The organism is Mucilaginibacter sp. P4_A11 (genome assembly GCF_056402535.1).
In genome coordinates, this window is record NZ_JBFUHE010000005.1 from 57,672 (window position 1) to 115,342 (window position 57,671).

45 protein-coding genes (2 of these 45 cut by a window edge) are annotated in these 57,671 nt (G+C 42.2%); 17 read left to right on the top strand and 28 right to left on the bottom strand.

Annotated elements, in window-relative coordinates; all coding sequences use genetic code 11:
- Together AC1DUD_RS11495 and AC1DUD_RS11500 are read left to right on the top strand one after the other, a co-directional pair.
- Window positions 1-1,198, top strand: the 3' portion of a protein-coding gene (locus AC1DUD_RS11495; protein WP_477374728.1) for a M1 family metallopeptidase. Its footprint begins 395 nt before the window's first position; only the last 1,198 of its 1,593 coding nucleotides appear in the window; its start codon lies off the left edge, out of view; its stop codon occupies window positions 1,196-1,198.
- Window positions 1,199-1,202: 4 nt separating this feature from the next.
- On the top strand, window positions 1,203-1,616 hold the full coding sequence (locus tag AC1DUD_RS11500; protein ID WP_477374730.1) for an energy transducer TonB: 414 nt from the start codon (window positions 1,203-1,205) through the stop codon (window positions 1,614-1,616).
- A 66-nt stretch (window positions 1,617-1,682) separates the two neighbouring features.
- Here the strand turns inward: AC1DUD_RS11500 and rpmA are convergent, their stop codons facing one another.
- From rpmA to AC1DUD_RS11520, 4 genes are all read right to left on the bottom strand, one after another.
- Window positions 1,683-2,102: a 50S ribosomal protein L27 gene (rpmA, locus tag AC1DUD_RS11505; RefSeq protein WP_477374732.1), complete on the bottom strand. Its 420-nt coding sequence runs from the start codon at window positions 2,100-2,102 to the stop codon at window positions 1,683-1,685.
- 48 nt (window positions 2,103-2,150) lie between these two features.
- The gene (gene rplU, locus AC1DUD_RS11510) at window positions 2,151-2,459 is read right to left on the bottom strand and encodes a 50S ribosomal protein L21 (protein WP_091211724.1); all 309 of its coding nucleotides are present in this window, start codon (window positions 2,457-2,459) and stop codon (window positions 2,151-2,153) included.
- A gap of 75 nt (window positions 2,460-2,534) precedes the next feature.
- On the bottom strand, window positions 2,535-3,041 hold the full coding sequence (locus AC1DUD_RS11515) for a hypothetical protein (protein WP_477374734.1): 507 nt from the start codon (window positions 3,039-3,041) through the stop codon (window positions 2,535-2,537).
- Window positions 3,042-3,454: 413 nt separating this feature from the next.
- Entirely contained in the window at window positions 3,455-4,846 is a 1,392-nt protein-coding gene (locus tag AC1DUD_RS11520; RefSeq protein WP_477374736.1) for a dicarboxylate/amino acid:cation symporter, read from the bottom strand.
- A gap of 273 nt (window positions 4,847-5,119) precedes the next feature.
- On the opposite strand from AC1DUD_RS11520, the gene AC1DUD_RS11525 reads away from it, so the two are divergent.
- The 4 genes from AC1DUD_RS11525 to AC1DUD_RS11540 are packed head-to-tail and all read left to right on the top strand — an operon-like array spanning window position 5,120 to window position 7,325.
- The gene (locus AC1DUD_RS11525) at window positions 5,120-5,647 is read left to right on the top strand and encodes a hypothetical protein (protein WP_477374738.1); all 528 of its coding nucleotides are present in this window, start codon (window positions 5,120-5,122) and stop codon (window positions 5,645-5,647) included.
- A gap of 41 nt (window positions 5,648-5,688) precedes the next feature.
- Complete coding sequence (locus tag AC1DUD_RS11530; protein ID WP_090525007.1) at window positions 5,689-6,186, top strand: RNA polymerase sigma factor; 498 nt, start codon at window positions 5,689-5,691, stop codon at window positions 6,184-6,186.
- Window positions 6,173-6,763, top strand: coding sequence for a hypothetical protein (locus tag AC1DUD_RS11535; RefSeq protein WP_477374740.1), 591 nt, complete (start codon window positions 6,173-6,175; stop codon window positions 6,761-6,763). The genes AC1DUD_RS11530 and AC1DUD_RS11535 overlap by 14 nt, the downstream gene beginning before the upstream one ends.
- Before the next feature lie 49 nt (window positions 6,764-6,812).
- Complete coding sequence (locus AC1DUD_RS11540) at window positions 6,813-7,325, top strand: GNAT family N-acetyltransferase (RefSeq protein ID WP_477375110.1); 513 nt, start codon at window positions 6,813-6,815, stop codon at window positions 7,323-7,325.
- Window positions 7,326-7,404: 79 nt separating this feature from the next.
- Here AC1DUD_RS11540 and AC1DUD_RS11545 read toward each other — a convergent pair whose 3' ends face one another.
- From AC1DUD_RS11545 to AC1DUD_RS11575, 7 genes are all read right to left on the bottom strand, one after another.
- Window positions 7,405-9,762 (bottom strand): GAF domain-containing protein, encoded by a 2,358-nt coding sequence (locus AC1DUD_RS11545; protein WP_477374742.1) that lies wholly within the window; start codon window positions 9,760-9,762, stop codon window positions 7,405-7,407.
- Between the two features lie 23 nt (window positions 9,763-9,785).
- Window positions 9,786-13,391, bottom strand: coding sequence for a BamA/TamA family outer membrane protein (locus AC1DUD_RS11550; protein ID WP_477374744.1), 3,606 nt, complete (start codon window positions 13,389-13,391; stop codon window positions 9,786-9,788).
- Window positions 13,392-13,439: 48 nt separating this feature from the next.
- On the bottom strand, window positions 13,440-14,336 hold the full coding sequence (locus AC1DUD_RS11555; protein ID WP_477374746.1) for an SdiA-regulated domain-containing protein: 897 nt from the start codon (window positions 14,334-14,336) through the stop codon (window positions 13,440-13,442).
- The gene (gene ppk1, locus AC1DUD_RS11560) at window positions 14,323-16,368 is read right to left on the bottom strand and encodes a polyphosphate kinase 1 (RefSeq protein ID WP_477374748.1); all 2,046 of its coding nucleotides are present in this window, start codon (window positions 16,366-16,368) and stop codon (window positions 14,323-14,325) included. Before ppk1 ends, AC1DUD_RS11555 begins: the two co-directional genes overlap by 14 nt.
- 36 nt (window positions 16,369-16,404) lie before the next feature.
- Entirely contained in the window at window positions 16,405-17,658 is a 1,254-nt protein-coding gene (locus AC1DUD_RS11565) for a Pycsar system effector family protein (RefSeq protein WP_477374750.1), read from the bottom strand.
- 284 nt (window positions 17,659-17,942) lie between these two features.
- A complete protein-coding gene (locus AC1DUD_RS11570; RefSeq protein WP_477374752.1) occupies window positions 17,943-18,326 on the bottom strand; it encodes a DUF2569 family protein in 384 nt (127 codons plus the stop codon).
- A gap of 203 nt (window positions 18,327-18,529) precedes the next feature.
- Window positions 18,530-21,553: a DUF2723 domain-containing protein gene (locus tag AC1DUD_RS11575; protein ID WP_477374754.1), complete on the bottom strand. Its 3,024-nt coding sequence runs from the start codon at window positions 21,551-21,553 to the stop codon at window positions 18,530-18,532.
- A 340-nt stretch (window positions 21,554-21,893) separates the two neighbouring features.
- On the opposite strand from AC1DUD_RS11575, the gene AC1DUD_RS11580 reads away from it, so the two are divergent.
- Window positions 21,894-23,522, top strand: a complete 1,629-nt coding sequence (locus AC1DUD_RS11580; protein ID WP_477374756.1) for a gliding motility protein RemB — start codon at window positions 21,894-21,896, stop codon at window positions 23,520-23,522.
- Window positions 23,523-23,583: 61 nt separating this feature from the next.
- On the opposite strand, the gene AC1DUD_RS11585 is transcribed toward AC1DUD_RS11580, so the two are convergent.
- Both AC1DUD_RS11585 and AC1DUD_RS11590 read right to left on the bottom strand, forming a co-directional pair.
- Entirely contained in the window at window positions 23,584-23,730 is a 147-nt protein-coding gene (locus AC1DUD_RS11585; protein WP_477374758.1) for a hypothetical protein, read from the bottom strand.
- Window positions 23,731-23,749: 19 nt separating this feature from the next.
- On the bottom strand, window positions 23,750-24,070 hold the full coding sequence (locus AC1DUD_RS11590; RefSeq protein WP_477374760.1) for a hypothetical protein: 321 nt from the start codon (window positions 24,068-24,070) through the stop codon (window positions 23,750-23,752).
- A 111-nt stretch (window positions 24,071-24,181) separates the two neighbouring features.
- On the opposite strand from AC1DUD_RS11590, the gene AC1DUD_RS11595 reads away from it, so the two are divergent.
- The gene (locus AC1DUD_RS11595; protein WP_477374762.1) at window positions 24,182-25,237 is read left to right on the top strand and encodes a winged helix DNA-binding domain-containing protein; all 1,056 of its coding nucleotides are present in this window, start codon (window positions 24,182-24,184) and stop codon (window positions 25,235-25,237) included.
- A gap of 42 nt (window positions 25,238-25,279) precedes the next feature.
- On the top strand, window positions 25,280-26,050 hold the full coding sequence (locus tag AC1DUD_RS11600; protein WP_477374764.1) for a DNA-formamidopyrimidine glycosylase family protein: 771 nt from the start codon (window positions 25,280-25,282) through the stop codon (window positions 26,048-26,050).
- Window positions 26,051-26,167: 117 nt separating this feature from the next.
- Here the strand turns inward: AC1DUD_RS11600 and AC1DUD_RS11605 are convergent, their stop codons facing one another.
- From AC1DUD_RS11605 to AC1DUD_RS11625, 5 genes are all read right to left on the bottom strand, one after another.
- Window positions 26,168-26,332, bottom strand: coding sequence for a hypothetical protein (locus AC1DUD_RS11605; RefSeq protein WP_477374766.1), 165 nt, complete (start codon window positions 26,330-26,332; stop codon window positions 26,168-26,170).
- On the bottom strand, window positions 26,329-26,712 hold the full coding sequence (locus AC1DUD_RS11610) for a TraR/DksA family transcriptional regulator (protein ID WP_330859001.1): 384 nt from the start codon (window positions 26,710-26,712) through the stop codon (window positions 26,329-26,331). The genes AC1DUD_RS11605 and AC1DUD_RS11610 overlap by 4 nt, the downstream gene beginning before the upstream one ends.
- A 347-nt stretch (window positions 26,713-27,059) precedes the next feature.
- Window positions 27,060-27,434 carry a response regulator gene (locus tag AC1DUD_RS11615; RefSeq protein WP_477374768.1) on the bottom strand — a complete coding sequence of 125 codons (375 nt, stop codon included), beginning with the start codon at window positions 27,432-27,434 and terminating at the stop codon, window positions 27,060-27,062.
- Between the two features lie 106 nt (window positions 27,435-27,540).
- On the bottom strand, window positions 27,541-29,529 hold the full coding sequence (locus AC1DUD_RS11620) for a tetratricopeptide repeat-containing sensor histidine kinase (RefSeq protein WP_477374770.1): 1,989 nt from the start codon (window positions 29,527-29,529) through the stop codon (window positions 27,541-27,543).
- A gap of 357 nt (window positions 29,530-29,886) precedes the next feature.
- Window positions 29,887-32,214, bottom strand: coding sequence for a PAS domain S-box protein (locus AC1DUD_RS11625; protein ID WP_477374772.1), 2,328 nt, complete (start codon window positions 32,212-32,214; stop codon window positions 29,887-29,889).
- 234 nt (window positions 32,215-32,448) lie between these two features.
- On the opposite strand from AC1DUD_RS11625, the gene AC1DUD_RS11630 reads away from it, so the two are divergent.
- The 3 genes from AC1DUD_RS11630 (at window position 32,449) to AC1DUD_RS11640 (ending at window position 37,540) form a co-directional block, all read left to right on the top strand.
- Window positions 32,449-34,797 carry a PAS domain S-box protein gene (locus AC1DUD_RS11630; RefSeq protein WP_477374774.1) on the top strand — a complete coding sequence of 783 codons (2,349 nt, stop codon included), beginning with the start codon at window positions 32,449-32,451 and terminating at the stop codon, window positions 34,795-34,797.
- A 105-nt stretch (window positions 34,798-34,902) separates the two neighbouring features.
- Window positions 34,903-35,094 (top strand): 2Fe-2S iron-sulfur cluster-binding protein, encoded by a 192-nt coding sequence (locus tag AC1DUD_RS11635; protein WP_477375111.1) that lies wholly within the window; start codon window positions 34,903-34,905, stop codon window positions 35,092-35,094.
- Between the two features lie 187 nt (window positions 35,095-35,281).
- Entirely contained in the window at window positions 35,282-37,540 is a 2,259-nt protein-coding gene (locus AC1DUD_RS11640; RefSeq protein ID WP_477374776.1) for a histidine kinase dimerization/phosphoacceptor domain -containing protein, read from the top strand.
- 30 nt (window positions 37,541-37,570) lie between these two features.
- Here the strand turns inward: AC1DUD_RS11640 and AC1DUD_RS11645 are convergent, their stop codons facing one another.
- Window positions 37,571-38,062: a cupin domain-containing protein gene (locus AC1DUD_RS11645; RefSeq protein WP_477374778.1), complete on the bottom strand. Its 492-nt coding sequence runs from the start codon at window positions 38,060-38,062 to the stop codon at window positions 37,571-37,573.
- A gap of 211 nt (window positions 38,063-38,273) precedes the next feature.
- On the opposite strand from AC1DUD_RS11645, the gene AC1DUD_RS11650 reads away from it, so the two are divergent.
- From AC1DUD_RS11650 to rpiA, 5 genes are all read left to right on the top strand, one after another.
- On the top strand, window positions 38,274-39,905 hold the full coding sequence (locus AC1DUD_RS11650; protein WP_477374780.1) for a tetratricopeptide repeat protein: 1,632 nt from the start codon (window positions 38,274-38,276) through the stop codon (window positions 39,903-39,905).
- A 161-nt stretch (window positions 39,906-40,066) separates the two neighbouring features.
- Window positions 40,067-40,801: an ImuA family protein gene (locus AC1DUD_RS11655; RefSeq protein WP_477374782.1), complete on the top strand. Its 735-nt coding sequence runs from the start codon at window positions 40,067-40,069 to the stop codon at window positions 40,799-40,801.
- Window positions 40,802-40,807: 6 nt separating this feature from the next.
- Window positions 40,808-42,316 (top strand): Y-family DNA polymerase, encoded by a 1,509-nt coding sequence (locus tag AC1DUD_RS11660; protein ID WP_477374784.1) that lies wholly within the window; start codon window positions 40,808-40,810, stop codon window positions 42,314-42,316.
- A 5-nt stretch (window positions 42,317-42,321) separates the two neighbouring features.
- Window positions 42,322-45,543 carry an error-prone DNA polymerase gene (locus AC1DUD_RS11665; protein ID WP_477374786.1) on the top strand — a complete coding sequence of 1,074 codons (3,222 nt, stop codon included), beginning with the start codon at window positions 42,322-42,324 and terminating at the stop codon, window positions 45,541-45,543.
- A gap of 231 nt (window positions 45,544-45,774) precedes the next feature.
- Complete coding sequence (gene rpiA, locus AC1DUD_RS11670) at window positions 45,775-46,464, top strand: ribose 5-phosphate isomerase A (RefSeq protein ID WP_477374788.1); 690 nt, start codon at window positions 45,775-45,777, stop codon at window positions 46,462-46,464.
- Window positions 46,465-46,468: 4 nt separating this feature from the next.
- On the opposite strand, the gene AC1DUD_RS11675 is transcribed toward rpiA, so the two are convergent.
- From AC1DUD_RS11675 to AC1DUD_RS11715, 9 genes are all read right to left on the bottom strand, one after another.
- Window positions 46,469-47,065, bottom strand: a complete 597-nt coding sequence (locus AC1DUD_RS11675) for a TetR/AcrR family transcriptional regulator (protein WP_477374790.1) — start codon at window positions 47,063-47,065, stop codon at window positions 46,469-46,471.
- A 4-nt stretch (window positions 47,066-47,069) separates the two neighbouring features.
- Window positions 47,070-47,669 (bottom strand): TetR/AcrR family transcriptional regulator, encoded by a 600-nt coding sequence (locus AC1DUD_RS11680; RefSeq protein WP_477374792.1) that lies wholly within the window; start codon window positions 47,667-47,669, stop codon window positions 47,070-47,072.
- 248 nt (window positions 47,670-47,917) lie between these two features.
- Window positions 47,918-49,327, bottom strand: a complete 1,410-nt coding sequence (locus AC1DUD_RS11685) for an efflux transporter outer membrane subunit (protein WP_477374794.1) — start codon at window positions 49,325-49,327, stop codon at window positions 47,918-47,920.
- A gap of 36 nt (window positions 49,328-49,363) precedes the next feature.
- Entirely contained in the window at window positions 49,364-52,522 is a 3,159-nt protein-coding gene (locus AC1DUD_RS11690) for an efflux RND transporter permease subunit (RefSeq protein ID WP_477374796.1), read from the bottom strand.
- Between the two features lie 49 nt (window positions 52,523-52,571).
- Window positions 52,572-53,744, bottom strand: a complete 1,173-nt coding sequence (locus tag AC1DUD_RS11695) for an efflux RND transporter periplasmic adaptor subunit (RefSeq protein ID WP_477374798.1) — start codon at window positions 53,742-53,744, stop codon at window positions 52,572-52,574.
- A 105-nt stretch (window positions 53,745-53,849) separates the two neighbouring features.
- Window positions 53,850-54,437, bottom strand: a complete 588-nt coding sequence (locus tag AC1DUD_RS11700) for a TetR/AcrR family transcriptional regulator (RefSeq protein WP_477374800.1) — start codon at window positions 54,435-54,437, stop codon at window positions 53,850-53,852.
- Window positions 54,438-54,695: 258 nt separating this feature from the next.
- The gene (locus tag AC1DUD_RS11705; protein WP_477374802.1) at window positions 54,696-55,598 is read right to left on the bottom strand and encodes an AraC family transcriptional regulator; all 903 of its coding nucleotides are present in this window, start codon (window positions 55,596-55,598) and stop codon (window positions 54,696-54,698) included.
- Window positions 55,599-55,895: 297 nt separating this feature from the next.
- Complete coding sequence (locus AC1DUD_RS11710; RefSeq protein WP_477374804.1) at window positions 55,896-57,239, bottom strand: deoxyguanosinetriphosphate triphosphohydrolase; 1,344 nt, start codon at window positions 57,237-57,239, stop codon at window positions 55,896-55,898.
- 274 nt (window positions 57,240-57,513) lie between these two features.
- On the bottom strand, window positions 57,514-57,671 hold the 3' portion of the coding sequence (locus AC1DUD_RS11715) for a Na+/H+ antiporter (RefSeq protein ID WP_477374806.1). The gene runs 1,456 nt beyond the window's last position; only the last 158 of its 1,614 coding nucleotides appear in the window; its start codon lies beyond the right edge, outside the window — the gene reads right to left on this strand; the stop codon is at window positions 57,514-57,516.

Genomic DNA, 57,671 nt, shown 5'->3' on the forward strand with positions numbered 1-57,671 from the left:
CGGCTTTATCTGGACCCGGGATTCAACCGGGCACCAGTGGATGGCTATCACGGCCGAAGGTACAGGCGGCAAATTGTATTTCCCTTGTAAGGATCATCCATCCGACGAACCTAACGAGGGCGTGGATATGTTTATCACCGTTCCCAAAGATCTTGTAGTAGCCGGGCCGGGATTGTTAAAAGGTGTAACCAAACAAAAGGAAACAGCAACATTCCATTGGCAAACAAAATACAGCATTAATAATTACAGTATCCTGTTTAATGCTGGTGACTATACCGTTGTGACCCGCCCGTATACTACAGTCGATGGGCACCAGGTACCCATCCAGTTTTATGTATTAAAGGAACATGTTTCCAAAGCCGAACATCACCTGGATATTTTTGTAAAGACAATTAAGGAACAAGAGAAATATTTTGGCGAATACCCCTGGGTAAAAGAAAAAATAGGGATTGTTGAAACTCCTCATCTGGGCATGGAGCACCAAACCATGAATGCTTATGGTGCTAAATTTAAATACACTAAAGTTGGTGGCGAAGATTATGATGGCTTAATGCATCACGAGTTTGGCCACGAATGGTGGGGCAATAAAGTAACCGCCAAAGACTGGGCCGATTACTGGATTCATGAAGGAATTTGTACTTACGGCGATGCACTTTATGTGCGAGAATTTGAAGGTGAAAAAGCCTATATCAAATTCTTTCAAAACTCGGCATTATCATTCGGAAATAAGGTTCCTATTGTTATCGGAAAAGATATCGATGAAGAATCGGCCTATAACGGTGATATCTATGGTAAAGGCGCGTTCTTTATGCACACGCTCAGGTATATCATGGGCGATAGCACCTTCTTCCCTACCCTTAAAGGTTTTGTTACCGATCCGCGTTATACTTATAGCAATTTGGCCAGTACCGATGATGTGATCCAGTATTTTAGTAAAGCTGCAGGCAAAGATCTTAAACCATTGTTTGATCTATATATTTATTCGATCAATAAACTGGAAGTGCATATTAAAGCCCAGCGCGGCAATAAGTACCAGATTCAGCTCCTGAACATCGATATGCCATTACCTGTTGATATTACGGCTGACGGCGTGACTAAACGTTATACACTTGATAAAAAGGGTATCACTGTAACAAGCGACATAACGCCGGTTATTGACCCGGATACTTATTATTTGAAGAAGCTGATCATAGAATAAAATAATGAGAAACCTGTTTGTATTTGGTTTGATGGTATTCCCTACTGTGCTGGCTGCCCAAAGCAGATCAAAAAAGGAACATGTTAAACCAGATACAGCTGTTTACACCTCTGTTGAGGTGATACCGGAATTTCATGGAGGACTGAAAAAATTGTGTACCTATCTTTCAAAGATGAAAATGCCAGCATTGGATACAACTGAAAATATCCAGGGTCGGGTTATTATACAAATGATTGTAGAAAAAGATGGAAGCTTGAACCATCTTAAAATAATTCGTGGTGGAAATAGTGCAATGGACCGGGCTTACGTTGATCATATCCGCCATTCCCCTAAATGGAAACCTGGCCTTATTCACGGCAAACCCGTCAGGGTAACCTATAGCATACCTATTAGCGTTAATTTCGCATCCTACGAATAACCTCAAAACAAAAAATCCCGATCAAAACTGACCGGGATTTTTTATATCCTAATATTTGTTAACTGATTACTCAGCTACAACTTCTTCAGCAGCATCAGCAGCTTCTTCTTTTTTAGCTTTTGGTGCAGCAGCTTTTTTTGCTTTTGGAGCCTCTTCAGCAGCAGGAGCTTCAACAGCTACAGCTTCTTTTTTTGCTCCTGGTGCAGGTGCAGCTACTTCTTCAACTTCAGCCTCAAACGGAACTACTGAAACGTATGAACGGTTATCAGCTTTCTTTTTGAAAACTACGATACCTTCTGCCAGTGCAAATAAAGTATGATCTTTACCAAGACCAACATTTAAGCCTGGGTTGTGTTTAGTACCACGCTGACGAACGATGATGTTACCTGCAATAGCTGGCTGACCACCGAAAATCTTGATACCTAAACGTTTGCTATGTGACTCACGACCGTTTCTGGAACTACCGGCCCCTTTTTTATGTGCCATTTCTTATATTTTTATGGAATTGCAGAACAACTCCGGTTTAACCTTTAATTATAATGTAATACCGGTGATCTCGATCTTGGTAAATTGCTGACGGTGACCGTTTTTCTTTTTGTAACCTTTTCTTCTTTTCTTTTTGAAGATAATTACTTTATCACCTTTTAAATGTGACACGATCTTAGCCGATACTTTAGCGCCTTTCAAATCAGAGCCTAATTTGAATTTACCTTCGTTTTCTGCTAACAATACACTGTCAAATTCAATATTAGCGCCTTCATCGCCTTGTAGCCTGTGTACAAAGATCTGCTGGTCTTTAGCAACTTTAAATTGCTGTCCTGCTATACTTACTATTGCGTACATGTTTGTTAAATATTGTTTTAAATTTCGAGGTGCAAATATAGGAATTGATTATTTAATAAACAACATACCTGTATTTTATTTTTTACCGCGATCTTCAACGTCAGTAAGCTTTTTCTTTATCTCTTCTATCAACCGCTGGTTGGCATCAATCAGTTTAGCGTTACCAAAATAATCGCTATCGAAGGTCACGCGTTTGGTTTTTTCCTTGTATTTAAACTCAATAATATATCTAACAGCTTTTTTTGAAGCCGTTGCGGATGTATCACCAATTTCTTTCGAGGGGAAATCCCAAAAACCGAGGTCGGCAGCCTTACGGTGCAGGTATAGCAGATCGTCTTTGGATAAACGCAAATGCTCTTTCACCAGCGAATCGCGCATGTCAAGATACTGGAACATACCTGTACGCGAATCATATTTATTTACCAGGCTATCTTTATAACCATACTGAAAACTGATCGACTGAAAATCAACGAAGCGATACGGTGCGTTCTTGATCATCATACCATAATAATAAACGCAGTACAGTATAAAAGGTACCACAACGGTCATGATCAGAAATATTTTTTTTAAACGGGGCGACATGTATAATTATTGAATTAGTGAGTTATTAAATTATTGATTTTATTTCTTTAACAGTCATTGCGAGGAACGAAGCAATCGCGAGCTATACAGAGCGGCTCTGCTTATCAGGGATTATTAACAACTATAATTTGATTTTATAGGTATTAATGAGCTCCCTTGAATTGATTGTCTTTGTCCTTTATAATGACATAATTGTAGGCTATTGATTATTAATTATGTTTTTCGATCTATTTATAAACGTGGGCGTTCCCGTTAGCTAACGGGCCGGGCTTTTCGTTACAAGTCTTCGCCTTTCCTACCCGCAACGCCAACCCGCGCTGTGGGCTTTCACTGCAATCCCTAACGCGGCCCCTACACCATCCTTAAAATGTATTTCGAACGGTATCACTGGCTTTCTGCAATGACGGCATGCTTTATTCTCTTATTATTTGAGTACCTACCTCTTCTCCTTCCCATTTACTTACTACCGCTGTTGCCATAGCATTGCCAAGCACGTTAGTAGCAGAACGGCCCATGTCCAATAACGGATCAATACCTATGAGCAAAAACAAGCCGGCCTCCGGGATATTGAACATCGACAGCGTACCTGCAATAACCACCAGCGAAGCCCTCGGCACGCCGGCTACCCCTTTGCTGGTAAGCATAAGCACCAATAACATAGATAACTGATGCCCGAACGAAAGATGAATATCATATGATTGCGCCAAGAATAACGATGCAAAGGTCATGTACATCATTGAGCCATCCAAATTAAATGAATAACCAAGCGGCAATACAAAGCTTACTATTTTATTGCTACAGCCAAATTTCTCCAGTTCTTCCAATACTTTTGGATATGCAGCTTCGCTTGTTGACGTACTGAATGCTATCAGCATAGCATCTTTAATATTATTGATCAGCCTGAATACAGGTTTCCTCAATACAATATATCCAGCCAGTATAATTACCAACCACAGCACGATCAGCGAGAAATAAAACTCACTGATAAAAATACCATAGGTTGAAAGTACACCTAAACCCTGCTTGGCAACAACTGCAGTTATAGCACCAAAAACAGCTAAGGGGGCCATTTTCATTACATAGCCGGTAATCTTCATGATCACATGGGCAAAGGCATCCATCGCTTTGATCACTATTTTACCCTGTTCGCCAATAGCTGCTGTAGCTACCCCAAAAAATAAAGAGAATACCACAATCTGTAATATCTCGTTATTGGCCATTGCTTCAATAAAACTCTTAGGGAAAACGTGACCGATAAATTCGGTTAATGACAACGCTGATTTTTTGATGCCTGTACTTAAATGACTATCGGGAAGCGGCAGGTGCATGGTTTTGCCCGGCTCAAACAGGTTAACCAGCAGCATACCTAATAATAGTGATACCAGCGTGGCGCTGATAAACCAGAGCATAGTTTTACCACCAATCCGACCAACAGCTTTGATATCCCCTACCTTAGCTACCCCTACTACCAATGTTGTAAACACCAGCGGCGCTACAATCATTTTAATAAGGTTAAGGAAGATCTTGCTCAGGATATTATAAAGCTCAAGTTTATCTTCCCGCGCTTCGTTAGCCTGGGTTTGTAGTTTTACCTGGGCAATTCTTTGTAATTTAAGGTCTTTGTAGGCTGACACCGTAGTATCGGGTAAGGCCTCTATACTTTTGTCGATACTTTTAATAGTAGCACCGGCGGTACTGAGTTGTTTATTCAGATCGGCAAAAACGTAGGTGTTATAAATATAACCGGCTACCACACCCAATACCAGTGCGATAAAAATGAAGAGCGTCAGTCTGCTTTTTTTCATTTAATTTAATAAGCCTGCAAAACTACAAAATTTACGCTCTGTTTAAACAGACATGGGAATATTCTATTTTATGATTAAGTTAAATGAAGAAACAAAATTATCGCGTCAAAGAAGTTGTGTTTTAATTTCTTCACTAATTATTTCGAATTAAAACGAATTGCACGAATGGTAACCCCGTCTGCATTCGTGTAATTCGTTTTAATTTTATTGAACTGCAAAGTCATTCGTGAAAAAATATTTAAACAATTAGTATTTTGCCCGCTTATTTACAACATGACCACAACTGCCTACGGATTACAGCATATAAAAAAGGAAATTCAACACCTGCCCAATGAGCAGCTTGCCGAATTGATGCTCCGTTTAGCGCGTTACAAAAAGGAAAATAAGGAGCTCCTTGCCTACCTGCTTTTTGAAGCTCATGATGAAGCCGCCTTCGTTGAAAAGGTAAAAGCCGAAGCGGGGTTTATGTTCAGCCAGTTATCGTCATTAAGCTACAACGCGGCAAAAGGGATGCGCAAAATACTTAGGCTGTTAAGTAAGTACACCAAATTTATGGCATCAAAGGGCGCAGAAATTGAATTACTGATCAATTTTTGCGAAAATTACCTGGAATATGCCGACAGGCGCACATCATACAAACCGTTAAGGTTAATATTAATAAGGCAGGTCGAAAAAATTCGCGGGCTGATTAATAAGCTTCATGAAGACTTACAGTTTGATTACCAGGATAGTTACAATAAATTAATAAGTGATGCCGAGAGCAAGCTGGGCTGGTTTAAAAAGAATGATCACTTGTTGTAACATATAAAGCTTAACATCGTCTAAATATAAAATTAACTGAAGTGGCCAACAAAGAAGCAGCATTCAAGCAGATATATGAAGCTAATTCTAAAAAGATATTCCATCTGTGCTATGGTTATACCGGCGATGACGATGCCGCCAACGACCTGCTACAGGAAACTTTTTTAAAGGTTTGGCAAAATTTAGAGAAATTCCGTAATCAGGCCATGATATCAACCTGGATTTACCGGATTGCTGTAAATACTTGTTTAACCTACTTGCGCTCGGAAAAACGCCAGGCCAAAGACGAACTTACACCACAATTAGCTGAAACAAAACGAGAGGAACTATCGGATAAAAACGAGCAGGTTGCTTTGCTCTATAAATGTATTTCAAAACTGGAAGAATCGGAAAGGATTATTATAACTATGGTACTTGATGAGGTGCCGTACCCCGAAATTGCTGAAATTTCGGGTATATCAGAAGGGAACTTGAGGGTGAAAATTTATCGTATAAAACAAAAATTAACGGAGTTATATAACCAGTATGAAAGACTTTGATCATTTGATGTCGGTTTGGCAGGGACAGCCAAAACCAGATCAGCTTTCGGTGGATGAGGTGCTGAAGCAGGTAAAGAAGGGAATAAGGAGTATAACTCAAAAGTTATACTGGAGTATTGTGGCCATGTTTGTAACCGTAGCTTTCGCTTTTGTTGTCACTTTTTTCCTGGCATTCAAATCTGCCGTTACTACTATTGGGATTCTTATTGTACTGGTAACCATGTTGATGTACCTTTCATTAATGGTACGGCATTACCACATCCTGAGTAAGCGCGATGCAACCCTCAACCCTGCCGAGTATCTTGACAGCCTTAAGGCATATCAAAAAAACCGCAGCAAAGTTATAGGTTGGTTTTATTATACATATATACTATTGCTGAGCGCAGGTTTGGCTATGTATTTTATCGAGGTACTTGAACACTCATCGCTCGCTTTTAAAATTGGCACTTACACGTCAATCGGGATATGGTTTTTGTTCACTACGTTTTATCTTAAACCCCGTATGTTTAAAAACGAGGAAGAAAAGCTAAACCTCATGATTGATAGGCTGGTAAGGCTGAAAGAGCAATTTGATTGAAGCATTAGTTTTTTAGATTTGCCTGATTGCGGCTCCCGAAATTGTAACTATTCAAAAATTAACATTGGCTGATGCTGATGCATTATTGGCGTTGAGTAAAAAAACGTTTTTCGATTTCTTTGCCCATTTAAATAAACCGGAAGATATGGAGGCCTATGCATCCGCTGCTTTCACCTCACAAAAAATACAGTCAGAGCTCAGCAACCCAAACTCCCACTTTTACTTTGCGATGCTCGACGGTGAAATAGCCGGTTACCTCAAGCTAAACTACGGCCTTGCCCAAACAGAATTCCAGGATCAAAATACTGTTGAAATTGAACGGATCTATGTTTTAGCCGAACATCATGGCAAAAAGATAGGCCATCAGTTTATTGATTTCGCCTTAAAAGATGCCGCCGATAAAAACCTGCAATGCGTATGGCTTGGCGTTTGGGAACACAATCAAAAAGCACTCTCTTTTTATAAAAAGCATGGTTTTGAAGTATTCAGTAGCCATGAGTTTGTTTTGGGAAGTGATAAACAAACTGATTTATTGATGAAGAAAGCGGTCTTATTAAGCTAAAAAGCGAAGCCTAAGGCCTAAAGCTTTTCTGCGTATTGGTTTCTTTTCGCTTTGAACTTTCAGCCTTAAGTTTTTCTCTTTATTCATTCAATAAAGGCAACTGGTAGTTAACCCCAACGCGCAGCGCTTTCAATCCGCTAACACCCTGCAATTCTTCCAGTTCAAGGTATTCCAGGTCGTCATGCAGGTAGCCTTGTAATTGCAGGTACCTGATATATTCGTCGTATTCAGCGGCTTCAATAGGGTTAAAATAAACCATAGCTATTTTGCCAGGCTGGGTAAGGCGCTCAAAGGTTCCTGCTATTAAAACCTTGTCGATACGCTTTTTGATCACCTCGTAACGGATATTGTAAGCTCCCTCAACGTCAAAACGCCGTTCATCATTTCGGAAACTGATATCTATAGCGTTTGAGTGAATGAATATCAAATGTGTGGTTTGCAGCGGACGCGAAAGCTGATCGCCAAGATCGTTGGTCATCCGGGCTATCTCAGCCATCGACCTTAACTGCCACAAACGGATATTTTTAAGGTACAGCGTATCGAAAACACGTTGAGGCGCTATTGATTGCCCAATATAAATATCATATTCAACCCCATCAGTACGGAATTTCTCGAAATAACAGGGGAATGATTCCTGTACTTCTGTCTGGGCCTGTTCCAGGTATTGGTTTATAGACGTGTTAATGAGTTGCATGGAGGTTTCCAGCTTGCGCCTGTTCTCAAATGAGGCACCTGTTTCCTCATTCATCGCCTCGAAATATTTATCAATTGTTTCCCGTTCGGCAGGATAATTATTTCTGAAATGTTCCAAAAATGGATTGACCTCATTATGAAGGAATGTATCCAGCATCAACTCATCGTTGGTAGTAATATAACCGCTGATGCGTTCAAGCCACTCCTCACATTTAGATACCAGCTTGCCGGTAAGGCTTAAATGGATGTGTTCATTTAAAGCCCGCAGGGTTTCGATCAATATGGTAAGCAGGCTTTTCAAATCTTCCTGCAGGGCACTGTTACGCTCAACTGTTGAATTGCGGATATCGACAGCGCCAAACAAAGGGTAAACATGGCTGAATGAAACCGTTTCAATCTCAGGGCTCTTTTTCTTCTTTCTTTTTTCCTTAAGATAATTCCAGGCTACTTCATTAAACTTCCATTGAACAGATGGTTGTAACGAGGTGAATTTATGCTTGATAACACCGGCGATGCGTGCTTCAAACTGATCGATACTATTTTGAAGCAATTGTGCGATCAGCGGAATAGTGGCCTGCAGTTTTGAAAGCAGTTTCTCATAAAAAACAATTTCCTTATAAGAATATACTTCCATTATACCCACATTTTTCTTGTTGTAATACACTGGAAAAATGCCGTACGATTTAATACCCGCCTGTTTCAAAACCTGCAAGAACGGAAACTTACCTATCTTATCATTTGTGATGGAATTAAAAAAGATTGGTCTTGGATTTTGATTGTAGTCGTCAACAACAGCGTCAAAAGTTTCCTCTGCAAGATTAAAATCTTTGGCAGCTTTAAGCAGGATACTTTTTGAGCATTCGTCGTTATCAAATATGGGCTGATTATTGATGGTTAAAAACGGCATTAGTCCGAACTCAATACCCGGGCTTTCGGCAATGGATTTAAGCGAGTTAATGATATGTGCGTACTGTTCATCCTCGTTCGCCGAATGATTTACCAACTCGGTACGGATACTATCAAGCGCATGGGTCAGGGTTACATCGGTCAGTGTAATTATCGAAAACCCCTTAAATTTAAAAATATCAAGTGGTATTACATTTTCAATTAACTCGAGGCTGGTATGGGAATGTAAATACGGTTCGATAGTCTCAAAACTAAGTTCAGGCAATTTGCCATTCAATTCAATCTCAACGAAACGAGCATCAGTCTGAATATTAAAATACCGCGAAAGACCGGTTTCAGGATCCTGGTATGAAAACAACAATTCATTTTTCATTGCTGATGAAAAGCCATACATCCGTTCAAGGATCAGGTTATAAATGAAACGTTTTTGCCTGTCGCTGAACATTTCGTTCTTGGACACGTTCAGCGCATATAAGTTGGAATGATGGCTTGAGTGAAACTCATAAAAAGCCTCAGTACTAAAAAAGATCTTATCCGGTACTGGTGTGCTCAGTGCCCAGTGAAATTCTTTTTCGTTAGCTATTGGTGGTGTAAGTATGGAGTAAATCAGCTCCAGCATTTCCCTGTACTTTTCGGCGTCAGTTGGGCGCATATCCAGGTCAATGCATATATCATGTTCAAAGCGCTCCAAAACATAGCGATAGAACTCGCTCTTGAGCGTTTTTTCGGTAGCGATCCGTTCTTTTAAATGCGCCACGAACGGGTTAAATGTCAGGCATGTTTCAACCTGGCAAATAGCACATTCGTTTTTGCTTATATTGAGTACTTCTGTGTGCATTTTAATTACAATTTTACCCTTTATTAAAATCTGAAACTGGTTGAAAGATAAGGGTACCATCCTTCTTCAGAGTAAGCGGCAATTATTTTAATAACCGCCAGTCGTGCAGGTGCTACGTAAAAACCTGCTCCGGTGCCGTTATGCCATTTATCGGAGCTTTGCCCGTTTTCCCAAACACGGCCTATATCATAAAAACCTATAACGCCTATCTGGCCGGGAACTATATAACTGGCAAAATCGCTCAACTTTATGCGCAGCTCCAGGTTATTATAAAAACTATGCTGACCGGCAAACCTATATAGCCTGTAACCTAATAAATTATCCTGCCCGCCTAAAAACAATGACTGGTAAAAGGCCGTTTTGCCAATGGTAATACCACCGCCTACCCTATCGGCCAAAACAATAGTGCTTTTAGCGTTCAGGCTTTTATATAAAGCAACCTCGGGTATTAGCTGGGCAAAACTTGTGGAGTTATTATTTAAGCCATTAAACTCCTGAAGTTTAATATTTACAAAACTTCCCCAGGCCGGGAGCACTTTGTCATTGCGCTTATCACTGGTAAAGTTAACAACTATACCGGCATGCATTTTAGTTTTATCAAAGGTATAACTGTCGGGCGCATTTGTCAGTAACGGATATGTAATAAATCGGCCTGTATTGTCATCAATATTTAATTTATAGTACTGAAACGCAGGGCCTACGGTTACAGAAGTCCCCGATTCGTTACGCCACCTGAAAGCCGGACTAAACGTAAGATTAGTGAAGCGGGTGCGGTGATATTTACGATAGTCGCCAACCTTAATAAACTGAGTTTCGTTACCCCTGCCAAAAAAGTTGATATTATCCGGATAGTCAAACTGGACATTCATTAAATAGTCGGCTTTACCAAAAGCGTGGATCCATTCGCCGCTGTAACTAAATTTGAAAGCCTTTGTACTGAACGAATGACTGGCAAACACGGTTTGCACATCGTTATAAGGCAACTTTTGAAAACCCTCCTGGTGGGTATATTTAAAACCGGCACCAAGTAATATACCTTCATCGGGGTTATAAGAGATATTGGCAAGCGGCGCTATCACGTTCATGAGATTAACCCGCAGATATGAAGTATTGGCGCTGTCCTTACTTATATGTTTGTTAATTTTTGATTCATCTCCGGTTATACTGAGCTTCTTTCCCCTGTCGTACAGTTGTATCGTGTTAAGCGATTTTACAATATTGTACGTTTTGGTACCTGTACTATCGATAAACCGCAGTTTAATCGGCGATGTGGCGTTATCAAGAACCACTTTATCATCACCGCCGCTTACATAAATGCGGAGCTCTTTGGTAATATCGGGATGATAATTCTGGTTCATAAGGGTGTCTTTAACCTCACCATTCTTGTTGATCTTATTGATCACCACATTCAGGCTGCCATTGGGCTCATCCTTCACTGTTACCAGCTCGTTTTTATTTGAGGTATGGATATCAACTATTTTGTTGATGAATTTATAGTAATATTCCATTTCGGCCGGGATATTGGCCCGGCGCTCTTTTAGCTGTTTTAGTAATACATCATGCCTCAACTTATACGATGATTCGGGCAGTCGCCTTAAACCAGCCTCCAGCACTTCATCAGTTTCGGCAGCAACAAAATCATTTACGATTTTTGTCCATTGCTCGTGACTGTATTGCACGGATGGCCACCGTTGCATAAACATGGTTTTCAATAAGGAGTATTTTACGCTGTAGATCTCACCGCTAAAGCCCTGTAAATTTGGCGCTATCCAGGGTTGTGATGCGATGGTAGGCAATACACCCTGGTTGGTATAAAACACCTGGTCGCGGTCACGCGGAACGGCGGTGTAAAATTTGCCTTTCCCTTTATCTTCATCGCGCCAGCGCCATTGATCGCCGTGCCTGTCCCAGTCGCCAATGAGCAGATCGAGCAGGCGGGCCCTTAGAAACTCTTCTCCATCCACGGCATTATCATTATCCTCCAGCATCTTACCGATCATTTTTACGGTATTATCGGATTTGCCACCCGGTTCACGCTCCTCAAGCAAACAAACTTTATTGGCAAAGATATTGGCGTACTGACCTAAAACCGGATCAGGCGACACGACGCCTATTATGGGATTAGCATGCGGCACACGAGCGGCAGTAGCCAACGGCGGCACTATCAGCGCCGAAAACGGGTGCTGGGCGCTCATAGCATCATTAACCCAATCTTTGGCAAATGTTTCCTGGAATTCATCGGGAAGGATCTTTTCGGGCTGCTTCTCCACGCTGCGGAGTACCCATTCTTTGCCATCCTTATCAACTAAACGGAGCGAGTGTGTTTGGAAACCACCGCCAATACTTTCGGCCTTTAACCCGCCATGAATTTCCGATAGCCTGATCACCGGAAGTTTTGTTTCGGCGGCCCACTCCTTACGATAATTTTCGCCAAACCAGCGGCGGTGAAAATTGCTCACGCTATCATATTTCGGGTGTACCCTAACCATGATGCTATCTGCCTTGATAGGTGTATGCAGTGTATCAGGAACATTTTTTACCGATGTATAAGGTTGTGTATAGGTAAATACCTGCTTAACACCCTGATCACTATCGATATAATATGTAAAACGCATCCGTTTGTCTATCAGCAGGTCGGCAATAACGTAGCCCTGGGTAGCATCGGCAAAAAGCGAGTATTTGCCTTTGATGGCATAGGTTTGCTTAGCACCTGCTCCGCTAACCACCTGTACCTGTTTACTTTTGATAAACTGCAGACCATGCTCATGCCCTGCCACGTGAATAAGGTTTGGAAAACTGCCAAAAAACGCATCCACTTTTCTGATCATCTCTTTATATAGCGGATGTCCCAAATCTTCGGGGTTTGAAAAGGTAGAACGCAAAAACGGGTAAAGCGAACCAACTACAGGAAGCGGTACCCAAAGGTCTTTATTAGCTACCGTAAGCGGGAAGATATGATCCTTCAGTGAAAAATACCCACCATGGGTACCGTAACTCTGAAATGGGTGGTGTGAGGCCAGGATGATGACCTTGTTTTTATTACGCTCAAATATCAGCTTGATCTTATCGGCAATATCATCTTTATTTTTGCAATCGCATTCAGCGCCGGGATTGCTTTTATTGAAAGGATATAACCACCATTCACTATCGAAGGCTATCATCGTAAGATCATTGGTAAGGTTGATCTCCACCGGATCTGGGCAGCCATTTTCGGGCACCATCTTCAGCAACTTATCGCCCTGTTGATATAAAAATTCCCACTGGCGTTTTATTTTAGCTAAACCAAGCGGCCCCATCTTATCCCAGTCATGATTACCGGGGATAAAATAAACAGGCGCGCCGGCTGCACGCATAGGTTGATATTGTGATTGCAGGATCTTTTTAGTTTCGGCTTCTTCCGGGCTGCCGGGCAGGCCCATACCACGTGGATAAATGTTATCTCCCAAATAAAACACAGATGTCTTGCCCTTAAGAATGTTGGCGGCAGCGTGCTTTAAAGCAGCGCTTTGCTGCTGATCAATTTCACCTGCGTCGCCGATCAGGATCATCCGGTATTTTATCGAATCCTGGGCAGCTGCGTTGAGCATACCCAATAGCAAAACAAACAACAGGGGTAGTTTTTTAATCATGAGGTTCGGTTAGATGTATGTTGTATTACTTTAGCGATATCATAAACGCTATTTCTTAAAGCTGAATTTCAATATGTTGCCGGCGCTTAACTGGTCTCCTTCGTTAGATATATACAGATTGCGCTGGTTATCAAATGCCATACCTTCAGGCTGACCGAATATGGTAACACTTAAAGGGTATACATTTTTCACTTTCCAGTTGGCATCAGCTACCACCAGCATTTTATTTACCGACGAAAGGATATACCACTCATTAGTAAAAGTGTTTTTTGCCATTGCCGATGGACGAAACGGCACCCGCTTTTTATCGACGAGGCGCTCAATTTCCTTAACATCTATTACAAAACTGCCGGTTTGTTTCAGTGTACCGTTTGGCTGTAGATTCAGGATATAGCCGCTACTGCTTTTGGATGTTTTTTCATCGGCACAATGCTTGCACAGCACATAAATGACGCCTGATTTTTCATCGGCACACATGGCTTCATATTCACCTTCAGGAAGCTCGCCCTTTATTTTTTGCACGTTGGCTGCCTCTTTCGTCCTGACCTGGCTAAAAGGAAAAGTGAATAATGTACCATCACTTTTAAGCATGATCACCTGCTCCCGGCAGATTGCTACATCTTCATAATCACCACTTCTGCCAAATTTAGTGTAGCTGGCTTTTTTATCGCCAAGTTTCAGGTTAAACAAAAATCCTTCTTCGTCCTGCTCGGCATAAACCGAATCATTTTTGCCGGTGTGAAAAGCAAAGCCGGAGATCTCGGTAAGGTCTTCGGGCATTTTATATTTAACAGGCTTGTTTAAGTCATACCCCGGCGGACTCAATGGGATTGCCTTCTCTTTATTTTTGCATGAAATAGCCAAAAAAACGACTGCAAAGACAAACATGGCCGTTACTAAAACAGCAATGTGGTGTTTAGTACTTTGTTTTTTAAACCCTGTCATATTTTTTTTGCTGTAAAAGTTCATAAATGGCCCGCTGCGATTGTACCTGCGGTTCAGTTCTATCAACCCTTATATTTTGCAATTGTTCATTTAAATTTACGGCTTGCACGTTATCTGCCAGTTGGATATCAAGCATGTCTATCACCTCTTTTCTGATGCCTTCATCATAAACAGGGAAACAGACCTCAATGCGGCGGTAAATATTACGGTTCATCCAATCGGCCGAGCCCATGAAAACCTCCTGGTTGCCGCTGTTATGGAATACAAAGATCCGTCCGTGTTCAAGATAACGGTCAACAATCCGCCTTATGGTGATATTTTCGCTCATGCCGGGTATTCCCGGTATCAAACAGCAAATACTGCGCACTATCATTCGGATCTTCACCCCCGCCTGCGAGGCTTCATAAAGCTTGCCTATCAGTACCCTTTCTTCCAGGTTGTTCAGTTTGATGGTGATCCCTGCCGGGTTGCCTTTGCGGGCCTGTTCAATTTCCCTGTCAATCAGTTCAATAAACTTTGATTGTAAATTAAATTGGGCTACGAGCAGATGCTTAAAGTCAATATCATACCCTTCTGCCGATCTAGCTTTCTTACCAAGATAGATGAACAGCAAGTCCATTTCGCGCAGCAATTGCGGATTGGCCGTCATCATGATATGATCGGTATAGAAAGCAGCTGTGCTTTCATTAAAGTTACCGGTTGCTAATAGCCCTGCATATTTTACCCGGCCATCAACCAGTCGTTTAACTAAACCTACTTTGGCATGTACTTTTATAGCCTTATCGCTGTAAATGATATCGGCGCCGGCAGCTTTTAACCTCTTAGCCCATTTGATATTATTAGCTTCGTCAAAGCGTGCTTTCAGTTCAACCAATACCCTTACCTTTTTACCGCTTTCGGCAGCGTTGATGAGGGCATTAACAATACGTGAGTCGCTTGCTACACGGTAAAATGTAACGGAGATCTCCTCAACATTTTCATCGATAGCTGCTTCATTAAAAAAACGGAGAATAGCGTTGTATGATTGATAAGGGGCATGGAAAATACAATCGCCCTTATCTATATAATCAAATATAGACTCTTCTGCACTGATCTGCCTGTTTACCAATGGAGGCCATTTGGTATATTTTAAACCTGGAACACTAACCGGCAATCCCATTAAATCTTTAAGGTTATGATAAAACCCGCCCTCCACAATACTTGATCCCTGTACTCCAAGTTTATCTTCAATTAGGTGAAGGTTGCGCAAAGGTATGCCCGGCTGATGCAAAAAACGCGTGGCCAGCCCCTGGTCGCGTTTTTGAAGCTGTTTTTCAATCTGCTCCTGAACATCTCCATCGTAATCATCACTCAACTCAAGCTCTGCATCGCGGGTTATTTTGAAGCTGTAGCAGCCTTTTATTTCTTCAGTTTTGAAAATCTTGTTGAGGTTATACCGTACAATATCATCAAGAAAAATGATGTACTGCTTACCATCCTCATTAACGCTGAAAAACCTTGGCAACTGATTAGACGGGATGTTAAGGATGACAGAACGCTCTTTCTCCTTTTCTAATTTAAGATTTACCAGAAAATATAACCGGTTGTTTTCGGGGAAAAATTGCTTTTTACCGCCAACAAGATCAATAGGCTTTAAAAAAGCAAGTACCTGGCTATAAAAGTAGTCGCTCACCCTATCGGCTATCGATGCAGGAATAGGTTCATTGAACAGCAGGTTTACATTATTTTCCTTTAGCAACGGAATAAGCCTGCTGGTAAAAACTTTACCAAAGCGGTTCTGCTGCCCTTCCACAAGCTGCTGGGCTTTGTGAAGTATATCCTCACTTTGCCCGCTTTTATTATGCAGGTTAAGCTTGTGCAAGGCCATTACCACGGGCATGCGTACGCGGTAAAACTCATCAAGGTTGGATGAGAATATAGCAAGAAAATTTACCCTTTCCAGTACGGGGAGTTCTTCGCTTTCGGCCTCCATCAATATGCGTTCATTGAAAAGTAACCAGCTCAGGTCCCTGTCGAAAAATGAGTATTCCATAGTAGCAGATTTTGTTTTTGGTAGTACCCCGACCGCTTACAATAATGATGATATAATGAACGCGATTACCGATACGATAAGGCCAAACATGAAGATGTTGTAAGATGCCCTGAGCAGCCTGTATTTTTTGCCCAGCACTACGCCTTGCGAATAATTGTCGCGGATGAGACTGCCGTACAGAAACTCGCGGTCTTCCATCATTTTTTCCATGCCATCGCTGTAGTCCTGGTATGACATGCGGTAAAAGTTACCGAAAAACAACAGGTTAACCTTTTTATTACTGATATCCTCAGGTGTAAATAGTCCCGGCGGAATTGAGGGGCGGGTTGAAAGTATGGAGAAGATCATAGTAGCCAAACTAACCGACAAGAGCATGAAAGTAGGAATCAGCAAATTAGAGTGCTCATCGAGTTTACGCAGCACCAAACTAATGATAGCCGAAAGGATAATGGAATTAACCGTGATCATGATATGGGCCTTGTTATCAGCCATATCGCTTAAACGCTGATGATTGCTTGAACTGATCCTGAACATGGTTTCAATACCGCGGTCAGGCCTGTCGTTCTTATGCTTTTTTGAGCCGTGATCATCATCATGGTCTTTGTCTTTTTCCTTATCCTTTTCTTTTCCATCGGTAATAATGGCATTATTATCGGTGTCAGAGGTTAGGATAACGGGAGTTTCTTTTACCTCAAAATCAGCTTGCTTTTCAATCAGCTTTTGCAGGTTTTTTTGTTTTTGATCGTTAAGCAGTAGCCGGCAATAGTCGGTATAATATTCGTGCCCCTGCAAAAACTCGATGTTGTAGCCGCGCCATTCATCTTTATCAATGTCATGTTTTTTGATGGCTTCCATTTCTTTACGGAGCAACTTGTTTTTATCGCGGAAATCATCGGTGCCTAAATGGAACAGATCGGCATCACAAATAATTTGCTGCAGCAAATCGGCAGGGCTTTGCGGCATTTTAGTTGCCAAAATACAACCGGCAACTTTATCAATAACCGGCTGTTCAACTTTATGCTGCTTAAGAAAATGCGTAGCGAGGCCAACGCTTTTTGATTCGTGATCTTTTTTATCGGTAAAATACCCTGTATCGTGGAACCAAGCCGCCGAAATCACCACAAAAAAATCCTCATCGCTTAACTGATAGTGATTAGCTATCTGGGTTGCCGCTGCAACAACATCTTTAGTATGCCTCAGGTTATGATAAATTAAATCGGGATCATGATGTACATCAAAATAGGATATAACGTACTGCTTCACCTGTTCTAACAGCGGTTGAAATTTCATCGTAGTTTTTTGTTGTTAAAAGTAAATCAAATTTATTTTAAAAATACCTATTTGCAGCTATGCACCGGGGAGAAACATCAATTTATCGGGCATTGTTTATTCAAAAGGCAAGAAAATTCTCGCTCTTGCATTTACAAACTGTATGCCATGCAAACATACTGCTGAATATCAATACATTGGATAATAGCGTGCAAAATCATATGGCGATATATCGTGAAATGCCGAAAATGCTATATCAATTGAAAATAAAAAACTATTCCCTGGATACTTTTATTCTCGAATAATCAGGAAACGGATGCATCTGAACCTCCCGGCCCATCATAACTATAGTTATAGGGTGGATGCGGCACGATAAAAGTTTCCTGTACACGGGCCGATCTTTTGAAGTAGGGCACACAAATAGCTGGCATAATAAAAGATCCCGCTAAAGCCTGCATGGCAGCATCACTCACAGTTTTGTAGAGATCATAGGCAATATAATAATCAGTAATGGCTATTATCGCTCTGTACACAAAGAAACCAATTATATATTGCGGTAATATATCCCGGCGGTTAACAGCAAAGCAAGGCAAAACATAGCATAGCATGCCAGTATAATATTCCCAAGGCTCTCCAATACAATTATTAACCGATGTTCGGCGATATTTTTCACCGCAGTTGAGTTCCATGAACTAAGTTCAAAATATCCCCTGGTTGATAGGCCCCATATGGCGGATATTACCATACCTCCTAAAAAAATGGCTATTACAATGAGCCAGCCTCCAAGGGGCACAAAAGTTGAACCGTAGGCAAATACAATACCCGGCGTTTCGCGCTGATAAAGCCACCCCGAACCGGGATGGCTTTGCTAATAAAATATTATTACGGATTATTATTGTCCTCCGCCTAATACAGCGCGGAATTTTGTTTCATAGCCCTTTAACTGGTTTTCAAATTTAGTAGCAAGGGCTGTTTGATGGTTATCTTTAGTAAACTGAACCAACCCATTCAATACCTGCATACCGATCTGTACATCGCGGCCGCTAATGCTGTTTACATCCTGGCTAAGCAGGTAAGCATTATAATCCAGCTGATCAGTAAGATAATTATCAATATTGGTAGCCAGTTTATTACCCAATACTACGTCATGAAGCTGATATGCGAGTTGGGTTAAATATAACTTACGACCGGCAACATCCACATAAGGGTAAATATCAGGCAACTCCGCATCATATTTTTGAACAACTTTCAACGCTTTATCGTTTTTGCCTTCCTGAACAAGGTTTTGAGCGAGGTCGAGAAATGTAGTAACCATTACAGGGTAAAACATAGAGGTCGACTCATGATCAAGATATTTGGCTGTTTTGAACTTACCGAATTTGAACTTGTTCATCACGTTGTCATACATAACATCTGTATTGGTTTTGCTTAACTGATCATGTAAAGCTGTATCCGGTTTAAACGGGATCAGGTGGTAGGTAAAACCTTCCTTGTACAGGTATGGTTGCAAGCCTATCAGGTTTTCGTTACCAATGGTAGTAGTGAAACAGATAGGGCGTTTCCAGTGGTTGTGCGCCAGAATATCAAACATGGCCAAATTTTCTTTGGTTACATAGTTTGATGTATATTTCCACTCCATTGCAGTTGCCAGTTTATCTTTTTGATCGGCTTTTACAACGCCGTTGGCAACTACCTCATCAGGGTTAACAGTAACTTTCAGGTTTTTTGTTGGCAGATAGTTACCATAATCACCGCTTTGATATTGAACCTGAGTAGCTTTATCATCAGAAGTAATAAAATCAAATACTTCTTTAATATCCTGATAGCCAGGCAATTTCTGATCGTTAAAGTAAATAACGTCCCTCACCCCTTCTTTATATTTGTCAAAAGGCATAGTGATAGGCAAAGGCTCAGAACTGTTCATTTTTTTCTGCATCTGGCGGATATACCAGTCGCCGGTGAACAAGCTCAGGTTTACGATGCGCACATCCGGGCGGATTCCTTCAACCTCCTGGTCGTACCACAACGAGTAAGTATCATTATCGCCATAAGTAAACAGAATGGCATTTGGCGGGCATGAAATGAGGTAATTGTAAGCCATGTCATGCGGTGTCATTTTGGTTGAGCGGTCATGGTTTTTCCACTCTTTGGCGGCCAAAAGTACCGGGCAAACCAGCAAACCAATTACCGTTGAGCCAATAGCGGCTAATTTAGCGTCGATATATTTACGACCAAATTCGGCAATGGCTATTACGCCAAGCCCTATCCATATGGCAAAGGCATAAAATGAGCCCACGTATGAGTAATCACGCTCACGTGGCTGAACAGATGCCTGGTTTACATATAATACAATTGCCAAACCGGTAAAGAAGAATAATAAGCCTACGATCAATGCATCCTTACTACGGCGGTTAACATGGAAAAACAAACCTATTAAGCCTATTATTAAAGGCAGGGCATATAATGGAGTATAAGTAGTTGCCGCTGTTACTGATTTTGGCAGGTGTTTGCCGCCATCAAACAGACCTGTTGTCCAGTTACCGTCGATACCTTCTGTACTGGTTTGTCCGTCGGCATCGTTATAACGGCCAACAAAGTTCCAGAAAAAGTAACGCCAGTACATCTGGTACATTTGCCAGCTCAACATCCATTTCAGGTTATCGCCCATGGTTGGCGCTTGCCCTTCCGGTATCCGCAACCATTGCTTATAAAACTGCACATCGTTAGCGTCTGTGCTGTACATACGTGGCAAGGTAGTAGTATGGTCATATACATAATCGGTTTTACGACCTGCATTTTCGTATTGGGTTTTGCCTTTACGGTAAATGATGCTTCCCTGTTTTTGATCAGTAACCTGCGAATCATACATTGGGCCGGTTAACAAAGGCACCTCACCGTATTGGATACGGTTAAGATAACCGTAAAGCGTAAAAGCGTTATCAGGATGCGAGTTATTCAGATCGGTATTGGCAGTAGCGCGAATAGGGATATAAGCGAATGAGCCATAACCAAAATAGATAAAGGCAACGCATAACAATGCCAGGTTTAGCACCGGTTTCTTTTTGCGGATGCTGTAAAGGATACCCAATACCAGAGCAATAACTATCAGCAAAATGAAAAAGAAGGCTCCGGTACCAAAGCCCATTCCTAATGAGTTAACAAAGAAAAGGTCGAAATAAGCGGCAAATTTGATAGTATACCCCCTGATGCCGTATTGTACCAAACCAAGGATAACAACACCAGCTAAAAAAGTCAGGATGCTATTACCGACAGTAATGTTTTTAGTACGGCGGAAATAGTAAACCATGGCAATAGCCGGGATAGTTAACAGGTTTAACAGGTGAATACCGATTGATAAACCTATAACATAAGCTATAAAAATAATCCATTTATCGGCACCCGGCTCATCGGCATGTTCATCCCATTTAAGGATAGCCCAAAACACAATAGCCGTACATAGCGATGATAAGGCAAATACAATAGTTTCAACCGCCGAAAACCAAAATGTATCGGTATAAGTGAAAGCCAGCGCGCCGACAAGGCCAGCGCCCATAATCACATACAGTTTATAACCATCAATAGCCTCATCAAGTTTTTCAACCATCAGTTTTTTAGAAAAAGCCGTAATTGTCCAAAATAAAAACATAATGGTGGCACCGCTTGCTAATGCCGAACCCATATTGGTAAAGAATGGCACTTTAGTATTATCACCAAATGACAGCAGCGACAAAACCTTGCCAATCATGGCAAAAACAGGGTAACCGGGCTGGTGGGCTACCTGTAAGCGGTAGGCACATGAAATAAATTCGCCGCAATCCCAAAAGCTTACAGATGGCTCTAATGTTAAAATATAGGTTATTGAGGCTATAACAAAACAAAGCCAGCCTAACAGGTTATTGATTTTTTTGTACTGCATTTAATAAATATATCAATTGATTTAATAGCGCGGCAAATATCATGATTTTTATAACTTATTAAAAAAAAACACCTCCGCGTGACAAAATTTAACACTAATTAACTTTTCGAAGCATTGAGATTAAAGAAATTTTAACCACAGAATTAGCCATCCCCATTTTATAATCATTTACATATATTAATTTCACATATGTTTTGATCATTAAAATACAACCCCGAATCCACGTTACGTGGTTTACTAATTTAAACATAATGGAAACAACCTGCTATGCATTTATGTATATACCGTTAATTGCCAATGAAATTTTTATCTTAGAACAATTAACGCTTATTTTGTTGTAATGCAAAAACTCTACTCCTTAAACCTTCAGAAAACCTTTACAATAGCTATAATTGCCTTGTTTACATCGCAGTTGAGCAAGGCCCAATCAGTTTATTTACCCAATTCATACCAATTGTATCAAAAATTCAATTCGGATATTTATTCTGTAAAAAACTCGGCTCATACTTCTTTGCGTCCCTTTTTAATTGACAGCACTATCTTGCACACCTATGACTCGGTGATGAATGCGGGCGTTAAAGACCGTAAAACCTGGGGCGGGCGTAAATTATTTAACGAGCATCTGTTCGATGTAAAGGCTAAGGAATATACTTTCTATGCCGATTATATTACCGACGTGCAGGCCGGCAGAGATTTCAATAATAGCACTACCACCAATTTAAATGTACGCGGTTATCAGATAGGCGGAACTGTAGGCGAAAAGTTTTCATTTTACACCAGTGGTTTTGAAAATTCGGCCAAATTTCCATCTTATTACAATGATTATGTAAATACCAACGGTTTTATACCCGGGCAGGCTTATGCCAGGAAATATACGGGGCAAGCGCGAAACTCCCAGGATTGGTCATATGTAACTGCAATACTTTCTTATTCAATTACAAAAAAGCTTAACATTACTTTAGGCGAAGACAAAATGTTTATTGGTGATGGTTACCGTTCGATACTCTTGTCTGATTTTGCTGCCAATATGCCATTATTAAGGCTCACTGCCGATTTGGGCCCGGTACGGTATATGGCTGCCTGGGCCTATATTGAAGACCTTGGTCCCGTAGCCCGCAAATTTGACAATTTCGGAGGCAACCGCCGTAAGTGGGCCTTGTTTCACTATATTGACTGGAATATAACTAAACGCGCCTCATTTGGTATGTTCAATGCTTTGATTACCCCTGAAGCTGATAACCAGGGAAAAAGGTCGGGCTTTGACGCTAATTTTGTAAATCCTATTTTATTTGCAAGCTCGTTAGGGCCAGGCGGATACCAAAAGGATAACGTATTTTTAGGTTTCAATGCTAAATATAAAATCTTTGATAAGGCGGCTTTATACGGACAAATCATGTTCGACAGGTTCAAAGGCAGCGATTTCTTTTCGGGTAACAGCACCGATAACACAAATGGCTGGCAACTTGGTATCCGTGGTGCGGATATTTTTAAGGTTAAACGGTTAAACTATTTATTTGAATACAATACTGTCAAGCCATATACTTACAGTAATCAGCAGCCGATAAGTAGCTATTCGTTCTATGGTGATCCGTTGGCGCATCCGTACGGCGCAAACTTCAGGGAGCTTTTAGGGATTCTGAACTACTCGGTTGGCAGATTTGATTTCCAGGGACAGGTTAATTATGCCAAATACGGCCTCGATGCTTTAAAAACCGACAATAACGGTAAAATTATCACCAAGCCTTTTGTGTCTTCGGCAAATACCACAACTACCATTGGCCAGGGCGTAAGCACACAGTTATATTATGGGGAAGGCACAGTCGCCTATATTTTAAACCCCAAATATAACTTACGTCTTGAACTTGGTGCATTATACCGCCAGGAAAAAAACGATCAAAAAGATTCAAAAAATACGCTGATCACTTTTGGGTTAAGAAGCTCATTCAGGAATTTATATCACGATTTTTAATTCTCTGCTAAGACTTACGAAGTTTTTAAAACTTCGTAAGTCTGTAATTGCGCTCGCCTTCTTATTCTTTCTTCCTTCTTGATCCTACAGATAAGCCTACAGCCACACCAATAGCTATACCTACAGCAAGACTATGTAAAGCTAAACCAATGACAATACCAACCACCAAGCCACCTGCAAAATAATTGGGATCTATTCTATTCAACATTTAGATGTTAAAATTTAATTTACCAGTACTTTCTAACCGTATACAAAAACACTTCATCCTCTTCATGTATCAAATCGAACCTGTCACTGCCAGCCCTTTTTGATATAGTATCACCGATCTTAGCAACCTCATCGAAGTTGGCAGGTGTACTTAAGGAAATAGGAATGATACGAAATTCTTCATTATTAACGGAAATCATAACATAGTCTCTGTAGCGATAAACAGATTCCAACTTACCTTGAATTTCGGCATCATGAAACTGCTTGTATTTCGTTATTCGCGCAATAACACAAACAATTATAACAGCCGCAATGCAGCACAAGAGGAATAGTTTTTTCATTTATGAGAAAAGAAAGTCCAAATTACGAAAGAAATTTTTTATTCTGTCCTGCTGACAAACTGTTGTCATAAGTATATATTTATTTTGAATAGTATTCAAAGCCCCAAAAAAATGACCATAAGTGATATAGCTAACCTTCGGGTCTATAACCATCACCTTAACCATGACAAATTTAAAACCCCCGAAGAGGTGGTTGGATACATGTGCGCCATGCAGGCACAGGAATATGCTCATTCCAAATGGGCGATTGGTTTACGAATGCTATCATCTGGGGGTAATGCAGTAGAAAAAGCCATGACCACCGGGACTATATTACGAACCCATGTATTAAGGCCAACCTGGCATTTTGTGTTACCACAGGATATCCGCTGGATGCTTAGCCTTACAGGTCCGAGAATCAATGCAGGTAATGCCACCATGTATAAAAAACAAGAGGTCACCGACGCAATTTTCAACAAGAGTTTTGATGTATTTATAAAAGCAATGCAGGGCGGCAAACAATTAATCCGAACCGAAATTGTTTCGGCCCTACATGAGGCAAATATAGCCACTAACGATCTCAGGCTTACTATACTATTGATGAAAGCCGAACTGGAACAGTTAATTTGCAGTGGTGCAAGGCAAGGCAAACAATTTACCTATGCGCTGCTTGATGAACGAGCCCCCATAACACCGTCCATTGATCGTGATGAGGCTGTAGCCCGTCTGGTTTTGCGTTATTTTACAAGTCATGGCCCCGCCACAGTAAATGATTTTGTACATTGGAGCGGCCTTACTGTTGCTGATGCCAAAAGCGGGATAGAAATAAACAAAAACCAGCTAACTAATGTCATTGTGGATGGAATAAGCTATTGGATGAACGCAAATATTGATCCCGGTAAAGTGAAGAGCTCCGGAGCTTATCTTCTGCCTGTTTATGATGAGTTAATTATTGCCTATAAAAATCGGGATGCTATGGTTCCTGCTAAATTCAGGGATAAAATGGGCGTTATTACTTTTTTTCCAACTATCATGGTTAACAATCGGGTTATCGGCAGCTGGGGCCGGAATATCGGTAAAAAGAGTATTGATATTGAGCTCAAACCTTTTGATAAACTCAACAAAACAGAAAGCCAGGCCATAGAAACCGCTATACAGCGTTTTAAAAAGTTTAACGGCCTCGTATAACAAACATTAATTACATCAACAAGTTACCTAAAAACACATATCATGCCCGAACTACCCGACTTGCAAGCTTTCAGCCATAATCTGCAAAAAAAACTTGCAGGTAAAATAGTGAAAAAGATAGATGTACCTAATGCTAAAAAGCTAAACGTCAGCACACACGAACTGGATAAAACTTTAAGCGGACAAAAGCTCGAAAAAGTTTACCGCGAAGGTAAAGAACTGCACATTAAGTTTAATAAAGGTGATGTACTCGGTTTACACCTGATGCTGCATGGCAAACTATTTCTGTTCGACACAAAAAACGAAAACAAATACAGTATTATTGAGCTGCACTTTGATGATGACAGCGGATTGGTGCTCACTGATTTTCAGGGGATAGCCACGCCTACCCTCAACCCCGAAAAAAAAGATGTGCCTGATGCGCTTGACGCAGACGTTGATTATTTAAAAAGGCGCCTGGCTAAAACAAAAACCAACATAAAAACTGTTTTACTTGATCAAAAAATTTTACGTGGCATTGGCAATGCTTATGCTGATGAGATTTTATGGCACGCCCGCATTTCACCCTTCTCAATAAGTAATAAAATACCCGAGGCAAAACTCCAAGATCTTGTTCTATCCATAAAAACTGTGCTTGAAGCTGCTGAGAAAAGTATCCTGAAATCCAATCCGGATATCATTAACGGCGAAATTCGTGATTTCATGAGCATTCACAACTCAAAGAAAAAAAACAGCCCAACCGGCGCGGCGATAATAATTAACGAAGCCTCAAGAAAAACTTACTATACGGAAGAACAAGAGTTATTTGAATAATATATAGCAACCTGAAAGGCAACTAATAATTATGGAAGAGAATCTGGCCAAAAAGAAAAGCCTCGTCCTTCATATACCAATGACTTTGGTTGTCAAATGTATACTCCAAACCATCGCTTATTTCATAAACGTCGGGATCATGTTTTGGGCGAAGTAGATTTTCTCATCACGAATAATAGTGCCATTATTTTCCACGCGAATAAAGAAAAGAAGTGCGCCGAAATTCGGCGCAACGTCTTTAAAATGCCTGGCCTCCTCTTCCTTAACAAATGCGGAACTCACGCCTGCTTAAGTTTTGCCTCCATACTTTGGGTAGTGTGCGGAACAGCGAGCAGGCGTTCTTTGGGTATCAATTTACCTGTAGAGCGGCAAATACCATAAGTCCTGTTTTCTATGCGCATCAGCGCAGCTTCGAGCTGCTCGATGAATTTTTTCTGGCGTGCAGCCAGTTGATTGATCTGTTCTTTTTCAAACGTTGCAGAGCCATCTTCCAGTGTCTTGCCGGCTATAGCTGCATCATCCCCGTTAGTGTTTGAGGCACTAAGTGTACCAGCCAATTCATTAAGTTCTTCACGGGCTATGCCGATCTTTTCTTTTATTAATATTCTGAATTCATTTAATTCGGTATCGTTATACCGTGTTTTAGTAGTTTCCTGTTGCATGATTGGCTTAACAAATATCTGTATGAATGGTTGGCGTAAATTTGGTATGGAACATAACTTATAGAAAACTTTTCCGAAAGTTGAACCCGCTACCTCGTTTTACCCGTCCTAAAATAAGTTATTATAATGAATAATATCCCTGGATTTTTAAAAATTTGAACTTCGAGGCTCAATTAGCCATAGTTGCTTAAACTCGGGACAAAACTTTATAAAATTAAAGGATTTATAAGTACATCAGAGGGAAATATTACAGAGCCTTTCTGGGATCTTAACTTAAATTTATCTGCCGGCAACTACTAAGTAAATGGAAAATATTCATTTAAATACCGCTCGTTTGGCGGATCCGGTCAGACGGCAAAATGACGCACATGGCTAATAAGGTCATTCATATCAAAAGGTTTGGCAAGGTAATCATCAGCACCGCACTGCTTTTCGTGCATGGTATGCTGCCCATGGCTGGCAGAAACAATAATAATAGGTATATCCTGCATGCCCGGATCGTTCTTTAAAAGCTTGCAAATATCGCGGCCATCCATATCGCCCAGCATAACATCCAGCAGCACAACATCGGGGTGCGATATCCGTATAGCATCAAGTAGATCATGACCATTATCCAGTTCGGTCACTGCATACCCCTCCATCTCAAGGATCAGGTGCATTAATTCCCGGATATCCTTATCATCATCAACAACCAGGACTTTCTTTTGATAAAAGTCTGCCATTTAGTTCGTAAAGCTACTTCTAATATGGTAAGATAACACAAACATCATGCCCTGACATTGGGGCGAGGTACAACGCAAAGTGTTTTATCATCATGTAAAGAATAGTCTAAACAGCAATCAGTTCTTCATTTTTTATTGATGGTACAGTGAAATAAAAAGAACTGCCAAAACCTATCTTGCTTTCAAACCATATTGTACCATTGTTCCTTTCTACCAATTCTTTGCATAATAAAAGCCCAAGTCCGCTTCCTTTTTCACTGGCAGTACCAAAAGTAGTATATGAGGTATATTTGTTAAATATCTTTGATCGTGCTTCTTCGGGAATCCCCTTTCCGCTGTCCTGTATTTTTAATACCACAAAACCCTCTTTTTTTTCAGCAGCCAAAGTAACACGATCACCTGCTTTTGAAAACTTCACGGCGTTCTCCAATAAATTTCTCATCACAATATCAATCATGATCTCATCTCCGTATACCATCAAAGGCTCAGCTATCTCCTCTCCTGTTACCACTACTTTCTTTTCAGCAGCCCGTTGTTTCAGCAGCATAGCATTTTGGTCGATTAACTTTCGCACATCAAAGCTGGCAGGATTAGGCTGTATCCCGTCTAATTGACTTTTTGCCCAGTATAACAGGTTTTCAACCAAGCTGGAGGTTATCACCAGGGTCTCATCTATTTTCTCAATCCAATAATCGCTTTCTTCTTCAGGCAGGCTTTTTTCCTTGATTATATCCATCATATGGCTGATGGTATGGATCGGTCCCCTTAAATCGTGCCCGATAATTGAGAAGAGCCGGTCTTTTACATGAACAAGCTCTTCCAACTGAAGATTTTGTGCCAACATATTTTCATTTTGCAGGGCCAGTTGCTCGCTAAGCTTCCTCTTTTGCATATAATTTCTGAGCAGGACAAATGCGATCAACAATAAAAGTATTGTACCAGCGGTTAAAATATCCCGCTTCAGACTCACTTTCTCTAGCTCTTTTTGACTTATAATTTTATTTTTATTTAACAGGTCAATTTGCTGCTCCTTTTTCTCCAGTTCATAAGCCGATTGCATATTCCTGATCGTTTTCTGTCTTTGCTCGGTTTTTAAACTATCATTTAAATCAACTTCAAGGTTTCGGTAATACAATGCCTGTTTGTAATTACCTATCCTTTGATGGGTAAGATATAGTACATTATAGGCGGTTTGAATGAGTTCAACAATGCCGGATCTTTGGCTTTCTTCAAGGGCTTTTTGCGCATACAGCATGCTTGAATTGTATTTGCTGGTATAATAAGACGTAAGTGCCAGTCCACTATGACAGTAAGCAACATCTTCATCATCACCGGCTTTTTGTGCTATATCAAGTGCCTCATGCAGATATCGCTCTGCCAGTTGATAGTTCTTTTTTGTAATATAGTTTTCTGCGATATTATATAACGCGGCAGCGGTGTAGACAGGATTTTTTACTCTTCTTGCTACAACTAATGCTTTTGAATTATAGGCAATGGCCGAATCAGGCAGTCCTTTTTTCTTAAATATTTCCCCCATGTTCACCAATAAACTGAAAGTGCTTTCGTGTGCGGGGTCATTTTGCTTCAATGCTATCTTATAGGCCTGCCGGTTATAATAAAGCGCTTTTGAATAATCCTCCATGGAGGTATACAAGCCGGCTATATTATTATATTCATTTTCGGTTAGCCCCTCCATACCAAGTTTTTCGCTAATGCGCAGGCATTGTAAATGAGAGTTAAGCGCCTCCGGCCAGTTTCCTTTGTATCCAAGAGCCACCCCTTCAGCAAGATATCCCAGGGCAATGCCTTTATCATAATGGATTTTTTTTGCAAGATTAAGCGACTTTTGTGCCATTAACAGGGCACTATCCGCATTTCTGTTCCAACACAATCTGGAAATATTGTAATAGATATTCACCTTGTCAGTATCGTGTTTTGCTTTGTCAAGATTTTTAATTTCCGCATCTATACGATTAATCTGCGCCTGGCAACGGGACACACCAAAAACTATATTTGCAAAACAAGCCAGTACGCTATACGTAACAATAAGCTGCGTATATAAACGAAGTTTGCGAACCGTTGCAAAGCCGACCATTTTAAAGTATTTTTTTTCTAAATATATTATGAATTATTTATTTCCTAAGACTTTATGCTAACTCAGGGTTTCGGGTGTTAATGACAGCAGGTAAGTTGCTATTTATATACCCCATCAATGATAACGATGCTATATCGCGACAACGTAAAGCATCCGGGTAGAAATATAAAATCATCTCATATCCAACAGATAAGATGTTTATTAAATAATATTTTTAATAATACCTCATCTTTATACGACCGGGCAGATCAATTGGTTCTGTTATTTTCAGGACAAATCAATTATTTAAATAAACATAAATGCTTAAACCGCACAATGTAGTTGTATTGATTTGTAACAAGTATTTATTCCCGATGCTCATATACCTGTTTGCACATCGCGCTCCATTTGTAAAGCTTTTTCTGTTTCAATGCGACGGTGGATCTCGTGTACCATGCTGTCCATTTCCCGTGCGCATTCCCGGAGTTTCGGCAACACCTCCTTTTGCTCATTGTCATCTTCGGCTGCGTCCAAAAGGTTTACCAATCCCAGCATAGTTGCTACAGGACGTCGGATCTCATGCGAACTTATCCACGCCACTTCACGCAGTAGCCTGTTTTGCCTATTAATCTCTTCTTCCTTTTCTTTACGATAAGTTATATCCTGGCAAACAATGATATAACCTTGAAAAGCGTTCCCTTCATCGTATGCCGGGGTTAACTGGGCAGAAACCCAAACCGGGGTTCCCTTTTTGGTAAAAATGATCGTATCTATTGCAAATGCTTCTCTTTCCTCTTGTCTTTGGATAATAGTTTCGAATCCTGGATGACCTGGCCCAATTAAAAATTCAATAGGCATTTTGTTCTTTACCTCATCTAACAGGTAACCGGTAAGTTCAACAAAGGCATTGTTCACCCATTGAACCGTACGCAGGGCATCGGTTATAAGCACCATATTGTTTACCTGTTTGATGATCCGCGCCAATCGTTTATTTTCCTGGGTACTTCGTTTAAGAGCATCGATATCTCTGACAGCGCCAATAAGCCTTATTGGTTGTTTTTGGCTGTTGTATACAAAATACCCTTGATCCATTACGTATTTATAATCACCTTTGCCGCAATCCAATCTGTATTCGCATTCCCAATTTGTAAGACCGGCCCGACTAATCCGTTCCTGGCTGCTCACCACTTCAGTAACGTCATCCGGGTGGATCAGTGAACGCCACCATTCCAGCTCATAACTGATCTCTTCGTGCGGAATTTGCACCAAATGAGTAAGACTTGTATTGTATATCAACCTGTTGGCAACAATGTCAAGATCATAAACAACATCCCTGGTTGCCTGGGCAACTAACTCATAACGTTCTACAGCCTCCTTCAGGCGTTCATCTTTAAGCTTGTCTTCTGTAATGTCTGAAAAATACACAGCAACACCTTCATCTGTAGGATAAGCAGCCATCCTTAACCAGCGCTGCAGGATAATCGAGTAATCTTCATGCCTTACAATTACCCGTTCTTCAAGTGCTTTCTGATAAACCGGGTAAAACTTATTTTCATTTTTAGGAAAAAACTCGAAAATACTTGTGCCTATAATGCTGCTCCTATCAGTTTTAACTAATTCGCGGAAGGTGTCGTTTATCCGCGTTATCTTCATTTGGCTATCGAGCTCAAAAAAACAGTCGGTGATGCTATTCAAGGTATGCTCAAAACTATATAGGTACCGGTTGCGCTCCAATTCCAGTTGCTTAAGTTCGGTTATGTCTTGCAGGGAGCCCGTTATCTTTAATGTCTGTTCTCCTGTGTTTTCTGTACGGGCAAGCTGGCGGATATAGCGTGTTGTGCCATCCAGGGCCGTGATCCGGTGCGTTACATCGAGTTGTTTACCTGTGTGTATCAATTCTTGCAAGGCATTGATCATCAGTGGGCGGTCTTCGGGAAAGATGTGCTGTACATAAATATCAAAAGCTTCCCGACTGTCATCCCGGTTAAGCCCTGCAATACGATAAACTTCATCCGACCAAACCAACCTATTTTCGGCTGGATAGAACTCCCATCCAGCTACCCTCGATAATAATTGGGTTTCACTGAGCTTATGTTTTTCATCCAAAAGCTCCCTGTTTACTTTTTCAAGGGCCTGCTCAAATTCTACCCTTTCAGTCATATCACGTACCATAACCATGATATGGGGCTTTTTATTGAACCGGATCTTATGTGAGGTAATGTTTACGTAAATTAATTGCCCGTTCTTTTTAAGATGGCGCCAGGTACCACTATGATTAAATTTGCTTTCCAGTCGATCTGCCGAAGAAATCACGCTTTCTCTGTCTTCAGCAGGCCGGATGTCCAGGATTGTTCGTTGCTTAAACTCGTCAGCGCTATAACCATAAACAGCTATGGCTGCATCATTTACCGAAATAAACCGCAGCGTTCCTGGCTCATATATCCACATTGGGTTTGGATTGGATTCATACATACTCCGGTACTGTTTTTCGCTTTGTTTCAGCTTCCGGTCTTCTGATTTGATCAGGGCGTAAAGAGCAATTGCTGTAACCATTACAAACAGGCATCCCTTTCCCAAACTTAGCCACAGGTATTGATCAGGGCTAAGTATTTTCTCAAAATAGAATAACAGCCGGTCGCTGAACATGATCCATAGCAGGCTGATCAGCAAATAGGCAAAAGCAATTCCGAACGCCCCTTTTTTCATAATAGTAAATCAATCACACTTTTAAACGGCTTTATTAATTAGGAAGTTACCAATTAAAGAAATTAAGGACCTTACATGAATTAACTATTGCGATAATACGGTGCATGTTGATAATTGTAACATCTATGTTACTCTCGATGCTTATTAGCTATCGTGCCTTACTATTTCTGTAGATTTTTTTCGCAAAAGCATAACTTTATCGCATACTGCTTAAATAGTACTACCCGTATCTTTATGCGACTAAACTTTACCCGCAATTTACAGCTCGGCTACGGGTTTTCGATATTGATCCTGCTTATCGTCGGAATTATTTCCTATGGTACAATTAACAACTTATTAGATAGCAATAAAGCCGTTGGCCATAGCACGCTGGTGATCCAAAAGCTTGAGCAGGCAATTTCGGTAATGAAAGATGCGGAAACAGGACAGAGAGGTTTTCTGCTCACAGGCAAGTCAACTTTCTTAGCCCCTTATAATGGTGCGTATCTCAAAACACAAAACCTGATTGATGAGGTAAGTATCCTTACAGCCGATAATCTCCAACAGAAAGCTAATCTTGCATATATCCGGGGGGTACTAACCCGGCGAATGGCGATCCTGAGGGAACTGGTTACAAAAAAACAACAAAAACAAGTTGTTTCCACAATTGAGCTGGAAGAAGGAAAATCTGCCATGGATGCATTGCGCCTTGCTGTTGACCGGGCCGAAAATACCGAACGCAAACTTTTGGACAAGCGTATGGCTGTTTTGGAACGTTATACTTTTATTGCTCCAACCGCAATACTCATTGCCCTTGTGCTCGCTATTGTGATTGCCCTGTTATCCTATTTCCGCGTAATTCGTGATGTGCAGTTGAGAGACCGCCTGCAACGGGAATTGCAGGTCAAAGAACAGGAGACTGCCGCTTTTAACGAGGAGCTTACTGCCGCTAATGAGGAGATCACAACAGCAAACGAAGAACTCAGTTCAATCAATGAAGAACTTTTTGAAGCGCAGCAGGCACTTTCGCTGATGAATGGATCGCTGGAGGAACTGGTAGCTGTCCGTACTAAATCACTGGCAGAAAGTGAAGAGGAAACACAAGCCCTCAATGAAGAACTCACAGCGATTAACGAAGAGCTTGCGGCATCAAACGAAGAAATGCTGGCAAGCAATGAAGAGCTGCAACGAAGCAGGGAAGAAATACAGAAAAAAGAGCAGTTATTCCGTTCTATCGCTGTCAATATCCCGAGTTCTTTGATCCTTGTCATGGACAGGGATCATAACCTTATCACGATAGAAGGTGACTTGATGCCAAAATTAGGTTACCATGCTGAGAATTACGCGGGATTGCACATGTCTGCGGTTACCTCTCCCGAACGTTATGAAGCGACAAAGCAGTACTATGAGCGAATGTTGAACGGCGAACAGATCAGGACTGAGCTTAAAAGCACCGGCGGCGATTATTTCCAGGTAGACTTTGTGCCGTTAACAGACGAGCAAGGAATTGTTTATGCAGGCCTGGTAATTGCATTGGATATATCCGATCAGAAAAAAGCAGAAGAACGCAGTTCTAAACTGGCCGCTATCGTAGAATCTTCAGATGATGCGATCATCAGTAAATCGCTGGATGGTATAATCACCAGCTGGAATAAATCGGCAGAAAGGATCTTTGGTTATCCGGCCCCCGAAATGATAGGACAGTCCATCCTCAAGCTGGTGCCGGAGGATCGGCAGGATGAGGAACCGCAGATCATCGCCCGCTTGAAAAACGGAGATCGCATGGAGCATTTTGAAACAAAAAGGCTGGCGAGCGGCGGCCGTTTGCTGGATGTATCCCTCACTATTTCACCTATACGCGATAAACAAGGAATAATAACCGGGGTTTCCAAAATCGCAAGGGATATTTCAGAACAAAAACAGGACGAGATGCGAAAAAATGATTTTATAGGCATGGTGAGCCATGAGCTTAAAACACCATTAACTTCGCTTATGGCGCTAATTCAGGTAGCTAACCTCAAATTAAAAGACAATACTGACAGTTTTCTTGCAGGCGCTATGGAAAAAGCGAGCATACAAGCGAGAAGAATGAGCAGCATGATCAATGGTTTTCTGAATATTTCAAGACTGGAATCAGGCAAGATCGCAATAGATAAAGAATTATTTGAACTTGACCTGCTGATTAGGGAAGTTGTAGAGGAATATGAGCTCACTGTTTCGAGTCATATCATCCAAATTAATATCTGCGATCATGTACAAGTTAATGCCGATAGAGAAAAGATCGGCTCGGTTATATCGAACCTGATCAGCAACGCCGTTAAATATTCGCCTAAGCGCAGGGATATTGAAGTGAAATGCGCCCTGGTCAACGGTTTCGCCCAGATTAGTGTAAAGGATGAAGGTATGGGCGTCAAAGCCCAGGATCTGCCGAGGATTTTTGACCGTTATTATCGGGTTGAGAGCACTCATACGCGCCATATATCCGGCTTCGGTATCGGACTTTATTTAAGTGCCGAGATCATCCGCCGGCATGAAGGCGAGATCTGGGCAGAAAGTGAAAGCGGTACAGGATCTGTTTTTCATTTCAGTTTACCGCTGGCTTAAACTAAGTAATCAGTATAAATGTCCCGAAACACCATTCTATTTACACTGCATTACCTTGGCAATAGTCATCGCATACAAACATTCACCGGGCAATATCACAGTTTAATGTCGCTTATATCCGATAATTTGGCTATTCCGGGGTTTGGGTTGTGCTGCGGAATGGGTAGCTGCGGAACATGTTTGGTAGAAATTACAGACCAACGATCAACAACCAAAAGAAATGTACTGAGTTGTAGTATCCTCATAAATGATGACCTGTCGAATACTGATATAATGATACCTGACAAGATTTATTAAAAGATCACTTAAATAAAAAAAATTGTTTCACAGACCTGCAATAAAAATCACTATCAGTTAAAAACAACTGATTACTAATATATTACTACAAATAAGTATTGCTTAAAATTAGCAGATGCACTTGAATATGTCTAAATTTAAAAAAAGATTGATGCATACCTGCTCTCAACCGAAGAAACGAGCTGAGATGACACGAAAATGTAAACTGGTTATGCTATGTTTTCTTTTCGTTATTTCAGTAAACGCCCAGGAGATCACCAGGCGCCATGTTGATTCTTTGCTTTTACAAAAGAGTTTCTCGGGTTCTGCTCCGGACCGCATTAATGCTGTGCTCCAGCTTGCGGAGTTTTTCAGTCACCTCCGCCATCCATCCCCCGAACAAGTGGATAGCACTTCTTACTTTATCAATCAGGCCGAACAACTTAATCACCATTCTCCGCAGACTGAGATCAACTTTCGCATTGCATTGATCCGTTCTGCATTTTATAAATCGAAAGGTGAGCTAAAAAGCGGACGCGCATTACTTGAACAAACCATCGAGGAAATTAAACAGGCTCATAACTGGCCCCTGCTTGGTAAGGCATATTTTGAGCTCTCAGAATATTACAGTCTGGATTTTTTGCAGCAAACAATGCTTTCCCGCATTTATTATCTTAACCAGGCAGTGGGGGCTTTTGAACGAACTAACCACCTGGTTGAACTTGCAAGGTGCTACAGATTACTGGCCGACCTGCACCAGATGATGAATAACTATACCATGGCCTTTGCCGAAGCAAGAAAAGCATTAGATTACTATGGGCAGGCCCATTATACAGAAACACAAGGGCTTTATGCACTGCTGGGCAGGCTTTACTACACCCAGGGTGATTATAGAACGGCTATAGATTATCAATTAAAGGCATTGAAAATTGCCATGGCAAGTAATGCAGACAATGTGAGATTGATATGCCAGATCAATAATAACCTTGGTTATGACTTTATAAAACTTGGCGATAATCAAAAAGCCATCAGTTACTTTTCACGTGCTTTAGAAATTGCTAAAACTGAAAAAGACAATGCAACCATATACCTGCTTGCAGGCAATATCGTTGATGTTTACCTGCGGATGCATCAGCCCCAAAAAGCTAAAGCCTTTTTAATGCAGGTAACTCAAAAATTTGTATATCCATCCGGAAAACTGTATGAAGGAGGCGACGAGGTAAGTCAAACTTATCTTAAAATATACCTGGCATTAAACCAGTATGACATGGCTAAACGCTACTGCGATGAGCTGATAAGGCAAACTAACAATCCTAATCTTAACATTTACGCCAGGAGTAGCTACTATGAACTGATCATTAAGTTTTACACCGCTACCGCCAGGTTTGCCGAGGCACTAAAATATCTCAAAATGAACCAAAGTTTGTTAAAGAAAATTGGCAATGACAATGATCTTGGCACTAACGAAACTCTTTGGTTTAGCCTGGATACCGCCCAAGGGCAATATCAATCGGCCATTTATCACCTTATATCAGCCAATACCATTAAAGATTCCATCTTCAGTACCACTAAAAGCAAACAAATAGAGCAGCTGCAAATTGAATATGAAACGCGGCAAAAAGAAGCACAGATCACGCTTTTAAACCAAAAAAGCAAGCTTGAACAGGCCAATTTAGTGCAGGCAAACCTGGTTAAAAATCTCACTATCGGAGCCATATTTCTATTACTGATTATAGCGGGCTTGTTATTCAGGCAAAATGTACATAAGCAAAAAAATAACGAAGTGGTTAGTTCTAAAAACGTTTTGCTGGAAGATCTGCTGCTGCAAAAAGAATGGTTGTTGAAAGAAGTACATCACCGGGTAAAAAACAATCTGCAAATTGTGATGAGCATCCTCAATACGCAATCAGCATATTTACAAAATGACATTGCACTTGAAGCAATTCGCGGCAGTCAGCACCGTGTAAACGCTATTGCGCTTTTACACCAGAAATTATACAGTAGTACTACCTCTGCTCTTGTATCCATGCCTGCTTATATAGGCGAATTGATCAATTACCTGAGCGATTCATTTGATACAAGTTTCCGGCATATAAAAATAAGGCAGGCGTTAGATCCTTTGAGCCTTGATCCCGCCCTGGCAGTGCCCATTGGTTTAATATTAAACGAAGCCATCACAAACGCAATTAAGTATGCTTTTGATCATAACGGCGGCGAGATTGTAATAGGCTTATCCGTATGGGATAATGACAATGCTATTTTAAAAGTTTCTGATGATGGCCGCGGCCTCCCTCCCAACTTTGACCTCAGCGAAGCTAATTCCTTAGGTATGGAAATGATGAAAGCACTGGGCAAGCAGTTAAAAGGGAAATTTGCAGTTGAAAATGCCCAGGGCGTTACTTTAATGATAACCTTCCCAATTGTACAAAACCGGGTAGAGGTTTATGAGGAAAAGGACTATTTTTAGCAAGCACAATTTAACCAATTGGTTAAAATACTACCCCAAATAATCAGGAGGATATAGCTTTTGACCATGTTTTTCTGCAGCAGATTTTAACCGGGCCAAATCCTCTTCGTTTAAAACAGGCGGAGGCAAAAATGTACCTGCAGTAACCGGAGTGCCTATCTCCTCAAAAAAATCATCCAAACCGGCAGGGATCACGGTACATAGCATATGAGCTATTGCGTTACTGGTATTCTTGAAACAATGTACTTCGCCGCCTTTTGGAATATCTACAAAAGAACCTTTTTTAGCAATATATATTCCGCCCTCAGTTTTAAATTCGATTTCCCCTTCAATTACATAAAATGATTCCTGGATATCTGCATGGGCATGTGGGCCGGGCCCGCCTCCCGGTGGTACCAGCATATCAATAACCGCATAAGCGCCAGCGGTTTGTTTTCCCGAAATGATGATCCTATAGGCATCACCAACTACAGCAAGTGTTTGCCCCTCGTTTTCGTTTACGGTTATTATATTGTGTATCATCTTAAAAGTTTAATAATGTGCATATTAATCTAACTAATATTAGCCTCATTGGTTTATAAAAATCTTAAATTGCATATACCCGACCAATTGTACCAAAATGAAAAATAAGCTTCCTTTAATTATCGGCTTTTTAGGATTGATTATCGTTTTTTTTACGGCGCAGTCTTTTTATTCGAATCATCAAAAAAGGGCTGCGACATCAAGGACATTTATGTATAAAAGCCCTTTTAAACGGGCTGTAGTATGCGGCTTTGTGTATAACGGAGCAGATAGCATTCCTGAAATCCCGGCATTAAAGGGTTGGGGTAATTATCAATGGAAAATTACCACCTCATCAGATAGCGCGCAATTTTATTTTAACCAGGGCATAAGCATGTATTATGGCTTTCATTCTATCGAAGCAATAGCATCTTTTATCAAAGCAACCCGTTTTGATCCCGACTGTGCGATGGCTTGGTATGGTAAATCGCTGGCTATGGGGCCTACTATTAATTACCCCAACGGCTATGCCCCGCCAGCCGATGCCTATGAAGCTTCAGAAAAAAGTAAAGAGCTGAGTACCAATTGCACCCCGCTCGAAAAGGAACTGATTGCCGCTATGCAACATCGCTATAGTAAGGACAGTACCCTTACAGTAAAACAATTAAGAACCCATTATGCCGATGCCATGCAGGCGGTATATGTAAAGCATCCTAAAAATGCCGAAGTACTAACCCTGTATGCCGATGCTTTATTATTACTTCATCCCTGGGACTTGTATACCCATGATTTTAAACCCAAACCATGGACACCGCAAATCCGTTCCCTGTTAGAGCAGGCCATAGCCATTTACCCGAAACATCCCGGGGCTAATCATTTTTATATCCATACCATGGAGGCTTCTGCAACCCCGCAAATGGCGTTAAAGAGTGCACATTTATTAGATACCCTGATGCCCCAGGTATCACACATAACACATATGCCTTCGCATATTTATATCCGCACCGGTAATTATGAACAGGGCATTACCAATAATGCCGCGGCTGTGGCAGGCTATGATACTTATCTGAAACAGTACAACCCTGTAGTAAACGGAGATATCTTATACAAAATTCACAACATCCATTTAAAAGTAAATTGTGCACAAATGGCCGGCAACTATCAAACAGCCCTTGCTGCCGCTCATGACGCGCAATCAGCATTGCCCCCCTATTATTTAGGTGCTAAGGGTGCCGATGGCAACTTTTTCCAATACGTTTATATGCAGCCGGTGTTAACTGCTGTCCGGTTTGGTAAATGGGGCGATATTTTAAATGTCAAACCAGTTGATTCACTTGTTTACGCATCAGCATTGCTTCATTTTTCAAAAGGGCTGGCATGGTGCGGCAAAGGCAATACTACCAATGCAAGGCATGAGCTCAAAATGCTGGAAACTAAAATGCAGGATTCGTCATTAAGGACGCCCTTAGATAATTTCAGCAGCGCTTACGAATCTGCCTGTGTTGCCCGCCTGATATTACAAGGCAGTATCGCAGCAGCCGAAAAAAAGTATAACACAGCTATTGATATTTTACAAAAAGCCGTTACCGCAGAGGATCACCTGATTTATAACGAACCCCGCGACTGGCCCCTGCCCGCAAGGCATTACCTTGGCAATTCTTTGTTGAAAGCAGGCCGGTACGATGAGGCGATAACTGTATTAAATAAAGACCTTGTAATTAATCCCAATAATGGCTGGGCATTAACAGGATTGCAGTTGGCTTATCAAAACACAAGCAATGCCATAGCCTTAAATAAAGTAAAGCAACAATTAAAAACTGCCTGGAAAATAAAGGATGTGGAAATTGATAAGCCCGTATTTTAACTGATAGCCGTCTCATTTGCTAAACCCCAATTTGAACTAAAAATCAACCAGTTACAAATTTATTCATCAATTAGAAAATACTAATATTTTTAGTATTATATTTGTCATTCCATTTCAACAGTAGCATTTTGAATATGGTTTATAGTTAAAAATGACATGTAATGCCGGTAGCTAAAAAAGATATCATCAGCCGTTTGCAAAAAGACATTTTGCTTTGGCAGGGCTTTACACCGCCTTTGGCGGGTAAAGCTAAAGGTATTGGTTTAGGTCCGCTGGAATCTGCTTTTCCTAATGGTGTTTTCCCTACCGGTACAATACATGAAATGTTATGTCCTACTCCCGAGCATGCTGCAGCAACCGGCGGGCTTATAGCAGGTTTGCTTACCCGCCTGATGAAGCAGGGAGGTGTATGTTTATGGATGAGCATGCACAGGCAATTATTTCCCGCAGCATTGGCAAGTTATGATGTAGAACCCCACAGGGTAATATTTATTGATGTAAAGCGCGAAAAAGACCTGCTTTGGGCTATGGAAGAAGCCTTAAAATGTGAAGGCCTTGCCGCTGTAATAGCCGAAGTTAAGGAAATAAGCTTTGCACAATCGCGGCGTTTGCAGCTGGCAGTTGAAAACAGCAAAGTAACCGGTTTTTTGCTGCGCAATGATCCGCATAAGCCGGGCTCAACAACCTGCGTGGCCCGCTGGCAAATAACGCCGCTGCCAAGTAAAACCTATGATGATTTACCGGGTGTTGGTTATCCGCGCTGGCAAATTGACCTGCTGCGGGTACGTAATGGTAATCCGGGCAGCTGGAAACTGGAATGGGCCGACGGACATTTTATCCCCGTGGAAGAAGAAAAAGCCGTACAAATAGATTTACGCGAAAGGATAGCCGGATAGTGAGGTATGATGAACAAGCGCTTTATTTCTTTATGGTTTCGTCATTTACTGACAGACTGGCTCACCCTTCGCCGGCCCGAACTTAAAACAGTACCTTTTGTTTTTGCTTCACCTGTTCGTGGCCGCGTTATGATTACGGCCGCCAATGCATTGGCTGAAACGCAGGGTGTAATCGCCGGCATGACGGCAGCCGATGCAAAGGCCATTATAGTTAACCTTGAAGTTGTTGATGATATCCCGGGCCAGGCCGCTAAACTGCTCATCGCTTTGGGCGAATGGTGTATCCGTTACTCGCCGCTCATCGCTACCGATTTACCTGATGGATTGCTATTTGATATTTCGGGCTGTGCCCATTTATGGGGCGGAGAACGGGCCTATTTAAAGGAGATTGTTATCCGCCTCAGAAGTAAGGGCTATGATGTTCGGGGCGCTATAGCAGATACGCCAGGCGCAGCATGGGCAGTAGCCCGTTTTGGGAAAATAAAACCAATTATTGCCCCCGGCGAACAGGTTGATGCATTGCTTCCCTTACCTCCTGTTGCCCTCCGGCTTGAGCCATTAATTATTGAAAGGCTGCAAAAACTTGGGTTTTATACTATTAAAACCTTCGTGGACATGGGGCGTTCTGTATTACGCCGCCGTTTCGGGCAGGAATTATTGTTAAGGCTTGACCAGGCCCTGGGTAATGTGGATGAACCTTTGCAATTATTACATCCTGTTAAACCCTATTCAGAAAGATTGCCTTGCCTGGAGCCTATCCGCACCGCCACCGGAATAGAAATAGCCATTAAAACCCTGCTCGAAAAACTTTGCCTCCGCTTACAGGGCGAAGGTAAGGGATTACGAACCGCAGTTTTAAAATGTTACCGGGTAGATGGACAAGTGATCAGTGCTGATATCGGTACCAACCGCGCATCACACCATATAGGTCATTTGTTTAAGCTCTTTGAACTTAAAATCCCTACGCTGGAACCTGCATTGGGGATTGAACTTTTCACGCTCGAAGCGCCTAAAGTCGACGATACAGAGTCCGAACAGGAAGTGTTATGGCAATCGGATAGCTGCGGCCTTGATGATACAGATCTGGCAGAGTTACTGGATAGGTTAGCCAATAAAATTGGTGCAGGCAGTATTCACAGGTACCTTCCCCAGGAGCGTTACTGGCCCGAACGAAGCATTAAACCGGCCATCTCTATTAATGAAAAACCCCAAACCAGCTGGCGAAAAGACCGGCCCCGCCCGTCTATCCTGCTTCCTCATCCTCAGCAAATAGAGGTAACCTCTCCTATTCCCGATTATCCGCCAATGCTGTTCATCTACAAAAACGAAACGCACCATATTAAAAAGGCCGATGGCCCCGAACGGATAGAACGTGAATGGTGGCTTGATGAAGGCGAACACAGAGATTATTACCAGGTTGAAGATCAGGATGGCAGGCGTTATTGGCTATTCCGGTCGGGGCATTATGCAGGCAGCCAGGCAGGGCAATGGTTTATTCACGGATTTTTTGCATAAGGGTTATGAGCTATTCGGAATTACAGGTAACCACCAATTTCAGCTTTTTACGGGGAGGATCGCACCCCGAAGAAATGGTAATGCAGGCAGCCGCGCTCGGGCATACCAAAATTGCCATTACCGACCGTAACAGTGTAGCAGGAGTTGTACGAGCTCACTTAGCTGCCAGACCAGATGATATCAATATTAAAATTATCCCGGCTTGCCGTCTAGACCTGCTTGATGGTGCAAGCCTGCTTGCTTATCCAACAGATATGGATGCATGGTCGCGCCTTTCCGGGCTGCTTACCAGGGGAAACCTCCGGGCCGAAAAGGGCCAGTGCCACTTGTATAAACAGGATGTATATGAACACGCTAAAGGTATCAAGTTCATAGCAGTGCCTCCCGAATCGCTTAACAGTCGCTTTGATTTTGATGAAACTTTTAAAGCAGATTTAAAAGAGTACCGGGAGGCTTTTGGTCATGAACTTTATCTTGCGGCTTCGCGTGCTTATAATATTGATGACGCCAAACGGCTTCACCGGCTGGCTCAGTCGGGCATACCCATTGTGGCTACCAACGATGTACATTACCACGAAGCAGCCCGCAGGCAGCTTCAGGATGTTGTTACCTGCGTACGTGAAAAATGCACTATCCATAATGCCGGCTTTAAACTTAATGCCAACGCCGAACGGTATTTAAAAAGTACCGATGAGATGGAACGTCTTTTTCGACAATATCCTGATGCCATAGCCCGTACCGCCGAAATAGCCGAAGCCTGCCAGTTTACATTAGATACACTTAAGTACATTGAGCCCGAAGAACCCAGTACCGACGGACTTACCCCACAGCAGCGCCTAACGCAGTTTACCTGGCAGGGTGCATGCCAGCGGTATGATAACAAGGTGCCAGATAGTATTAAGGCACAAATTGAGTTTGAGCTTGCCTTTATTGAAAGGAAACAACTGGCTCCCTACTTTTTACGGGTTTACCGGTATACCCGTAAAGCGGCAGAACTGGGCATACTTTACCAGGGTCGCGGCTCGGCCGCCAACTCTACGGTGTGTTATTGTTTAGCTATTACCGCTGTGGATCCGGTAGAAACGCAACTGCTTTTCTCGCGTTTTATGTCTGATGCGCGGGATGAATGGCCCGATATTGATGTAGACTTTGAGCATGAGCGCCGGGAAGAGATCATCCAGTGGATCTACAGTGAATATGGCCGCGACCGATCGGCCATTGTAGCTACCGTTACACAGGAACGGCATAAGGGGGCCATCCGTGATGTGGGCAAGGCCATGGGCTTATCGGTAGATACCATTAACCGCCTGTCGGGCGCTATCTGGGATTTTTCGGAAGAGGCTTTTGACAGGCAGCGGATCATTGACCAGGGACTTAACCCTGATGATCCGGCCTTGCATAAAGTATTGGTACTTACCGAACAGTTAATGGGCTTTCCCCGCCAGCTGGGCCAGCATACCGGGGGCTTTGTTATTACGCAGGGCAAACTATCAGATATCTGCCCGGTAATGAATGCCCGTATGGAAGAGCGCACACAACTGGAATGGAACAAGGACGACCTGGAAGCGCTCGGCATCCTCAAAGTAGATGTACTTGGCCTTGGCATGCTCACCTGCATCCGCAAAAGTTTCGACCTCATTAAGCAACACTATGGCAAAGCATACGATTTAAAGAACGTTCCGCGTGAAGACCCAAAGGTTTATGACATGATTTGCGATGCCGATACCCTGGGAGTTTTCCAGATAGAAAGCCGGGCTCAAATGTCGATGCTGCCAAGGCTTAAACCACGGGAATTTTATGACCTGGTGATTGAGGTTGCTATTGTGCGCCCCGGCCCTATCCAGGGAGATATGGTTCACCCCTATCTTAGGCGTCGTGACGGGTTGGAAAAAGAAAGCTATCCAAAAAAAGAATTAGAGAGAATACTTGGCCGTACCAAAGGTGTACCATTATTTCAGGAACAGGCAATGGAAATAGCCATGGTAGCAGCAGAGTTTACTGCTGCCGAGGCAGATCAATTGCGCCGGAGTATGGCCACTTTTAAAGCTAAAGGGTTAGTAAGCCAGTTTCGCCAAAAACTGGTAGATGGCATGACAAGGAGAGGTTATGAAGAAGATTTTGCCCATCGCATTTTTAAACAGCTGGAAGGTTTTGGGAGTTATGGTTTCCCTGAAAGTCATGCAGCATCGTTCGCCCACCTGGTTTATATTTCTTCATGGCTTAAATATCATTATCCCGATGTATTTGCAGCTACCTTGTTAAACAGCCAGCCGATGGGCTTTTATCAGCCTGCTCAAATTGTTATTGATGCCGAAAGGCACGGTGTAATAGTACGCCCAGTGGATGTTAACCACTCCCATTGGGATAATACCCTTGAAGAGCAGGATGGTGCGTACCGGGCATTGCGTTTAGGTTTCAGACAGGTAAAGGGCCTTAACGAAAATGATATGCAGGCATTAATAGCCGGTCGCGGTATGGGATATACAAGTATCAGTCATTTAAGCGATTCGGGCGTACCTCAAACTCAGATTGAAAAACTTACCGATGCCGATGCTTTCAGGTCATTAAACCTTGACCGACGCGCCGCATTGTGGGAAGTACCGGCGCTTAATGATAAACCCATAGGTTTGTTTACCGGTCAACCATCAGAAAGTGCCAAAGAAGCCCAGATCAGTTTACCGTTTATGACCCCGGCCGAGCATGTGGTACAGGATTATGCAGCCACAGGTTTATCGGTAAAGGCACATCCCGTGAGTTTTTTACGGCAGCAGCTCAATATGCTGCAGGTAACTCCAACTGCCGAATTACCTAACCTTAAAAACGGGGATAAGATAAAAGTTGCCGGCCTGGTAACTGTACGGCAAAGGCCTGGCACTGCAAAAGGGATCCTATTTATCACCATTGAAGATGAAACAGGCTTTGCCAACCTTGTTGCCTGGGAAAAGATCTTTGATAAATACCGCAAGGATATTGTACAGGCGCGCTTATTAATGGTTGAAGGTGTTTTACAGATTGAAGGCAAAGTGATCCATGTTATTATACGGCGTTGTTTCAATTTATCAAAACTACTAAGCACATTGACAACCGTTGGCAATGATGACCAGCCGGTAATGACATTATCACGAAGTGATGAAACAACAGCCCCCTATCCGGCTGGTTCAAACAAAGGGCAGGTCCAGCAAAACAAACAAAAAGAGGTATTTCACAAGGGACGAAATTTTAAGTAAGATTATTTAAAATGTTTTTATTGCTGATTCGTCTGCAATAGTATAAGACGATAGAAGTATCTGCAGAAAGCTTTAAACTTGAACATAACAGAAGTAAAATAATTAACGATTCAACAATAACATGAAAACGCATATAATATCAACCGTACATAGTCATTTATGGGAGGGCATAGACGACTAAAAACATAATTTGACCGAGGTTATTAGCGGCTGGTGCTGTATCTTAGCGCCATGACGGATCATAAACTGGAAGCAGCAAAAGCCGCTTTAACCTTGATAAGCCCCAACCAAACTATAGGTTTGGGAGCCGGTAGCACAATAGCTCATTTGGTTAATATGTTAGCCCAAAAACCTGAACTTGCGGCTTCAATAACATTTACATCCTCATCATTCAAAACAACTCAACTATTAAGTAAATATGGCATGCGCATCCAGTCGCCCTCCCTGCTTAATAAACTCGATATTTACTTTGATGGCTGCGATCAGTTTGACAGCGAACTAAATGCCCTGAAAAGCGGCGGCGGTATCCATGCCACCGAAAAGATTTTAGCCTCCATGGCACAGGAATTTATTCTGCTGGGCGATGAAGGAAAATTTGCACCTCAACTTAATGCAACATATCCGCTTGTTATTGAGATCCTGCCGCAGGCATTGCAAATTGTATTGGCAAAACTCTCTGCGTTATTTCCGCAAGCTACATTTACCCAGCGCATGAGTACGCAAAAAGATGGCGCTTTGATATCAGACAATGGCAATATGCTGGTTGATGTACAATTCACAGAGCTACCCGAACCATTAAAATTAAATACATTGGTTAAAATGATACCGGGCGTTGTTGAACACTCCTTATTTTACCAAATGGCAGGGAGGGCAATTATTGCAGGAGAAAATGGCATCCGGATCATAAGCCCTCAACGGTAGCTGATCAGCCGGGGCTATTTAAAACAGCTATGCCCTTTAATGTACATACGCCGTAATTAAAATGGGTTAAAAGCTGCAGCTGAACATCCCATAAATTAAACTCAGCATGCGGATATACGGAAGCGTTAAAACCCAGCTCAATCTGGTTAACCCTCATAATGGCTATTATTCTTGCATCAATTTCAGGACGGACATAGCCCTGATCAATCCCCTTTTTTAAAAGCTTTTCAATGATATTCACCAGGAAGCCTGTTTTAAATCGCAAGTACAACGTCCATCCTTCATGATGATATTTTTGCAAGTCATGCAATACAACAGGGTTTACCCTTGAAAAGATCTCTCCGGTACACCTGGTTAACTCAACCATCTCATCCATCATATTGCCCGCATCACTGATAATGGCACAAAGCATTGACTCATCGTCAGCAAGCCTCTTTTTTACCAGGGCAGTAACAAGCTCATTTTTATCCCTAAAATGCTGGTATATTGTTTTTTTGGAGATGCCGAGGTGCCGGGCAATATCATCCATAATGATGCTTTTTATTCCCGCTTCAAGAAAAAGCTTCTCACACCCATTTAAAATCCGCTCCTTATCAACCATCACTTTATCCTGTTATCAGCGCATTGATCCCCTTGATAGCATCGATCAGGATCTCCTGGTTCATTTTTTCGTCGCGTGTGAGCTGAATCATGTTAATGGCTATCAAACCATGAATTATGGCCCAATAGGTATAATATTTTTTTTGAACTTCTTCGTCGCTTGCCTGGTGAGGTAAATAAAGCATACGTATCACATCCGAAACCATTTTCGGAAAAGCCGTCGATTCACTAATCTGATTTTCGACAGGGCAACAACCGGTTCCAACCGCAAACATTAGCTGATAAAGCTCTTTATAGGTCATGGCAAAATTCCAGTATGCTAACCACATGGCTTCCATTTGCTCAGCCGCGCCGGTGTGTGCATCTTTAGCTATTTTAACAATGGCAGCCAATTTCAAATGCCCCATACGCGCAAGCTCTACATACAAAGCATCTTTACTTTCAAAATACTCATAAATAGCGGGGGCCGTGTATTCTATATTGTCTGCAAGTTTTCGCATACTTAACGCATCACAACCCTCACATTTGATCATATCCAACGCAGCGTCCAGTATCCTTCGGCGGGTATCGTCTTTTTGCCGTAATATCCGTTCTTTACTTCCCATGGTTTAACCTCGTAGTTACAAGCATAATTTACTTCATTTTATTCATTAGCAAATCATCAACCACAATTAAATTATTAATGCAGTTTTAAATGAATATTATAACAGGTTTTTGTAAATATCAATTAGTTGGCATAGATAATAAATGTTTAAACAACTTCAAAATATGTCAAAATCACCACCATCAATAAATAAGCCCGGCAGCTTAATGCAAACCGGGCTTCAAGATTAACAGGGGCATTAAATATTGTCTATTTCCAACCGCCACCCAAAGCGCGGTAAAGGTTAACTATTGATTGCAGTTCCTGTAAGCGGTCGTTAACGCTGCTTAATTGTGCGGCAAGCAAACTTTGTTCAGAAGTTAAAACATCGGTATAATTTGTAGCCGAGCTGTAACGCAGCAAGTCTTTGGTAAAATCAACTGATTTTTCAAGTGCTTGTAGCTGCTTAGCCCTTGAGCCTTGCTTTTCAATAGCATTTTGGTAAGAAAACAGCGCATTGGTTACCTCCTGCCCTGCTGTCAGCAATGATTTTTGATAGGCATAATAAGCTTCCAGTTGCTGGGCCTGCGCCGTTCTTAAACGCGCCCTGTTTTGCCCTTTGTTAAAAATAGGCTGGGTAATACCGCCAACAAAGTTGTAAAATATGGAATGATCAAAAAAGTTCTTCAACTGCAGGGTTGACAAGCCAGCCTGCCCGGTAATGGTAAGCTGCGGATAGAAATAAGTACGCGCCAGGTTGGTGTTTTCAAACGCGCTCCTGAATGCAAACTCAGCCTCCTGCACATCCGGTCGATTTTTTAATAATTGTGAAGGAATACCAGTCTTCAGATCCGCAATGGGTTTCTGCTCATTCAGGCTTGTACGTTTGATGCTGCCCGGGGCCCTTGCCAATAAAATACTTAAAGCGTTCTCCGCTTCGCGGATACTTTGTTTAAGATCGGGAATAGTGACCTCGGCAGCATAACGGTTGGCCTCGCTTTGTACCACAGCCGCACCATTTACAACAGCACCTTCCTTCAGCGCTTTTACTGTTTCTACATCTTTTACCCTAATGGTAAGCGTTTGCTGCGTGATAGCCAATTGCTGATCAAGCGCCAGCAGGTTATAATAAGCGTTTGCTATATCGGCTATCAGTTGGGTTTGTACTGCCCGTTTAGCAGCGTCACTTTGTAATAAACCTGCCAATGCTGCTCTTTTTGCACTGCTTAATTTACCCCAGATATCTGCCTCCCAACTGGTGTTTAGTGCTGCCTGGTAAGTGGTTGTTTTAAGATTGAATGAATTGGCAAACTCCGGCGGGAAGTTCAAACTTGCTGCCGATGTTTTTGCCCTTGTAGCAGTTGCGCTTCCGTCCAGGCTTGGCAGGTATGCTGCCTTACTTTGGTTAAATGTTGCCTGAGCCTCGTTAATCCGCTGCACTGCAGTTTTCAGATCGAGGTTTTCACGCAATCCTTCCTGGATCATGTTTACCAGTACTGTATCCGAAAACAATTGGTTTACCGGCATATTGGCCATTGATGTAGTATCGCTGATGGTTGTATCGCGGTACAGCTTATCAGTATTTACTACCGGCTGCTGGTACTTTTTTGTAACACATGAGGCAAATATCGCCGTTGCCGCCAACGTGGCCAGTATTTGCCGTTTATATGAATAGATCATTTTTTTTGCTTCTTTATAATTTCTTAAATTTTGCGTTTAGGCTACCGTTTCTGCTTCAACCTCTATTTGTTCTTCTGCGGTAGGTTTGCCGCTGATGCGTTCCTGGAGTGACTGGAAAATGATGAATAGCACTGGTATCACAAACACACCGAATATGGTACCGATCAGCATCCCGCCTACAGCACCTGTACCTATCGAACGGTTTCCCTCGGCACCAGCCCCCGATGCAAGCATCAACGGAACCAACCCCAGTATAAACGCGAAAGAGGTCATTAAAATAGGCCTTAAACGGGCAACCGAACCATCAATGGCGGCTTGCACAATGCTTTCACCACTTCGCCTGCGGGCTACCGCAAACTCGACTATCAGGATGGCATTTTTGGCTAACAAACCGATGAGCATAATGAGGGTGATCTGCAAATAGATATTATTTTCAATTCCGAAGATTTTGGCGAAGATGAACGCGCCGGCCAAACCAATCGGCAGTGAAAGCAATACTGCAAACGGCAGGATATAGCTTTCGTACTGGGCACTTAACAGGAAGTACACAAACACCAGACACAACATGAAGATAAAAATAGTTTGGCTGCCGCTGGAAATCTCCTCACGGGTAAGGCCCGAAAACTCAAATCCGTAACCGGCAGGTAATGTTTTAGCACCTACTTCCTGTATAGCTTTAATGGCATCACCCGTACTAAATCCCGGTTTCGGCGCGCCTGTTACAGAAATAGAAGTAAACAAGTTAAAGCGGTTGATTGACTCCGGACCGTAAACCCGTTTCAGCGTAACAAACTCAGATATAGGCGCCATGGTGTTATTGGCATTGCGCACATACATATTATTAAGGCTGCCGGTGGTACCCCTGTAAGCGGCATCGGCCTGGATCATTACACGGTATTGCTTACCAAACTCGTTAAAGTTAGAGGCATAAACACCGCCGAAATAGCCCTGTAATACGCTTAATACCGAGTTTACGGTAATGCCCGCGTCTTTACATTTAGCCACGTTAACATCAACCAAAAACTGTGGAAAGTTGGTATTGAAGAAGGTAGACGCGTATTGAATTTCAGGACGCTGATTCAAGGCACCGAGGAACTTGCCGTTTATTTCGGCAAACTTCACAATATCGCCGCCCGTTTTATCCTGCACCTGGAATTCGAAACCGCTGCTGTTACCAAAGCCCTGCAAAGTTGGCGGAGCAAAAAACAGGACAGTAGCGCCTTTAACTCCGGCTGTCATGCCAAAAAGTTTACCGATCACTGTGTTAATATCCGTTCCCTTGGCTGTACGTTTTTCCCAGGGCTTCAGCTTGATCATGATCAGGCCGTATGAACCGCCTGCACCACTCAATATCCCCTGACCGGCAACCCTGATGGTCGACTCCACCTCGGGCAGTGACCTTATCATGCCCGATACCTGGTCGATAACCTGGGTGGTACGCTCCAATGATGAAGCAGGAGGCAACGACACATCGCAAATAATAAAGCCCTGATCTTCATTAGGCACAAAGCCCGATGGCGTTGTTTTAAGCAGGAACCAGAAAATCAAACCAAAAACTGCGATCCCCGCAATAGCAATCCATTTTTTAGCAGCAAGAAAGCCAACCGATTTTTTATACTTACGAGTAAGCGTATCAAAGCTGGTATTAAAAGCTGTATAAAATCGCTGCAACAGACCAGTTTTATGATGCTCGCCTTCGGGGTGTGGCTTTAATAACAAGGCACACAATGCCGGGCTTAATGTTAAGGCATTTACAGCCGATATTAAGATCGCGATTGCAAGCGTTAAACCAAACTGTTTGTAAAACACCCCGGTTGAGCCGGTAATGAACGAAACCGGGATAAACACCGCCGCCATTACCAAAGTAATAGACACGATAGCCCCACTGATATCATTCATGGCGCTGATGGTAGCAGCCTTTGCAGATTTAGCCCCATGATCCAGCTTGGCATGCACTGCCTCAACCACTACAATGGCATCATCCACTACAATACCGATAGCCAGCACCATAGCAAACAGCGTAAGCAGGTTAATGGTAAAACCAAACAATTGAAGAAAGAAGAATGTACCAACAATGGCCACCGGCACCGCAATAGCCGGGATCAGCGTGGAACGGAAATCCTGTAGGAATACGAATACTACGATAAACACCAGTATAAAGGCTTCAATCAGCGTATGTACAACCTTTTCTATCGAGGCATCCAAAAAGTCGTTAACGCTAAAAAGGGAGGTATAGCTAATGCCCGCAGGGAACGTTTTTGAAGCAGCCTCGATGGTTTGCTCGCAGTTTTTAATTAGCTCATGCGCATTTGAACCGGCTGTTTGGTAAATAGCTATACCTACGGCCGGTTTGCCGTTCATGGTAGTAGCATTAGCATAACTTTGAGCGCCAAGCTCAACCCGTGCTATATCTTTCAGGCGCAATAATTGCCCCTTGGTCGATGAGCGGATCACAATGTTTTCGAACTCTGGTATACTTGTAAGCCTGCCTTTGTACTTTAACACGTATTGAAACGACTGGTTATCGTTCTCTCCTACTTTACCCGGTGCTGCTTCTATATTCTGCTCGGCAAGGGCGTTGTTCACATCATCGGGTACAAGACCATATGTGGCCATTACATCAGGTTTTAACCAAATGCGCATGGAGTAATCCTGTATGCCAAATGACGACGCATCACCTACACCGTTGATCCGCTTGATCTGCGGCAGCAGGTTAATGTTTGCATAGTTTTGCAGAAATTTCTCGTCGTAGCTTTTGTTATCACTTGCCAGGGTAAATACCATTACCATGCTGCTTTGGCGCTTACTGGTGGTAACCCCGGCCTTCGTAACTTCGGCAGGAAGTAAACTGGTGGCTTTTGACACCCTGTTCTGCACGTTTACCGCTGCCAGATCGGGATCGGTACCTTGCTTAAAATATACGGTGATAACTGCGCTGCCGTCATTGCTTGCGGTAGAGGTCATGTAGGTCATTTTCTCTACGCCGTTAATCTGTTCTTCGAGCGGTACGATAACGCTTTTCATTACCACTTCGGCATTGGCGCCCTGGTATGATGCGGATACCTGCACCGTAGGCGGCGCTATATCGGGGTATTCGGATATGGGCAAGGTTGTAAGGCCCAGGATACCCAGTATTACTATAATTACCGATATTACGGTAGATAGAACCGGTCTTTCAATGAATGTACGTAACATGTTGCTTATGTTGATGCCAGGGAGAAGATCCCGGCAGGTTGCTTTTAAATTATTTTAAATCCTTGTATACTACGGCACTCTCCTGCGCTTCGGGCTTGATAACCATACCGTCTTTTAAACTGCCCGCACCATCGGTAACAATGGTGTCGCCTGCTTTGAGGCCATCAGTAACTACATAATATTGGCCGGCTGCAAGGTTCATAACACTTACCTCGGTATTTTTAACTGCTCCTTTGCCATCAACCACGTAAACAAAATGCTTGCCCTGCAATTCATAGGCAGCTTTTTGAGGTATAAGCACAGCATCCTTAATTGTTTGGGGGATTTGTATTGTGGCACTTCCGCCGCTGCGGATCAGGCCAACAGGGTTGGGAAATGTCGCCCTGTAACTTGCCGATCCGGTTTCGGTATTTATTAAGCCGCTGATGGTTTCAACCTTGCCTTTTTCGGCATAAGTGCTGCCATCGGGCAGTACTAATGAAACAGGCGGCGTATTAGCCAATTTTTGGTTCATGGTGCTCCCCTTTACTGTCCTTGAAAAATCAAGCAGTTGTTTTTCGTTGAGGGCGAAGTAAGCATACACCTTACCGATATTGGATACTGTTGTTAAAGGCTGTGCGGTTGAGCTGGTGATCAGGCTCCCTAATTTATAAGGGATTGCCCCAACCACGCCATCAACCGGGCTGGTGATAACCGTGTAGCCCAAATTGGTTTTGGCATTGGCTAAACTGGCTTTTGCCTGGGCAAGGGCGGCTTTGCGGGCTTTGAGCGTATACTCGGCCGATTCAAGGTCGTAATGGCTGATGATGTCTTTTTCTACCAGCGGCTTGGTTTTGTTAACCTGCAACTCGGCCGCGCTTACATCAGCTTCAGCACTGCTGATGGCTGCTGTTGCCGTATTTACTTCCTGCGCGTATTGCGGGGCGCTGAGCTTAAACAGCAGTTGGCCTTTCTTTACCACGCTGCCCTCGTCAATATAGATTTGATCAACATAACCGTCAACCTTGGGGCGGATCTCGATATTTTGCTGCCCCTGAAGTGTAGCCGGGTATTCGCTGTTCAGCGTAGCATCATGTAAACTAATTTTTAAAACCGGGTAGCTTTGTGGTGGCTGGGGAGCGCCCGCAGCCATAGCACCACCCTGGTTTTGACCACCGCCGCATGACGACAATAAAATTAAGGCGGCCCCAAAGCCGGTTAGCAGTTGAACTGTATTTTTCATAAATATAAACTTGTAGCTATTTGATTGAATTGATAAAAAAGGCATTTCAGGTGATGTGTGTTAATTATTTTGTTTGACAATTACGTTAATAACAGGGTAAATTTTTTATTGGAAAATCATATTACAGATCATCTTTTTCCGCTCGTTAATGAGGCAGGCATAGCTTTCATTGCTCAGGTTAAAAGCCTTTCGATATATAGGGCTCATGATAAGCGGGTATGACATCAGCGAAAACAGGTTGAGTACAAAATGTACCGGGTTCATGGCTGCGATATTTCCCGCTTCCATCTCTGTGTTGATCTGCTCAAGAAACATACTGATGTGATGCGGCTTAATTTCGTCTGTATATTTACAGGCATTTGAGTTGATCTCGGTGATCAGGAAGGTTTCCTGGTAAGGGTAAGTGTTGGCCTCGGTTAAAAACAGGTCGATAAAGTTTTCGATCTTCTTTTTAAATGGAAGCTCTGATGCCATAACGGCATCAAGACGTGTAGTTAAAGCAAGCATCGCTTCCTTAAATACCTGTTCAATTAATACATCCTTGGTGCGGAAGTAGTAATTTAACAGCGTGCGACTTACTCCTGCGGCATCGGCAATATCCTGGGTATTTGCATGGAGCCGGCCCTCGGCAAAAAAAATGTGCTTGGCGGTGTCTTTAATTAATTGCTCGGCACCTGTGTCCCTTATCGGCATAAACAAACCTGGTGTTTAACCGGGCACACTATTACGCCCGGTCGCATCAAAAATCTGATGACGGGGCAAAATTGGTTCAATTATCGTTTTTGCAGAATGTTTAAAGGATGGAGCAATATGTCAAAAAGTCGTTTTTACCGAAAAGATTGTAATAGAATAGCAATAATAATTACACCATTGCAATGATCTAACCATATATCAATAAAAATTACGATGGAGGATATTCCACCTGATACAGGCCGTTGAGCGGATAGAGAATTACAGGGGAATTTGCCGGTATTTGCTGGGACTGATACCACATTCTTTTTTGAAGAATTTGCTAAAAATAAACTGATCGGTAAAGTTCAGATAAGCTGCTACCTGGGCTATGGTCAATGCAGGATCATTCAGTGCTACTTTAGCTTCCAGTACCACTATTTCATCAATAAACTCACCTGCGGTTTTACCGGTTATTTCTTTTACAGTTTGTGAGAGATATTTTGGAGTAATATTCAGCATGGCGGCATAAGCCTGCACACTTCTTTCTTCCTTAAAGTGCTGCGGCAGAATTTTAAGGAAACGAAAAGTTAATTCTTCCTTGCGTGTACCTTTTACTTCGCCTATTTTTTGTTGCTTTTGGTACAAGGCTCCTACCTCGTAAACAAAACCGGTAAAAAGGCTCAATAATACCTCATCCTGAAAAGCCAGCTCATCATGTATGTCTATTTTACTTTCGATGATATCAAGGATTGATTTAAGTGGGGCCATTGCCTTTTCATCGGTAACTAACAGCGGACTTACCTGCGATGATAAAAAGTCAAACGCCTCCACATTTTTAGTATGGATGCTGGTGGCGGATAAGTATGCTGATGTAAAGATCACCGATGTAAGCCTGCAATCAGGAGAAACATTTAGAAACTGCCGAATAGTGTTAGGCGCTACCATCAGTACGTTATGCTCCTTCACCTTATACTCCAAAAGGCCTACATTGATAGAGAAATCCCCTTCATGAACCAGCGTAAAAGAAAAATGATCTGACCGGAAAGGATGCAAAATAGGCATCTCAATATGATCGGGATTGAACGATGCAACGTACAGCCCCTTATGCTGACTTGTAATGCCAAGCGGCGCAAGCAATTGCTCCATGGTATGCATCTGTACAGGCAGGATCTCTTTCGGCATAAGGCAATAATAACTATTATTTACACGAATTATTACGAATTGAATCGAATTACTCTGAAAGTTATTGATGAACGTTTTTCTAAAAAGCCAAAGAAAAAAGAAGACGTCATTGCGAGTAATCACCAGGTAAGAACCTGAAAAAAAATGCGATGACGTGTTGAAAAATTACCATTGATAATCAATAACTTACAATCACGTCATTATAAGGAACGAAGCAATCGCGAACTATACAGAGTGGCTCTGCTTATCGGGGATTGCTTCGTTCCTCGCAATGACGCTCGTTTTTTAACGTGTATATCAGCTCATCGACGGGAACGAGATCCCTTTGATTTTCCTGAACAGTTCAACCGCATACAGATCGGTCATGCCCGAAACAAAATCAAGGATGGTCTGGATCTTTGAATAATCGTCATCAGCTTTGGTTAAAAACTGTTTTGGGATCAGCTCAATCAATTTGCTATGATATTTTGAATTATTTTTTAAATAAGCGGGAACAAATTCTTCCAATAAACCGCCCATTACTTTGTAACCCGCAACTTCCTTTTGTACAACTGAGCTATAGTTGTAGATCTTTTTTACAGATACATTTTCGATTGCATTCATGGCAGACCTGAGCGGTTCTTCAATCGCGTCCATCAGCGCAGCATTAAAATCACCATTCATGATCTCTTCCTGTTTGTCATAAAACAGGTTTGAACATTTATTTACCAATGTATTTATTGCTATTGCCCTCAAATACCCCACTTTAGCATCAGTATCATCAAACTCTTCTAATCGCTGTTCCATTCTGGGGATAGTACACAAAGGCATCAGCAATGCCTTCACTTCCTCATAGGAGAGTATTTTAAGACGATGAGCATCTTCCAGGTCAACAACATTATAGCAAATATCATCAGCTGCCTCTACCAGGTACACCAACGGATGCCTTTTGTAAATAAGTTCATCGCTCTCTACCCTGATCAAGCCCAAATCAATACCTATCTTTTCAAAATCCTGCTGCTCGGAAGCGAAGAAACCATATTTTTTACGGTAGATTATACCCTTTTTATGCCCGGCTATAGATGAGCACGGATATTTCGCGATAGATGCTATGGTGGAATAAGTTAAAGCCAAACTCCCCCGCCCTTTACCGGCAAACGGATGCGTTAATAGCCTTAAAGCATTGGCATTACCTTCAAAATGCGTCAGATCTTCCCATTGCTGTACGGTGACAACTTTCTGGTATTCTTTACCGTCTCCTTCAGCAAAATAGTGTGAAATAGCAGATTCGCCTGAGTGGCCGAAAGCAGGATTACCCAGGTCATGAGCCAAACAAGCGGCCGCTATCATATTACCGATCTCACTGATAAGAGGATACTTCTTTTCTACTTCGGGATCTTCCTTCAACATCCTGTTAAAATGCATACGGCCCAATGAACGCCCTACACTGGCTACCTCTAAACTGTGAGTTAGGCGATTGTGTACAAAAACGCTCCCCGGCAAAGGGAAAACCTGGGTTTTGTTCTGCAACCTCCTGAATGGCGACGAAAAAATTATCCGGTCGTAATCTTTCTGAAATTCCGATCGTGCATCGATATGGTTTGCAATATATTTATCCTCGTAACCCCAACGTTTAGCCGATAATAGTTGATCCCAGTTCATTATAGTATGATGTGTATAGGGCGGCAAAAGTAGCCATTATACCCGAAAGAAATGCCCGCCTTTGCGCCACGGTAAAATCGCTTTAAAATCGACAATGATGAGGAGGCACCTACGGAGCCAATAATCAATTGCTTTTCTCTACAAACATGATACTCCTACGGAGTTAAAAAAGCGGACATAAAAACTCCGCAGGAGTATCATGTTTATAGCAATAGTAAAAGCGACCTATGGCTTCGTAGGTGCCTCCTATTTTAAAAGCGATTTCCCCCAGCGCTTACACTACCTCAAAATGCTGCCGAAACTTTTCCTCTTCCAGATCAAGCAGATCCAATTGCTGTTTTACGATATCATCACTGATGTTTTCCTTTTTATTAAGGGTTAATAGCAGCGCGCGCTGCTGATTCATCACATCATTTAGGATCATTCGGTAGT

What these genes read in the sequence shown, in the direction of transcription:
- AC1DUD_RS11500 (WP_477374730.1), top strand. Translation starts at nt 1,203, where the DNA reads ATGAGAAACCTGTTTGTATTTGGTTTGATGGTATTCCCTACTGTGCTG.
- rpmA (WP_477374732.1), bottom strand. Translation starts at nt 2,102, where the DNA reads ATGGCACATAAAAAAGGGGCCGGTAGTTCCAGAAACGGTCGTGAGTCA.
- rplU (WP_091211724.1), bottom strand. Translation starts at nt 2,459, where the DNA reads ATGTACGCAATAGTAAGTATAGCAGGACAGCAATTTAAAGTTGCTAAA.
- AC1DUD_RS11515 (WP_477374734.1), bottom strand. Translation starts at nt 3,041, where the DNA reads ATGTCGCCCCGTTTAAAAAAAATATTTCTGATCATGACCGTTGTGGTA.
- AC1DUD_RS11520 (WP_477374736.1), bottom strand. Translation starts at nt 4,846, where the DNA reads ATGAAAAAAAGCAGACTGACGCTCTTCATTTTTATCGCACTGGTATTG.
- AC1DUD_RS11525 (WP_477374738.1), top strand. Translation starts at nt 5,120, where the DNA reads ATGACCACAACTGCCTACGGATTACAGCATATAAAAAAGGAAATTCAA.
- AC1DUD_RS11535 (WP_477374740.1), top strand. Translation starts at nt 6,173, where the DNA reads ATGAAAGACTTTGATCATTTGATGTCGGTTTGGCAGGGACAGCCAAAA.
- AC1DUD_RS11545 (WP_477374742.1), bottom strand. Translation starts at nt 9,762, where the DNA reads ATGCACACAGAAGTACTCAATATAAGCAAAAACGAATGTGCTATTTGC.
- AC1DUD_RS11550 (WP_477374744.1), bottom strand. Translation starts at nt 13,391, where the DNA reads ATGATTAAAAAACTACCCCTGTTGTTTGTTTTGCTATTGGGTATGCTC.
- AC1DUD_RS11555 (WP_477374746.1), bottom strand. Translation starts at nt 14,336, where the DNA reads ATGACAGGGTTTAAAAAACAAAGTACTAAACACCACATTGCTGTTTTA.
- ppk1 (WP_477374748.1), bottom strand. Translation starts at nt 16,368, where the DNA reads ATGGAATACTCATTTTTCGACAGGGACCTGAGCTGGTTACTTTTCAAT.
- AC1DUD_RS11565 (WP_477374750.1), bottom strand. Translation starts at nt 17,658, where the DNA reads ATGAAATTTCAACCGCTGTTAGAACAGGTGAAGCAGTACGTTATATCC.
- AC1DUD_RS11570 (WP_477374752.1), bottom strand. Translation starts at nt 18,326, where the DNA reads ATGGAACTCAACTGCGGTGAAAAATATCGCCGAACATCGGTTAATAAT.
- AC1DUD_RS11575 (WP_477374754.1), bottom strand. Translation starts at nt 21,553, where the DNA reads ATGCAGTACAAAAAAATCAATAACCTGTTAGGCTGGCTTTGTTTTGTT.
- AC1DUD_RS11580 (WP_477374756.1), top strand. Translation starts at nt 21,894, where the DNA reads ATGCAAAAACTCTACTCCTTAAACCTTCAGAAAACCTTTACAATAGCT.
- AC1DUD_RS11585 (WP_477374758.1), bottom strand. Translation starts at nt 23,730, where the DNA reads ATGTTGAATAGAATAGATCCCAATTATTTTGCAGGTGGCTTGGTGGTT.
- AC1DUD_RS11590 (WP_477374760.1), bottom strand. Translation starts at nt 24,070, where the DNA reads ATGAAAAAACTATTCCTCTTGTGCTGCATTGCGGCTGTTATAATTGTT.
- AC1DUD_RS11595 (WP_477374762.1), top strand. Translation starts at nt 24,182, where the DNA reads ATGACCATAAGTGATATAGCTAACCTTCGGGTCTATAACCATCACCTT.
- AC1DUD_RS11600 (WP_477374764.1), top strand. Translation starts at nt 25,280, where the DNA reads ATGCCCGAACTACCCGACTTGCAAGCTTTCAGCCATAATCTGCAAAAA.
- AC1DUD_RS11610 (WP_330859001.1), bottom strand. Translation starts at nt 26,712, where the DNA reads ATGCAACAGGAAACTACTAAAACACGGTATAACGATACCGAATTAAAT.
- AC1DUD_RS11615 (WP_477374768.1), bottom strand. Translation starts at nt 27,434, where the DNA reads ATGGCAGACTTTTATCAAAAGAAAGTCCTGGTTGTTGATGATGATAAG.
- AC1DUD_RS11620 (WP_477374770.1), bottom strand. Translation starts at nt 29,529, where the DNA reads ATGGTCGGCTTTGCAACGGTTCGCAAACTTCGTTTATATACGCAGCTT.
- AC1DUD_RS11625 (WP_477374772.1), bottom strand. Translation starts at nt 32,214, where the DNA reads ATGAAAAAAGGGGCGTTCGGAATTGCTTTTGCCTATTTGCTGATCAGC.
- AC1DUD_RS11630 (WP_477374774.1), top strand. Translation starts at nt 32,449, where the DNA reads ATGCGACTAAACTTTACCCGCAATTTACAGCTCGGCTACGGGTTTTCG.
- AC1DUD_RS11635 (WP_477375111.1), top strand. Translation starts at nt 34,903, where the DNA reads ATGTCGCTTATATCCGATAATTTGGCTATTCCGGGGTTTGGGTTGTGC.
- AC1DUD_RS11640 (WP_477374776.1), top strand. Translation starts at nt 35,282, where the DNA reads ATGACACGAAAATGTAAACTGGTTATGCTATGTTTTCTTTTCGTTATT.
- AC1DUD_RS11645 (WP_477374778.1), bottom strand. Translation starts at nt 38,062, where the DNA reads ATGATACACAATATAATAACCGTAAACGAAAACGAGGGGCAAACACTT.
- AC1DUD_RS11650 (WP_477374780.1), top strand. Translation starts at nt 38,274, where the DNA reads ATGTATAAAAGCCCTTTTAAACGGGCTGTAGTATGCGGCTTTGTGTAT.
- AC1DUD_RS11655 (WP_477374782.1), top strand. Translation starts at nt 40,067, where the DNA reads ATGCCGGTAGCTAAAAAAGATATCATCAGCCGTTTGCAAAAAGACATT.
- AC1DUD_RS11660 (WP_477374784.1), top strand. Translation starts at nt 40,808, where the DNA reads ATGATGAACAAGCGCTTTATTTCTTTATGGTTTCGTCATTTACTGACA.
- AC1DUD_RS11665 (WP_477374786.1), top strand. Translation starts at nt 42,322, where the DNA reads ATGAGCTATTCGGAATTACAGGTAACCACCAATTTCAGCTTTTTACGG.
- rpiA (WP_477374788.1), top strand. Translation starts at nt 45,775, where the DNA reads ATGACGGATCATAAACTGGAAGCAGCAAAAGCCGCTTTAACCTTGATA.
- AC1DUD_RS11675 (WP_477374790.1), bottom strand. Translation starts at nt 47,065, where the DNA reads ATGGTTGATAAGGAGCGGATTTTAAATGGGTGTGAGAAGCTTTTTCTT.
- AC1DUD_RS11680 (WP_477374792.1), bottom strand. Translation starts at nt 47,669, where the DNA reads ATGGGAAGTAAAGAACGGATATTACGGCAAAAAGACGATACCCGCCGA.
- AC1DUD_RS11685 (WP_477374794.1), bottom strand. Translation starts at nt 49,327, where the DNA reads ATGATCTATTCATATAAACGGCAAATACTGGCCACGTTGGCGGCAACG.
- AC1DUD_RS11690 (WP_477374796.1), bottom strand. Translation starts at nt 52,522, where the DNA reads ATGTTACGTACATTCATTGAAAGACCGGTTCTATCTACCGTAATATCG.
- AC1DUD_RS11695 (WP_477374798.1), bottom strand. Translation starts at nt 53,744, where the DNA reads ATGAAAAATACAGTTCAACTGCTAACCGGCTTTGGGGCCGCCTTAATT.
- AC1DUD_RS11700 (WP_477374800.1), bottom strand. Translation starts at nt 54,437, where the DNA reads ATGCCGATAAGGGACACAGGTGCCGAGCAATTAATTAAAGACACCGCC.
- AC1DUD_RS11705 (WP_477374802.1), bottom strand. Translation starts at nt 55,598, where the DNA reads ATGCCGAAAGAGATCCTGCCTGTACAGATGCATACCATGGAGCAATTG.
- AC1DUD_RS11710 (WP_477374804.1), bottom strand. Translation starts at nt 57,239, where the DNA reads ATGAACTGGGATCAACTATTATCGGCTAAACGTTGGGGTTACGAGGAT.